The sequence below is a fragment of the Halomonas sp. SL1 genome (assembly GCF_003030865.2).
GTDB lineage: Bacteria > Pseudomonadota > Gammaproteobacteria > Pseudomonadales > Halomonadaceae > Halomonas > Halomonas halophila.
The window spans coordinates 111,644-167,271 of sequence record NZ_PYUQ02000021.1 but is presented as its reverse complement, the minus strand read 5'-3'; the positions used below and the strand labels follow the sequence as shown (position 1 = coordinate 167,271).

Sequence of the window (55,628 nt, the reverse complement as noted above, 5' to 3'; positions counted from 1 at the left end):
CCGCCAAGCTGACCAGCAGCGTCAGGCCCATCAGCCCCGCGCCCAGCACCACCATGAAGGCGTAGGGCATCAGCACCGAGACCCAGGCCGAGCGCCCGACGTGGGCGTCCGGGGCGTGGAAGATGATCGCCAGGGCGTCCTCCAGCATGCGAAAGGCGAAGGAGCTGAACACCAGCAGCACCGGCAGGCCCAGCACGCCGATCGCCTCGCGCGAGTCGAGCAGCGAGCGCACGGCGTCCAGCAGCACCTCGGCGTGGGCGGGCGTCAGGTGGCGCGCCTGGATGGCCAGCAGTGTGAGCAGCTGCTGCTCGTCGACCACCCGCGCGAGCAGGACCACCATCACCGCGAACAGCGGCACCACCGACAGCAGGATGTTGTAGCCCACGCCGCCGGCCAGCAGGATGCCGCGATTGCGCAGGAAGGCGCCGAGCACGCGCCATACGAAGCTCAGTACCCGCCGGCTGTGGCGAAAATGGCGAGACGACGAGGGGGCGCTGGCGGGAGGCGGTGTCATGGCGGGGCCGGGTCGAGGAAGTCTGACGGCATGATAGGCCGCTCGACGACGTTGGCGTCAATCCCGCCGCGGCCGGCGGACCGGTGCCGAAGACAGGTCGTTGAGGGGGTTTTTGCCAGGGATTGCAAACGTTAGCGCCCATGGATGGGTTCACAGCGCCCCTCGTAGACCTGTCAACGGCGGGTGATCCTGTCTGTCGTTTCCGGGCAGCGTGATGGCATTCACCGGCCGCCGGGACGGCGGGTATACTGATGGCCTGAGCCGCCCGGGCGGCCATCCCAACCGAGGTAAGGAGCAAGTCGTGATCGAAGGGGTCAAGCACATCGTCGCCGTGGCGTCCGGCAAGGGTGGCGTGGGCAAGTCCACCGTCACCGCCAACCTGGCGCTGGCCATGGCCGCCGAGGGCTATCGCGTGGGCGTTCTGGACGCCGATATCCACGGCCCCAGCCAGGCCAAGATGCTCGGCGTGGCCGAGGGCGCACGCCCCGAAGCGGCGGGCGAGAAGACCATGAAGCCGATGCGGGCCCACGGCCTGCAGGTGATGTCCATGGCGTTTCTGATCGATACCCGCGAGCCCACCGTCTGGCGCGGCCCGATGGTCGCCGGCGCCTTCCAGCAGCTGCTGACCCAGACCGTGTGGGACGACCTGGACGTGCTGTTCGTCGACATGCCGCCGGGCACCGGCGACATCCAGCTGACGCTGGCCCAGAAGGTGCCGGTGGACGGCGCGGTGATCGTCACCACGCCCCAGGACATCGCGCTGCTGGATGCGCGCAAGGGCATCGAGATGTTCCGCAAGGTCAACGTGCCGGTGTTCGGCGTGGTGGAGAACATGAGCCTGCACGTCTGCTCGAACTGCGGTCACAGCGAGCCGATCTTCGGCGAGGGCGGCGGCGAGCGCATCGCCGGGGAATACGACACCCGCGTGCTGGGCCAGCTGCCGCTGACGCTTGCGATCCGCGAGCAGGCCGACGGCGGCGAACCCACCGTGGTCGCCGAGCCGGACGGCGAGATCACTGCCAGCTTCCGTGCCATGGCCCGTCAGGTGGCCGAGCAGCTCGAGGGCGCCTCGCCCGACGCCGGCCCGGCGATCTCGTTCAGCGACTGAGGCCGCCGGCGGCGAGAACCGTGACGCCCGCCCCCGGGGCCGCTATCATGGCGGCCCCTATTCGTTTCGATTCCACCCAGCAGGACGACCCATGAGCATCAAATCCGACCACTGGATCCGCCGCATGGCCGAGCGGGAAGGTATGATCGAGCCTTTCGAGGCCGACCAGGTGCGCTATGTGAACGACCGGCGGGTGATCTCCTACGGGACGTCCAGCTACGGCTACGACGTGCGCTGCGCCGACGAGTTCAAGGTGTTCACCAACATCCACTCGGCGGTGGTGGACCCCAAGGGCTTCGACGATAACAGTTTCGTCGACGTCAAGGGTGACGTCTGCGTGATTCCGCCCAACTCCTTCGCCCTGGCGCGCACCGTGGAGTACTTCCGCATTCCGCGCAGCGTGCTGACCATCTGCCTCGGCAAGTCGACCTATGCCCGCTGCGGCATCATCGTCAACGTCACGCCGCTGGAGCCGGAGTGGGAAGGGCACGTGACCCTGGAGTTCTCCAACACCACCAACCTGCCGGCCAAGATCTACGCCAACGAGGGCGTGGCGCAGATGCTGTTCCTGGAATCCGACGAGGTCTGCGCGACCTCCTACAAGGACCGCGGCGGCAAGTACATGGGGCAGCGAGGTGTGACCCTGCCGCGAACCTGAGAAAGCGTCGATTGGCGGCTGCGCAAATTGTCGGCTTTCCGGGATTGCGATACCGCCTCGAAAACAAGACAGCCCCGCCGGCGAACCGGCGGGGCTGTCTTGTGTCTGGCCCGGGAGAAGCGCGAGCTTACTCCTCGTCTTCGATATCCTCGTCCAGCTCCTCGGCCGCGTCGGTGTGGGACATGCGTAGGCCCTGTTCCGGCAGCGGCATGCCGTCGAAGCGGGCGCCACCGTCGCCGAACTGCAGGCGACCTTCCAGGCACCACTTCACGGCGATCGGGTAGATCAGGTGTTCGCGGGCGTGGACCTTCTCCTTGAGGCTTTCCTCGGTCTCGCCGTCGGCCACCTCGACCGCCGCCTGGAGCAGCACCGGGCCGCCGTCGAGCTCCTCGGTGACGTAGTGCACGCTGCAGCCGTGCTCGGCGACGCCGTCGGCCAGCGCCCGGGCGTGGGTGTGCAGGCCCTGGTAGGCCGGCAGCAGCGAGGGATGGATGTTGATCAGCCGCCCCAGGAAGCGCTGCACGAAGCGCGGCGTCAGGATGCGCATGAAGCCGGCCAGCACCACCAGGTCGGGCTCGTGGCGCTCGATGACCTTGATCAGGGCGCCGTCGTAGGCCTCGCGGTTCTCGTACTCGCGGTGGGGCAGGGCGACGGCGTCGATGCTGGCCTCGCGGGCGCGCTGCAGGCCATAGGCATCGGCCTGGTTGGAGATCACCGCGACGATCTCGCCGCCCAGGCGGTCGTGGACCTGCTCGTCGATCAGCGCCTGGAGGTTGCTGCCGTTGCCGGAGATCAGCACCACCACCCGACGCGCCTCGGCGGGCTCGGGGGTGAAGTCCTGCAGGGTGTCGCTGCTGTAGTCGCTCTCGCTCATCCCTTCAGGTTCTCCAGCTGGACGACCTCCTCGTCGTCTCCGCGGGCGACGATCTCGCCGATGCGGTAGACCGTTTCACCGAGGCCCTGCAGGTGGGCGCGGGCCTGGTCGGCCTTGTCGGCCGGCACCGCGATGACCATGCCGATGCCGCAGTTGAGCACGCGGTACATCTCGTTCTCCTCGACGTTGCCCTGCTGCTGCAGCCAGTCGAACACCGCCGGGCGCTCCCAGCTGGCCACGTCGACGCGGGCGGCGGCGCCCTCGGGCAGCACCCGCGGCAGGTTCTCGGTCAGGCCGCCGCCGGTGATGTGCGACAGGGCGTGCACCGGCACGTCGGTTTCCTTGATCAGCGACAGCAGCGGCTTGACGTAGATGCGCGTCGGCGCGAGCAGCGCCTCGCCCAGCGGCTTGCCGTCGATGGCGGTGTCCAGGGAGGCCCCGGAGACCTCGAGGATCTTGCGGATCAGCGAGTAGCCGTTGGAGTGGGGGCCGGAGGAAGCCATGCCCAGCAGCACGTCGCCCTCGGCGACCTGACTGCCGTCGAGGATCTCGTCCTTCTCCACCACGCCGACGCAGAAGCCGGCCAGGTCGTAGTCGTTGCCCTCGTACATGCCGGGCATCTCGGCGGTCTCGCCGCCCACCAGGGCGCAGCCGGCCTGCTCGCAGCCGGTGCCGATGCCGGTCACCACGTCGGCGGCGATGTCCACATCGAGCTTGCCCGTGGCATAGTAGTCGAGAAACATCAGCGGTTCGGCGCCGGCCACCACCAGGTCGTTGACGCACATCGCCACCAGGTCGATGCCGATGCTGTCGTGTCGACCCAGGTCCATGGCCAGGCGCAGCTTGGTGCCCACGCCATCGGTGCCGGTGACCAATACCGGCTCGCGATAGCCGCTGGGCAGTTGGCACAGGGCGCCGAAGCCGCCCAGGCCGCCCATCACCTCGGGACGGCTGGTACGCTTGGCGACGCCCTTGATGCGGTCGACCAGCGCATTGCCGGCATCGATATCGACGCCGGCGTCCTTGTAGCTGAGGGAGGCGCCGCTCGGGCGGTTGGTGGAATCGGTCATGGCCTGTCCTGTATGAACATTGCGGTCAATGAGGCCCGCGACGCTGTCGGCGCCGCCGGGCTGGGCAAGATGGGGCGTGAATTGTAGCATCACGACGCACGGCTCGCACCGCCGTGCCGGGCATCACACAGGGAGAGCGAGATGCGCAGACAGGGGTGGGTCCTGGCCGTTACGGCGGCGCTGGGGCTGTGGTTCTTCATCAGCATCGAGCCGGTGCTGATGCCGTTCTTCGTCAGCATGGTGCTGGCCTATCTTGGCGACCCGCTGGCCGACCGGCTGGAAGAGAAGGGGCTGTCGCGGCGACTGGCGGTGTCGCTGGTGTTCCTGCTGCTGACGCTGATCATCGTGCTGACGCTGCTGCTGGTGATTCCGCTGCTGGGGCGTCAGATCGGCCAGCTGGCCCAGCTGCTGCCGGCGGCCCTGGACTGGGTGCAGGTCACGGTGCTGCCCGAGTTCCGCGAACTCACGGGCATCGACCTGGGCACCGATTTCGACCAGCTGCGTCGGGCGTTGCTCGACAACTGGCGCGAAACCGGCACCGTGGCCGCGACCCTGCTGGCCAAGGCCTCGAAATCGGGGCTGGCGCTGGCGGCCTGGATCGGCAACCTGGCGCTGATCCCGGTGGTGACCTTCTACCTGCTGCTCGACTGGGACGTGCTGGTGGCCAAGCTGCGCGGTTCGCTACCGCGCCAGTGGGAGCCGGCGGCGGCGCGCCTGGGCCACGAGTGCGACGAGGTGCTGTCGGCCTTCCTGCGCGGCCAGCTGATCGTGATGCTGTGCCTGGGCGTCATCTACGCCGTCGGCCTGACCCTGCTGGGGCTCAAGTTCGGCCTGCTGGTCGGCCTGCTGTCGGGACTGGCCAGCATCGTGCCCTACCTGGGCGTGATCGTCGGCATCAGCGTCGCTGGCCTGGTGGCCTTCTTCCAGTTCGGCGACTGGCTGATGCTGCTCGCCGTGGCCGGGGTCTTCGGCTTCGGCCAGCTGGTCGAGAGCACGGTGCTGCAGCCCAAGCTGCTGGGCGACAAGATCGGCCTGCACCCGGTGGCGGTGATCTTCGCCGTGCTGGCCGGCGGCCAGCTGTTCGGCTTCACCGGCATCCTGCTGGCGCTGCCGGTGGCCGCCGTGGTGATGGTGGTGTTGCGTTATCTTCACGAGCATTATAAAAACAGCACACTTTACGATGCGGGACGCGGCCCCCAGGACGAGGAGTCACCATGAGTCGATCACCCGCGCAGCTCCCGCTGGGCGTGGGGCTGCGTGACGACGCCACCTTCGCCAACTTCCACCCCGGCCCCAGTGCCACCCTGGTCGATCACCTGACGCGGCAGCTGGACGACGACGGCGAGCCCTTCCTGTACCTGTGGGGCGGCGAGGGCGTGGGTCGCAGTCACCTGTTGCAGGCCGCCTGTCACGCCGCCTCGGACCGCGACCGTCGCGCGCTTTACCTGCCGCTGGAGGAGCTCGGCCATTTTCCGCCGCTGATGCTGGAGGAAGTGGAACGTCTCGATCTGGTCGCCATCGATGACCTGGAGCGCGTGGTGGGGCGCAAGCGCTGGGAAGAGGCACTGTTCCACGCCTTCAATCGCCTGCGTGACGCGGGCAAGCGGCTGGTGATCGCCGCCGAGGCGCCACCGCGTCAGCTGACGGTCAAGCTGCCCGACCTGGCCTCACGGCTGACCTGGGGTATGACCTTCCACGTACAGGGGCTGGGCGACGACGACCGCCTGACCGCCCTGCAGCTGCGGGCTCGGGTGCGCGGCATGCAGCTGCCGGATGAGGTGGCGCGCTACATCCTCCATCGCGGGCCGCGCAGGCTGGAAGCGCTGTTCGATGCCCTGGAAACTCTCGATCGCGCCTCGCTCTCCGCCCAGCGCAAGCTGACCATTCCCTTCGTCAAGCAGGCGCTGGGCTGGTAGCAGGGAGATGACGTTCACCCCTGATGGCGACACAGCCAGTCGGTATCGAAGCGGAAGGCGTTGAGGACGTCGTCCTGGGTGAAGCCATAGCCTTCCAGAGTGTCTTCCCAGGCCTGGGTATTGCGATAGTCGAGCAGCACCTCGTCGAAGGCGTCGCGTAGCGTGGTGGCGTCCTTCGGGAAGGCGAAGGCGCCCCAGCTGCGCACGATCTCCCCTTTCACCTTTGGATCCTCGAAGCCCTGCACGATCTCGACGCCGGGGTGCTGTGCGTCCAGTTGGCTCACGGTGAGCCCGGTGCCGGCGTAGGCGTCGGCCCGGTCGGCGAGCAGGGTGTCGATGGCCGCCGCATTGTCGTCGATGCTCACTACCCGGTCATCCGGGACGCCCAGCGCCGACATGATGTCGACCTGGGTCGCGCCGGCGAGTACCGCGACGCGAATGTCGTCGCGTTCGGTGAAGTCCTGGTAGCCGTTGATCTCGAGCGGATTGGAGGCGCGCACCAGCAGGCCTTCCCCGTAGGAGGTATTGGGGGCCGAGAACAGCACCCGCCGGCAGCGCTCGGGGCGAATCGCCATCTCGGCAGCCGCCATGTCGAAGCGGCCCTCCTCGAGGCCGGGTATCAGGTCGCCGAAGGCGGTCACCTCCCACTCGATGTCGTCGATGCCGATTTCACCGAGCACATGGCGGGCGACGTCGGGGCCTGCTCCTCTTGCCTCGCCGTTCTCATCCAGGTAGCCATAGGGCGCTTCGTCGGCCACCGCGACCCGAATGCCACCGCGCGCCTGAAGCGTGTCGAGGTCGGCTGCGAACGACTGGATGGCGACGGTCATCGCCAGCGGCAGTGCCGCCCAACGGACGCGCGTGGTCCAGTCGGCGTCGTACATGCTCCGTTTCATGTCGTGTCTCCCGTCCGACCTGGCGACGCAGGGCGACGCAGGCCTCGACTTCAGGGTAGAAGCCTGCCGGGAGGGGTGCCATCGGAGGCGTCAGCGATTGAGCCGTACCTCGCGATGCTGGCCGTCGGAGAGCGACACCTGATGGACGATCACCCGGCGCTTGCCGCTGGTGGGGTCGACCACGCTGCCGGAGACATAGAAGCTGCCGGACGGCAGGCCGCGCAGCATGAAGTAGCCGTCGCCGTCGGTGCGGGCGGTGTGGGTGTAGGCCCGGGCCCGTGGGTCGGCGGGCTCCACCGCGCGTCCGGCCAGGGCCTGTTCGGCGGCCTCGGCGGAGTAGGTGGTGATCGGCGCCACCGAGACCGTCTCGCCGCGGCCGACCACGGTGCCCGAGACGGTGTCCAGGGTCAGCCGGCCGCTGAGGGCGGCGCTGCCGGTCTTCTCCAGGGCGGCGTACTCGTCGGCGGGGAAGGCCACCTGGCGTGGCACGCGGCCCTCCGGCGACGGTGCCGTGTCGGGGGCCCGCTCGCCGATGTCGATCACCTCGGCGGGGCCGCGCCGCGTGGCGCCGTCGGGCGGCAGTATCTGGCAGCCGGTGAGGATCATGCCCATCAGGATGGGCAGGAAGGCAGGTCGCATGGCGCACGTCGTTGCGCGGTTCATCGTACTGGTCATCGCACTCTTCATCGCACTCTCCCGTGAGGGTTGGCCCTGTGCGGGGGAGAGCTTAACGCATATGCACAACGAAAGGGCCACCGCCGATGGCGGTGGCCCTGGGAGACTGTCTGACCCTGGGGCTTACTTGGCGGCCTTGGTCGCGGTGGCCTGCTTGACGTTCTCTTCGGTCAGCTTCTGGCTCTGCTGGACGAAGTCCTGCTGCAGGGAGACGACCTTCTCGGCGTCGCCCTTCAGGCGCTCGGTGAGGTCCTTGGCGACCTTCTGCTGGCCTTCCATGTAGCTGCGCAGGCCTTCGGCATCCTTGACGTCGAGCAGGGCGCGAAGCTGGGCCATGCCGGTTTCGCTGTAGGCGCGACCGGCCTCGAGCTGGGCGTTGGTCAGCTTCTCGGCGAAATCCACGGACAGGCTGGCATAGGCACGGGCCGGGCCGAAGAACATGGACTCGAACTGTTCGGTGAACTGCTTGGTATCGAAGTTTTGCATCGTCTTCGCCTCCTGTGATGGCGCACGTTGCGAAGGCCTGGGCGGGATGCCGTCGCCTTCTCTCTTCTGTTGCAATGCACAATAGCAGCGCATTTTGTGCAGTGCAACATCTCCGTTTCGGCTTTTCGTCGTGTCGGCGTCTTGCAAGCCGGCGGGCGCGCCACCATGGTGACAGGAGACCATCAGCCAGGAGGCGAACATGAGCGAGCACCGCATCGAGCGCGACAGCATGGGCGAGCTGGAGGTCCCGGCCGATGCCCTCTACGGCGCCCAGACCCAGCGGGCGGTGAACAACTTCCCGGTATCCGGCCGGGCGATGCCGACCGGCTTCATTCATGCCATCGCCCGCATCAAGCTGGCGGCGGCCCGGGTCAATCGCGACCTGGGGCTGCTGGACGCGGCCAGGGCCGAGGCCATCGAGGCGGCCGCGGAGGCGGTGATCGCCGGCGACCACGACGACCAGTTCCCGGTGGACGTCTTCCAGACCGGCTCCGGCACCTCCAGCAACATGAACGTCAACGAGGTGATCGCCCATCTGGCCAGCCGCGATGGCCTGGAGGTAGGGCCCAACGATCATGTCAACATGGGCCAGTCGAGCAACGACGTCGTGCCCACCGCGCTGCATCTCTCGGCGGCGCTGGGCGTGGCCTGCGAGCTGCGCCCGGCGCTGGTGCACCTGCGCGGGACCATCGACGTGCGCGCCGAGGCGCTGGACGGCGTGGTCAAGACCGGTCGCACCCACCTGATGGATGCCATGCCGCTGCGCCTGAGCCAGGAACTCGGCGGCTGGTCGAGCCAGGTCGGCCAGGCCATCGAACGCTTCGACGACGCCATGGGGCGACTGTGCCGGTTGGCCCAGGGCGGCACCGCGGTGGGCACCGGCATCAACGCCCATCCCGAGTTCGCCAGCCGGATGGCCCAGGAGCTCGGCCGGCAGACCGGGCTTGCGCTTGCGCCCAACGACAGCTTCTTCGCCAGCCTCGGCAGCCAGGACGCCGCGGTGGAGCTCTCCGGCCAGCTCAAGGCGCTGGCCTGCACGATCATGAAGATCGCCAACGACCTGCGCTGGATGAACTCGGGGCCGCTGGCGGGGCTTGGCGAGATCGAGCTCGAGGCGCTGCAGCCGGGCAGCTCGATCATGCCGGGCAAGGTCAATCCGGTGATTCCCGAGGCCGCCGCCCAGGCCGCCGCCCAGGTGATCGGCCACGACGCGGCGGTGACGGTGGCGGGGCAGAGCGGCAACTTCCAGCTCAATGTCATGCTGCCGCTGGTGGCGGACAACCTGCTGGATTCGATCACCCTGATGCGCAATGCCGCCTGGCTGCTGGCCGACCGCGCCATCGCCACCTTCAAGGTGCGCGAGGATCACCTGAGCGAGCCGCTGTCGCGCAATCCGATCCTGGTGACCGCGCTGAACTCGGTGATCGGCTACGACGCCGCGGCGGCCATCGCCAAGAAGGCTTACCAGGCGGGGAGGCCGATCATCGACGTGGCGGACGAGGAGACCGACCTCGGCCGCGAGGAGCTCGAGCGGCTGCTCGATCCGGCGGCGCTGACCCATGGCGGCATCCCGGGCTAGCCCTCGGCGAGGTGGCCGGGAGCGTCAGTCGTCCTGCTCGCGCTCCCGGGCCTCTTCGATGGTCACCACTGCGTCTCGATGCTCTTCGGTCGTCGCTGTCGGGTTGTCGTGCTCGTCGGCGCGGGAGGGGCGATAGCAGAGCGTGGTCAGGATCGGGAAGTGGTCCGAGCCGAAGGGTGGCAGGCGCCGCATGCGCCGGAGGGTGAAATGCTCGCTGGCGAAGACGTGATCCAGCGGCCAGCGCAGCAGCGCGTGCTGGGCATGGAAGGTGCTGAACATGCCGCGCCCGCGGCGCGGATCGAGCATGCCGCTGACCCGGCAGAACAGCCGGGTGCTGCGGGACCAGGCCACGTCGTTGAGATCGCCCGCCACCACGGTGGGCACCGGGTCCTGGTGGATGAGCTTGGCCACCAGCATCAGCTCTCCATCCCGCCACAGCGACTCCTCGCTCTCGCTGGGCGCCGGCGGGCGCGGGTGCAGGGCGTGGAAGCGGATGTGATCGCCACTCTCCAGCTCGATGCCGCAGTGGATCGAGGGGATGTCGTCCTGGATCAGCCACTTGACCTTCGGGTCGACCAGCGGCCGGCGCGAATACAGGTGCATGCCGTAGAGGTTGTCCAGCGGCACGCGCACCGCATGCGGCCAGTCGTCGCCGAGTCCCTTGTCGAGGCGCTCGCCCCACCAGGCGTCGGACTCCAGCGTCAGGATCAGGTCGGGGTCCTGCTCGCGGATGATCGCGAGCAGGGCCTCGCTCTGGCGGTTGGGGGTCAGCACGTTGGCCACCAGCAGCGTCAGGCAGCGGTCCGGTCGGTCGTTCCGGGCGCGCTTCACCTGCACCGGCCACAGCGGCGTCCAGGGCAGGATGTAGCGCAGCTGGATGGCGAACACGATGACGCCCGTGGCGGCGATCCAGGGCGTCACGGCCGCATCGGCCAGCGGCGAGGCCAGCGCGCAGGCGGCGCCGGCGAGGCCGATCTGCAGGCGGGGAAACTCGCAGGCCCGCAGCCACCACCAGTGCCCGGGCACCCGGGCGATCAGGCTGGCCAGCAGGAGAAGGGCGGCGATCCCGCCGAGCAGCCATCCGTGCATGTCGCGTCATCCCTCCGGCATGTCCACCTCGAAAGGGCGTGACCTCACGCCCTCCTCAACGTGATGCAACTCGCTCTCCGGTGATCGGTACCGAGCCATCGCGGTGGCTGAAAGCAGGTCACCGGGCTCGGCCAAGCCCGCTCCAGCCGTCAGGATGGCGCCGGCCGCTAGAGCACCTTGCGGCGCAGCAGGCCTGTCACCGCTTCCCCGACCAGCACCAGCGCGATGATGGCGATGAGGATCGTCGCCACGGTAGGCCAGGCGAAGGTGTCGATGGAGCCCTGCAGGATGACCCCGATGCCGCCGGCGCCCACCAGTCCCAGCACTGTGGATTCGCGGATGTTGATATCCCAGCGCAGGATGACGATGGCGAAGAAGGCAGGCATGACCTGGGGCACCACCGCATAGGCGATAACCTTGGCCTTGGAGGCGCCGGTCGCCTCCATGGCCTCCACGGGGCGGCGGTCGATCTCCTCGATGGCCTCGCCCATCAGTTTGCCGATGAAGCCTACCGAACGGAACATGATGGCCAGTATGCCCGCGAGCACCCCAGGGCCGAAGATCGCCACGAACAGCAGTGCCCAGATGATGGTGTTCACCGAGCGGCTGGAGACCAGGATGAAGCGCCCCAGCCACAGGCAGGCGCGGTTGGGCGTGGTGTTCTGCGCAGCGATGTAGGAGACCGGCAGGGCGATGAAGATGGTGAGCATGGTCGCGAGGGTGGCGATGTGCACCGTCTCGATCATAGCATCCGCGATCTCGGCGAGCCGGGTCGGATCCGGCGGCCACATGCGCGCGCCCAAGCTCGAGATCTGGTTGGGGGCGTCCCATACCCATGGCCAGAAGATATCGATGTCGCTGACGGCCCAGACCACCACCATCAGGGTCAGCAGCATCACGCCGTAGCGGATCAGCCGCTGCTTGGGATTGTGCCGTCGCCAGATGCGATCGGCCAAGAGGTCGGTATCGTCTACCATATCTTCTTCCTTACCCAGCCGCTGACGCCTTCGCTGGCCAGGATCACCGCGATGATCACCAGCAGGATGGCGAAGGCGAAGTCATAGTCGTAGCGCCCGAAGGCGTTCATCAGGGTGCTGCCGATGCCGCCGGCGCCGACGATGCCGACCACCGCTGAGGCTCGAAGGTTGCTGTCGAGCTGATACATGGAGAGTCCTACCTGGCGGGGCAGGATCTGCGGGAAGACGGCGTAGAAGAGCGTCGTCAGATAGCCGGCGCCGGTGGAGCGCATCGCCTCCACCTGTCCCCAGTCGATCTCCTCGATCTCCTCGGCGAGCAGCTTGCCGACGAAGCCGATGGAGTAGAGGGTCAGCGTCAAGATCCCCGCCAGCGGGCCGAAGCCCACCGCCGCGACGAACAGGATGGCCACGATCACCGGGTGGAAGCTGCGCGAGACGATGATCACCGCGCGCCCCAGCAGGTAGATCGGCAGCGGTGCGACGTTTCGAGCCGCCATCACCGCGAACGGCACCGACAGCAGCACGCCGAGCAGCGTCGCCAGGATGGCGATCTGCAGGCTCTCGGTGAAGCCGGTGAGCAGCAGGTCGAAGCGCGACAGGCTCGGCGGGAAGCCGCCGCCGAAGATGCGCGCCGCCCGCGGAAGCCCCTCGCTGATGCGCTCCCAGTTGAAGGGCAGGCTGTCGAAGGCCCACACCAGGTAGGCCGCCAGCACCACCAGCAGGCCGTAGCGCACCAGCGGGTTGGCGATGAAGGGTGGCTTGCGCCAGGTGCGCGGCGTGGCGCGCGCCTCGCGGTCAGGACTGGCCATCGCGCACCTCCTCCGCGGGGGGCGGGGCGAGTTCGTCTTCCGGCGCCTCGATACCGCCGTAGATGGCATCCAGGGCGGCCTTGTCGAAGTCCGCAGGAGCACCGTCGAAGATCATGGTGCCGTGGCGCAGCCCGACGATACGGTCGGTGTAGGTCCTCGCCTGCGCCACGTTGTGGATGTTGATCAGCACCGGCAGCGCGAGCTCGCTCGCCAGGCTCTGCAGCAGCACCATGATCTGCTCGGAGGTACGAGGGTCGAGCGAGGCCGTGGGCTCGTCGGCGAGCAGCACCTCGGGCTCCTGCATCAGTGCCCGCACCACGCCGACGCGCTGGCGCTCGCCGCCGGATAGCTCGTCGGCACGCTTGTTGGCGTAGTGGGCGATTCCCACGCGCTCCATCAGCACGAAGGCGCGCTCGATGTCCGCCTCCGGGTAGCGCCGGGTGATGGCCTGGAAGAGGTTGACGTAGCCGAGTCGACCGGCCAGCACGTTCTCCATCACGGTGAGACGGTCGATCAGGTTGAAGCCCTGGAAGACCATGCCGATCTTGCGTCGGGCGCGGCGCAGTTCTCCGTGGCGCAGCGTGACAAGCTCGGTACCGTTGAGCTTGATCGAGCCCGAGGTCGGCTCCACCAGGCGGTTGATACAGCGCAGCATGGTGCTCTTGCCGGCGCCGGAGGCTCCCACGATGGAGACGACGCTGTTGCCTTCCACGGTCAGGTCGAGTCCCTTGAGGACCGGCTCGTCGCGGCCGTAACGCTTGATCAGGTTGGATATCTCTAGCATGAGGGGTCCGTCGAGAAAGGATCATCAAGACGTCGACGCCGGCCCTGCGGGAAGGCCGGCGCCGCTGACTCGTGAAGGTTACTGGAGGTTGTCGGGGGTGTACTCGACGCCGTTGGCACTCTGGATCGTGCGGATGACCTTCCAGTTGTCCTGATAGTTGATGGGGACGAACTTCTCGACGCCCTCGAATTCCTCGCCAAGCTCGGTGCCTGTGAACTCGAAGCTGAAGAAGGCCTCCTCGATCTTCTCGACCAGGTCGGGATGCAGGTTGTGGGCGTAGTTGTAGGAAGTGGTCGGGAAGCTGTCCGACTCGTAGATGATCTTGACGTCTTCCGGATCGTAGAGGCCGCGGGCGGCCATGCGATCGACCACCTCCGAGGCCACCGGAGCCGCGTCGTAGTCCTGGGCCACTACCCCGAGCATGGATTGATCATGACTGCCGGAGTACACCACCTCATAGTCTTCGCCGGGCACGATGTCCATTTCGGGGAACAGTGCCCGCGGCGCCTGGTTGCCGGAGTTGGAGGTCGGCGAGGTGTGGGCGACGCGCTTGCCCCTCAGGTCCTCCATCTCGTCGATGCCGGAATCGACGTGGGTATAGAGCTGCAGGGTGTAGCCGAAGCGACCGTCGTCAGAGCCCATCAGCGCGAAGGGCACGGCGCCCGCCAGGTTGACGGCGAAGGGGGTCGGGCCGGTGGAGAAGCCGGCGATGTGCAGGCGGCCGCTGCGCATGGCCTCGACCTGGGCCGAGTTGGACTGCACGGCGAAGAAGCGCACGTCGCGTTCGGTCACCTCCTCGAGGTGCTCGATAAACGGCTGCCAGATGTCGGAGTAGATGGCCGGATCCTCGACCGGAGTGTAGGCGAAGATCAGCGTGTCGGGATTGGCCCATTCGGACTCGTCTGTCGGCCGGTCGGCGACCATGTCGCCATTCTCGTCGCAGTAGATATTGGCCAGTGCGCCGCGCTCGCACTCCTCCTGCGCCTGGGCCTGGCTCGCCAGCATGGCCAGCGGCAGCAGCGTGGAGAGGGCGATGGGGACGAGCGAGCGATTTCCGGGGCGAGCGGAAGGGTAGATCATGGCGTGCCTCACGATTATTGTTTTAGGGCATGTGGTGTGTTGCATGTTCGGATATCGACATCAGCGAGCCACTGATGATTGATTCCGAATAACCTCTTTCAATCTAGGGTTTGTTACGAAACCATGTCAAACACTTTCCCCGGCGCCGACGGCGCCTGGCGCAACCGCTACCTGCTGATGCGTCACGGGCACAGCCAGGCCAACCAGGAGGGGCGGATCATCAGCTCGCCCGCGCTCGGCCTGACGGGGTTCGGCCTCTCGTCCCAGGGGCATGCTCAGCTCGACCAACTGCTGGCCGACTGGCGCTGGGCCAGGCCCCGGCGCATCCTGCACTCGGACTTTCTGCGGACCGCCGAGACTGCCGAGCGCGTCGCCACGCATTTCGGCCTGGCGCTCACCGTCGAGCCGCGCCTGCGGGAGCGTCATTTCGGCGAGCTCGAGGGGCAAAGCGACGCGCGCTATGCCGAGGTCTGGGCGCTCGACGCTCAGGATCCGACGCTGCGCCAAGGGGGCGTCGAGGCCGTGGCCGAGGTGGCGGCGCGCATGCGCGCCGTGATCGACGAGATGGAGGCGCGCCACCGCGACGAGACGATCCTGCTGGTCAGCCACGGCGATCCGCTGCAGATCCTGCTGACCGCCCTGGAGGGGCGCGCGCTGAGCCTGCACCGGGAGCGGGAGCCCCTGGCGCCGGCCAGCATCACGTCTCTATAAGTTCGCCGTCGCCACAACGACGCGCCTGGGGCCGGGCTCAGGCGGGGTGGCGGGCGCCCGCATCCGATGTCTCGGGGCCGAGCGTGGCGGACGGTAGTGCGGCCTCGAGGTAGTCGCTCAATCGCTGTCGCTCGGTGTCGGTGACTCGAAGCGCCAGCTTGGTGCGTCGCCAGAGAATGTCCTCGGCGCTGCGTGCCCACTCCTGCTCGACCAGATAGTCGACCTCGGCGGCGGTCAGGCCGGCCCCGAAGGCCTCACCCAGGGCCGCCTGACTGTCGCGGCCGTCGAGGAAGGCTCGGCACAAGGTGCCGTAGGTGCGGGAGAAGCGACGCGCCTGGTGGGCTTCCAGATAGGGATAGTCGACGAGCAGACGAGCCTCGAAGCTCGTTGGGTCGTCGATCTCGCCCCCTGGCAGCGGTGCCGCGGCAGTCCAGGGAGGGTGCATCCCGGTCAGGAAGGGGGAAAGCATCTCGAGGGCCGCCTCGGCCAGCTTGCGGTAGGTGGTGATCTTGCCACCGAAGACCGACAGCAGCGGGGCGCCATGAGTGTCGAGGTCCAGGGTGTAGTCCCGGGTCATGGCCGACGGGTCGGCGGACTCGTCATCGCAGAGCGGGCGCACGCCGGCGAAGGTGCGGATGACATCGTGGCGGGTCAGGGGAGTCTCGAAGTGGTCGTTGACGACATCGAGCAGATAGTCGATTTCCTCGTCGCTGGCTTCGACCCGGGCGGGATCGCCCTGGTACCGCCGGTCCGTGGTGCCGATCAGGCTGAAATCTTCCTCGTAGGGCAGCACGAAGACGATGCGCTTGTCGGTGTTCTGCAGAATGAAGGCGCGATCGTCGTGATTGCGCCGCGGGACGATGAGGTGGCTACCCTGGATCATGCGTACGCCGTAACGCGACGTGCGCGGTGTCATGCCGCGAATGACGCCTTCCACCCAAGGGCCTGCCGCATTGATCAGCGTGCGCGCGTGTCGCGTGAAGCGCGTGCCGCTTTCCGCGTGCTCCAGTTCGATTTCCCAGTGGCCATCGACCTCCCGAGCGTTGACGCATCGGGTGCCGACCATGATCTCGGCGCCTTGTTCGCGCGCCTGGATGGCGTTGAGGACCACGAGTCGAGCGTCGTCTACCCAGCAGTCGGAATACTCGAATCCTCGGGACAGATCGGTGGACAGTCCCAGTTCCGGCGTCAGGCGGAGCCCCTGTGACGCCGGCAGGCGTTCACGCCTGCCGAGATGGTCATACAGGAACAGGCCGGCACGGAGCATCCAGGCCGGACGCAGATGGGAGCGGTGGGGCAGGATGAAGCGCAGTGGCCAGATGATGTGGGGCGCCTTGGCGAGCAGTACCTCACGTTCGCGCAGCGCCTCGCGCACCAGTCGGAATTCGTGATGTTCCAGGTAGCGCAGTCCGCCATGGATCAGTTTGCTGCTGGCGGACGAGGTGGCACTTGCCAGGTCCGATTGTTCGCAAAGGCCGACCGAGAGGTCGCGCCCGGCCGCATCGGCGGCGATGCCGGCGCCATTGATGCCGCCGCCGATCACGAACAGATCCAGAATGTCGGGAGACGTCGCCATATCATGCTCCGTCGGGCGCAGGCCCTTGTGAAATATCGGTGATGTTGGAAAGCGAAAATAGGGTATTTGGAAGCGAACATCAAGCGGGCGTCATGCGAACCGCGTTGCCCCGAACGAGGGGGCTGGCGGCGGCGGAGGGCGGGCAGGGTGCGTTCAGGCGAGGTGCAGGGCGACGTCGTGCTGGCGAAGCAGTTCCTGGATGCGCTCAGAAGGCGGTCGGTCGGTGAACAGCGCATCGAGCTGGGAGAGGTTGCCCTGGCGCACGACGGGGTTGCGCTGAAACTTGGAATGGTCGGCGGCCAGGAAGACCTGACGAGAGTTCTGGATGATCGCCTGGGCCACGCGGACTTCCTGGTAATCGAACTCGAGCAGCGAGCCGTCTTCGTCGATGCCGCTGATGCCGATGATCCCGAAGTCGACCTTGAACTGATGGATGAAGTCGATGGTCGCCTCGCCGATGATGCCGCCGTCCCGCGAGCGGACCTGGCCGCCGGCGACGATAACGTTGAAATCTTCCTTGCGCTGGAGGATGGCGGCCACGTTGAGGTTGTTGGTGATGACCTCGAGGCCGCTGTGATCGAGCAGGGCTTCGGCAACGACTTCGTTGCTGGTGCCGATGTTGATGAAGAGCGAAGCGTGATCGGGGATATGCTGGGCGAGCAGATGCGCGATGCGCTGCTTGGCTTCCAGGTTCAGGTTCTTGCGCATCGCATAGGCGGTGTTGACCGTGCTGGATTCGAGGCCGGCGCCGCCGTGAACACGCCGGAGCTGGCCTTCCCCGGACAGTCGGTTGAGATCGCGGCGGATCGTCTGCGGGGTGACGGCGAAATGCTCGGTGAGCTGCTCGATGCTGGCGTAGCCCTGGCGTCGAACGAGTTCGACGATGCTGTCCTGGCGCTGCTGTGGGGTCATGCTAACTCCTTGAAGGTTGGCTATCTGCGCCAACCCGGACGCCGCTGCAGGCTGATGCTCGGCCCGTGGGGGCGCCGAAAGTCTTAGTCGTGAGGCGGCATCGCCAATTGAGTGCTATCAGTCGCTAGCGTAATCTTTTGATCATAATTGAACATTTTTCGGTGAAAAAGCGAAAGTGTTCCCGTGACAACGAGCCATCTCAGGATGCTTTCTCATGGCTTCTTACCTGCTTGCTATCGACCAGGGGACCACCAGCTCGCGCGCGATACTCTTCGATCGAGAGAGTCGCGGCATCGCGATGGCCCAGAGCGAGTTTCCTCAGCGGTTTCCGGCCGACGGATGGGTCGAGCACGACCCCGAAGCCATCTGGGAGAGCGTGCTGGCGACCTGTCGCGAGGTGATCGCCGAGCAAGGAGTGGCCATCGAGGAGATCGCCGGGATCGGCATCACCAATCAGCGGGAGACCACGCTGCTGTGGGATCGGGAAACCGGCAAGCCGCTTCACGACGCGATCGTATGGCAGGATCGGCGTACCGCCGAACACTGCCAGCGGCTTAGAGACGCCGGGCATGCCGAGCTGGTGCAGGCGCGTACTGGGCTTCTGATCGATCCCTATTTCTCGGCCACCAAGCTGGCCTGGCTGCTGGATAACGTCGAGGGTGCCCGGGAGCGAGCCGAGCGTGGCGAGCTGGCATTCGGCACGGTGGATACCTTCCTGATCTGGCGTCTCACCGGTGGCCGGGTGCACGCGACGGATGCGACCAATGCGTCGCGCACAGCACTGTTCGACATTCATTCGCAGCGCTGGGACCCGGATCTGATGGCGCTGTTCGATATCCCGGCCAGCCTGCTACCCGAGGTCAAGGACTCCAGTGACGACTTCGGTCGCACCGATGCCCATTGGTTCGGCGGCGAGCTGCCCATTGCCGGGGTGGCGGGTGACCAGCAGGCGGCCCTGGTGGGCCAGGCTTGCTTTCGCCCCGGCATGGGCAAGAGCACCTATGGCACCGGCTGCTTCATGATCGTCAACACCGGCGAGCGGGCGGAAGTCTCGCGGAATCGCCTGCTCACGACAGTGGGTTATCGCCTGAATGGCGTTCCGACCTATGCCATGGAGGGCAGTATCTTCGTGGCTGGAGCGACCGTCCAATGGCTGCGTGACGGGCTGAAGCTGTTCGCCGATGCGTCCGAGACCGAGTCCCTGGCGCGTGAGACCAAGAGTAGTAACAGCGTGTATCTGGTGCCGGCCTTTACCGGGTTGGGGGCGCCGCACTGGGATCCCAAGGCCCGCGGTGCGATCCTCGGGCTGACCCGAGACACCGGCATTGCCGATATCGTGGCCGCCGGCCTCCAGGCGGTCTGCTATCAGACGCGGGATCTGCAGGTGTGCATGAGTGACGACATGCGCACGCCGCCGGGCACCCTTCGGGTGGATGGCGGCATGGTGGTCAATGGCTGGGTGATGCAGTTTCTGGCCGACATGCTGGGCGTGCAGGTGGACCGTCCGGGCATTCTCGAGACCACGGCGCTTGGGGCGGCTTATCTGGCCGGTCTGCGACTTGGCTGGTACCGGGATCTCGAGGAGATAGCGGCACTCTGGCAGAGCGAGCGCAGCTTCTTCCCGTCAATGGAGGAGGGCGAGCGCGAGCGCCTCTATAGCGGTTGGCTGGAAGCGGTGGAACGCGTGCGCTGTGATCCTGAAGGTGCAGCGCCAAGCTCCTGATCCACCGTGACTTGTTTGTGTCGTGCCTGGAAAAAGCGCTTGCATATTTTCGCAGGGTCCGTAAAATACGCATCCGTTGTCACGGCACAGATCGCCGGAAACAGCGACAGTAGGACCATAGCTCAGTTGGTTAGAGCGCCACGTTGACATCGTGGAGGTCGGCGGTTCAAATCCGCCTGGTCCTACCAACGCGACACGACATCGATAGCAGGACCATAGCTCAGTTGGTTAGAGCGCCACGTTGACATCGTGGAGGTCGGCGGTTCAAATCCGCCTGGTCCTACCATCGCGCCGCGACATCGACAGCAGGACCATAGCTCAGTTGGTTAGAGCGCCACGTTGACATCGTGGAGGTCGGCGGTTCAAATCCGCCTGGTCCTACCAGATTCCGCAAAAACGCCCCGAGGCTTACGCTTCGGGCGTTTTTCGTTGTGCCTATGGCTCGGGCGGGGGGCGATGCGCTTCCGCCCGGCGGCATTTGCGGCCGCCGGGCGGAGCAAGTCCCTAGCCGAGATCGCTGCGCTCGATGAACACCTTCACCAGGGCCTCGAGGCCGGCCTGGTCGTCGGCGCCGAAGCGGCTGCGGGTCGGGCTGTCCAGGTCGAGCACGCCCCACAGGCGGTCGTTGACCACGATCGGGATCACCAGCTCGGCCCGGGAGGCGGCGTCACAGGCGATGTGGTCGGGGATAGCGTGGACGTCCTCGACGCGCTGTGTCTCGCGGGAGCGCGCCGCGGCGCCGCACACGCCCTTGCTGAACGGAATCGGATGGCAGGCGGGCTGGCCCTGGAAGGGGCCGAGCGACAGCACCTCGGGCTGGCGCTGCAGGTAGAAGCCGGCCCAGTTCAACTCGGGCACCTGCTGCATGATGAAGGCGCAGGTCTGGGCACTGTTGGTCAGCCAGTCACGGGTGTCCAGCAGGGCGTCGAGCTGGCGGGCGAGCAGGGCGTAATCGGTCATGGTCTCTCCTTCAACGACAGGGGCCGGCTCAGCGGCCGGCCCCATCGGTAGCGTGATCTGCGATCGCGCTGGTCTGGTTCTTCGGTTTACTCGGCCTGTTCCGGTTCGTCGATCCAGCCGGGCACGGCGGCGCCGTCGAACAGCTCCTCGGCCTTGGCGGCCACTTCGTCGCTCTGGTAAGCGTCGACCAGCTGCTGGATCGCCTCGCGGTCCTCGTCACCGGCGCGCACGGCGATCAGGTTGACGTAGGGGGAGTCCGGGCCTTCCTTGATCAGGGCATCGTCCAGGCTCAGGCCGGCCGGCTGGGCGAAGGTGTTATTGATGAAGGCCATGTCCACATCGGGCAGCACGCGGGGCAGCTGGGCGGCCTCGATCTCGCGGAAGTCGAAGTCGTGCGGGTTCTCGACCACGTTCAGCGGGGTGGCCTCGAGGTTCGCCGGATCGTCCAGGGTGATCAGGCCCAGCTCGTGCATCAGGATCAGCGAGCGGCCCTCGTTGGTCGGGTCGTTGGGCAGGGCGATGGTGGCGCCGTCCGGCAGCGCGTCGATGCTGTCGAACTTCTCGGAGTAGGCGCCGATCGGATAGACGAAGGTGCGGCCGGCGATGGCGAAGTCGTAGCCGCGGTCGTCGATCATCGACTGCATGTACGGCTCGTGCTGGTAGGCGTTGGCATCCAGGCTGCCGTCGGCCAGCGCGGCGTTGGGCGTGACGTAATCGGTGAACTCGACGATCTCGACGTCCAGGCCGTACTCGCGCTCGGCGACGTCGGCGGCGACCTGCATGACGTCGGTCTCGGGGCCGGCCACGGTGCCGACCTTGATGCCGTGCTCGTCGGCGTTGGCCTGGCCGATCGCGAGGGCCAGGGCGGAAGCGGCGAGGCCGCCGATCAGGATGCTGCGCATATATTAAACCTCCTATCGTATTGCTTTGATACTAAAGGAATAAACAGGGTAATTTAAATATCTTTTCGTTATTTGCCAGATGCCATCTCGAAGGGTGGCGCTGATTGACGTCGCGAGCGAAGACAGGCTGGTTGCCGCCGGAGCGCAGCTCCCGGAGTGTAGCCTGCTACATGAGGAGAGCGAGCACCGCCGGCGGCCAGGATGTCGAGCGCAGCAGTCAATCAGTGTCGGCCCTCACTTGTGATCGCTCTTGCGCACTAGATAGTCCCCCAGGCTCTGGAAGCCCTGCACCATGACCACCAGGATCACCACGGTGATGAGCATGATGGTGGGGTTGAAGCGATTGTAGCCGTAGCGGATGCCTAGATCGCCCAGGCCGCCGCCGCCTACCGCGCCGGCCATGGCGGAGTAGCTGATCAGGGTCACGACGGTCACGGTCAGGGCGGTGAAGATACCGCCGCGGGCTTCGGGAAGCAGCACTCGGGTGATGATCTGCCAGGGCGTGGCGCCCATGGACTGGGCGGCTTCCACCAGGCCCGGCGGGATCTCGTTCAGCGCGCCTTCGACCAGGCGTGCCACGAACGGGATGGCGGCGATGGTCAGCGGCACCACCGCGGCGTTGGTGCCGATGGAGGAGCCGACCAGGGTGCGGGTGAAGGGGATGATGGCCACCATCAGTATGATGAAGGGCACCGAGCGGCCGACGTTGGTGATGATGCCCAGCACGCCGTTGAGCGCCGGCTGGGCCAGTACCTGGCGGGGTCGGGTGACGTTGAGCAGCACGCCTAGCGGGATGCCCACCGCGGCGGAGATCAGTCCGGAGATCGCCACCATGTAGAGGGTGTCTAGGGTGGCTTCGAGGATCAGTTCAATCATCGCGCTGGACATGGCCGAGCACCTCCACCTTCAGGTCATGGGTTTCCAGGTAGGCGATGGCGCGACGCGTCTCGTCCGCGTCGCCCATCAGTTCGGCGATCATCAGGCCCAGGGTGCGATCCTGGATCGACTCCACCTTGGCCTGAAGAATGCTGACGTCGACGCCGCACTCACGGGCCAGCCGCGAGATCAGCGGCGTGGAGACGGCGTCGCCGGAGAAGGCCAGGCGTACCACCGGATGCGTCTTCGCACCGGGCGACTCCTCAAGGCGTTCGACCAGCGTGCGTGGCGGCTCGAGCTCGAGGAAGTCGTTGAGGAAGTCGCGCCCAAGCCGGGTGCCGGGGGCGGTGAAGAAGTCGCCGACGTCGGCTTCCTCGACCAGCTCGCCGCCGGAGATCAGGCTGACGCGATGGCAGATGGTCTTGACCACCTCCATCTCGTGAGTGATCAGCAGGATGGTCAGCCCGAGCTTCTGGTTGATGTCCTGCAGCAGCTCCAGGATCGCGCCGGTGGTATGCGGGTCGAGCGCCGAGGTGGCCTCGTCGCACAGCAGCACCCGCGGACGGCTGGCCAGCGCCCGGGCGATGGCCACGCGCTGCTTCTGGCCGCCGGAGAGCTGGGCCGGGTAGTGGCTGGCCTTGTCGGCCAGGCCGACGAGCTCCAGCAGTGGCGTGACGCGCTCGCGGATTTCCGCTTTCTTCACGCCCATCAGCTCCAGCGGCAGCGCGACGTTGTCGAAGACGGTGCGCGAGGTCAGCAGGTTGAAATGCTGGAAGATCATGCCGATGCGATGGCGCGCCTGGTTGAGCGCGTCGCGGGACAGGCCGGTGAGTTCCTGGCCGTCCACCGTGACGGTGCCCGTGGTGGGGCGCTCGAGCAGGTTCACGCAGCGGATCAGGGTCGACTTGCCGGCGCCGGACAGGCCGATCACGCCGTGGATCTGCCCCTGGGGCACGTGCAGGTCAACGGGCTTGAGCGCTTCGACACCGTCGCGCTTGCCCTTGGTGAAGTAGGTCTTGGATACGTTCTGGAGTCGAATCATCTGGGCCACCGGGGTGGCGCCGGGGGAGGGGCGGGCCGTCAGCCGGCGAGCGGCCAAAAAAAAGGCCACCCTGACGGGTGGCCATCAACGCTGGACACACCCTTTTAGCTGCACTTCCTGCCGCACGGCTCGAAAACCATGCGTCAGCGGCGCCCGCAATCCGGGTCCAAATCGGCGCCGTCAAAATGTGCGCGTATCCTAGGGTTCGAACGGGCGTATGTCAAACCATTTGGTCCAAGTTGGTGTTCGCTAGCCGGGCTGATGGTGAGAATACCCAGAAAAACGCCTGAGACAGGAAAAACGTCTGGCGTAAGGGGCAGGGAGGGGCATCCGGTCGCTCCCGCGCCTCACCGGTGCCGCCATGGACGCCAGGTGTTGCCTTTCCCTACACTGATCGTCTTTGCGCCCGTCCGGGCGGCATGACACGAGAGGAAGATCAGCACATGTTCACAGGCATCGTGCAGGGCATCGCCGAGGTAGTGGCCATCGAGGAGGCGGAAGCCTTCCGCACTCATGTAGTGCGCCTGCCGGGGGCGCTGGGCGAGGGGCTCGAGATCGGCGCCTCGGTGGCCCACAACGGGGTCTGCCTGACCGTCACCGAGATCGAGGGCGAGCGCGTCAGCTTCGACCTGATGCGCGAGACGCTGCGCGTCACCAACCTCGGCGAGCTGGCCGTCGGCGACCGGGTCAACGTCGAGCGCGCGGCGCGCTTCGGTGACGAGATCGGCGGCCACGCCATGTCAGGCCACGTGATCGCCACCGCCGAGCTGGTGTCCCTCGACGAGGCGCCCAACAACCGCCGGCTGTGGTTCGAGCTGCCGGAGTCTCTGGGCCGCTTCGTGTTCGACAAGGGCTACATCGGCGTCGACGGCGCCAGCCTGACCATCGGCGAGGCGCGGCCGGCCACTGCCGAGCACGCCCCGCGCTTCTGCGTCGATCTGATCCCCGAGACCCTGGCGCGCACCGTGCTTGCCGACCGGGTGCCGGGCGACCGCGTCAACATCGAGATCGATCCCCAGACCCAGGCCATCGTCGAGACGGTGGAGCGGGTGATGGCCTCTCGCGACGCCTGAGGCGTTCAGCGTGCGTTGGCCAGTCCGCTGGCCAGCGTTCCAAGCATCCCTTATATATCAGGAAGCCGTGCCGCATCGCCGGTAGCGGATGGCGCCTCGATTCCCGGGACGCCATCCGCTACCATGTGCGGCTTTTCTCGCACCCAGCAGGACGCCAAGCGCCGCACAGGACGAATTCTCCATGCAGAAAAGCCTGATCGAACGTCACTTCAAGCTCGCCGAACACGGCACGAACGCAAAGACCGAGATCATCGCCGGGATCACCACCTTCCTGACGATGGCCTACATCATCTTCGTCAATCCGAGCATCCTCTCCGAATCCGGCATGGACTACGGTGCGGTGTTCGTGGCCACCTGTCTGGCCTCCGCGGTGGGCTGTCTCATCATGGGGCTGTGGGCCAACTATCCCATCGCCCTGGCGCCCGGCATGGGTCTCAACGCCTTCTTCACCTATGGCGTGGTGATGGGGATGGGCTACAGCTGGGAAGCGGCGCTGGGCGCGGTCTTCCTGTCCGGTTTCACCTTCTTCCTGCTTAGCGTGTTCCGCATCCGCGAGTGGATCATCAACTCGATTCCCATGTCGCTGCGCCTGGGGATCGCCGCCGGTATCGGCCTGTTCCTGGCCATGATCGCGCTGCAGAATTCCGGCATCGTGGTGGCCAACGAGGCAACCTACGTGGCTCTCGGCGATCTGTCCGAGCCCGCGGCGCTCTACGCGCTGCTCGGCTTCTTCGTGATCACGGCGCTGGCACACCTGCGCGTCACCGGCGCGGTGATGATCGGCATCCTCGGCATCACCGCGCTGTCGATGCTGCTCGGCCATAACGAGTTCGGCGGCATCGTCTCCATGCCGCCCTCCATCGCGCCGACCCTGATGCAGCTCGACCTGGCCGGTGCCCTGGATGTGGCCATGCTCAGCGTGGTGTTCGCCTTCCTGTTCGTCGACCTGTTCGACACCTCCGGCACCCTGATCGGCGTCGCCCATCGGGGCGGCCTGCTCGACAAGGACGGCAAGCTGCCGCGTATCGGCCGCGCCATGATGGCCGACAGCGGCGCCTCCATGGCCGGTGCCGCGCTCGGTACCTCGACCACCACCAGCTACATCGAGTCCACCGCCGGCATCATCTCCGGCGGACGCACCGGCCTGACCGCCGTGGTGGTCGGCGTGCTGTTCTTGATCAGCCTGTTCTTCTCGCCGCTGGCGGGCTCCATCCCGGCCTTCGCCACCGCCGGCGCGCTGCTCTACGTGGCGGTGCTGATGGCGGGCAGCCTGGCCCACGCCGACTGGAACGACGCCACCGAGGCGGCGCCGGTGCTGATTGCGGCACTCGCCATGCCGCTGACCTTTTCCATTGCCGAGGGCATCGCCCTGGGCTTCGTCAGCTACGCCGCCATCAAGGCCCTGTCCGGTCGCTTCCGCGACCTGAATCCGGCCGTGGTGGTGCTGGCGCTGGTCTTCAGCGCCAAGCTGCTGTTCCTCGACTGACACCGACCGACGAGAATCGTGATGAGCATCTACGGCGACTACATCAAGTCCGTCATCCGCACCGTACCCGACTGGCCGCAGCCGGGCGTCAACTTCCGTGACATCACGCCGCTGCTGCAGAACAGCTCGGCCTTCCGCAAGCTGATCGACAGCTTCGTGCACCGCTACCAGGACCTGGAGCTCGACGCCATCGCCGCCATCGACGCGCGCGGCTTCATCGTCGGCGCGCCGCTGGCCTACGAGCTGGGCTGCAGCTTCGTGCCGGTGCGCAAGAAGGGCAAGCTGCCGTTCAAGACCATCAGCGAGACCTATACGCTGGAATACGGCGAAGCCGAGGTCGAGCTGCACAGCGACGCCTTCCGCGAGGGCGACCGCATCCTGGTGGTCGACGACCTGATCGCCACCGGTGGCACCATGCTGGCCGCGGCCAAGCTGATCACCCGCAGCGGCGGCCATGTGGTGGAGACGTCCACCATCGTCGACCTCCCGGACCTGGGTGGCGCCGATCGTATTCGCGAGGCCGGTTTCAACGTCTTCGCGGTCTGTTCCTTCACCGAGGACGAGTGACGCCATCATGAGTCATCGCTATCACCAGCACTTCACCGTGTCCTGGGACCAGCTGCACCGGGACGTGCGCGAGCTTTGCCATCGACTGGTCGAGCGCGACTTCCAGGGCATCGTCGCCATCACCCGCGGCGGCCTGATTCCGGCGGCGCTGATCGCCCGCGAGCTCAATGTGCGACTGATCGACACCGTCTGTATCAAGAGCTACGAGGGGCAGGACCAGGGGGCGCTCGAGGTGATTAAGGGCGTCGACCACGACGGCGACGGCTGGCTGCTGGTGGACGATCTCGTCGATACCGGCAAGACGGCGCGCAAGGTACGCGAGATGCTGCCTCGCGCACACTTCGTCACCGTCTATGCCAAGCCGGAGGGGCGCCCGCTGGTTGACCAGTACCTCACCGAGGTGGCCCAGGACTGCTGGATCCAGTTCCCCTGGGACATGGGGGTGACCTATGTCGAACCCCTGGCCGACCGGATCAAGCGCTGACGCATGAATAGCCCGTTACCCGACAGCTGGCAGCGCTGGCTCGGCGACGAGTTCGCCGCGCCCTACATGCAGGCGCTGCGTGACTTCCTGGCGGCCGAGAAGGCCGCCCGCAAGGTCATCTACCCGCATTCCTCCGACTGGTTTCGCGCCTTCGAGCTGACGCCACTGGATCGGGTCAAGGTGGTGATCCTCGGCCAGGACCCTTACCACGGGCCGGGCCAGGCCCACGGCCTGTGCTTCTCGGTGCGTCCCGGGGTACGCATTCCGCCGTCGCTGGTCAACGTCTACAAGGAGCTGGCCACCGACGTCGACTTCGTGCCCGTCGACCACGGCAACCTGGAGCACTGGGCGCGCCAGGGCGTGCTGCTGCTGAACACCTCGCTGACGGTGGAGCAGGGCAACGCCGGCTCCCATCGCGGCAAGGGCTGGGAGACGTTCACCGATCGCGCCATCGCCACGGTCAGCGAGCACGCCGAGCCCACGGTCTTCCTGCTGTGGGGTAGCCACGCGCGCCAGAAGAAGGCGTTGATCGACACCTCGCGCCATCTGGTGCTGGAGTCGCCGCACCCGTCGCCGCTGTCGGCGCACCGCGGCTTCTTCGGTAACCACCACTTCTCGCGAGCCAATGCCTTCCTCGCCGAGCACGGCCGTGAGCCGGTCGACTGGCAGCTGCCGGCCACGCCGGAGTGACGGACCGCCGTTCCCGGGAGTGGCGACTCGCCCGGGAACGGCCGTTTCCGTCGCTGATTTCGCGTCGTTCAACGCCTGTTCCACGACGATCGAGTCGTGTCGTTCCGCTGTCAACGGTCGCCTTAACCTTGGGCCGGCTTGCGGGTAGAATGGCGCGCGATTTTGCGCACGCCCCGTGTGCGACTAAGCTTGCCGACGAATCCCCACGCCCGAAGAGGTCCGCCCCATGAGTGTCCATGCCATCCAGCATCCCCTGGTCCAGCACAAGCTGGGACTGATGCGCGAGGCCGGTATCAGCACCAAGAGTTTCCGAGAACTGGCCGGCGAGGTGGCCAAGCTGCTGACCTACGAGGCGACCCAGGATCTGGAGCTGGAAACCACCGAGCTCGACGGCTGGAGCGGCAACAAGATTCCCGTCCAGCAGCTCAAGGGCAAGAAGACCACTATCGTGCCGATCCTGCGTGCCGGTCTCGGCATGCTCGACGGCGTCACCGATCTGATTCCCAGCGCGCGGATCAGCGTGGTCGGCCTCTACCGCGACGAGGAGACCCTCGAGCCGGTGCCGTACTTCTCCAAGTTCGCCGGCGAGATGGACGAGCGCATGGCCATCGTCATCGATCCGATGCTGGCCACCGGCGGCACCATGGTCGCGACGCTGGACATGCTGCGCGAGCGCGGCTGCCAGCACATGAAGGTGATCGTGCTGGTGGCCTCGCCCGAGGGCATCGAGCGCGTGCAGGCATCCTACCCGGACATCGAGATCTACACCGCCGCGGTGGATGAGCGCCTGGACGAGCACGGCTACATCGTCCCCGGGCTGGGGGATGCCGGGGACAAGATCTTCGGCACCCGCTGATTGTTGACCGGCACCTGGCTGCGCTCGAACCATTGACAAGAAGCGCCTCGCACGCGAGTCCGATCAAGATGCTCATTTACTTCAGTAAACTCCGCTCTTTCCTCGCTTCTTGCCTTGTGACCCACAGGGACTGTGGGAAATGCGTAGCCCTCGTCGGGAACGAGGCTAGCCGGTCGTCGCTCGCCGTGGTGCCCGCTCAACAATAGATTCTTTGCTTTGACGCCCCTTCTTCTGGGGCGTTTTTCTGCCTGGCTCTTACGGAGATTTCGGATGACGGAAAGTACCGCTTCCTCGACCGCCCCGACGGTCGAATCCCCGCTGCGTACGCTGATCGTCGGCGCCCAGATGCTGTTCGTGGCCTTCGGCTCGCTGGTGCTGGTGCCGCTGCTGACCGGTCTCGATCCCAACGTGGCGCTGTTCACCGCCGGCATCGGCACCCTGGTGTTCCACGCCGTGACCCGCAACAGCGTGCCGGTGTTTCTGGCCTCGTCCTTCGCCTTCATCGCGCCGATCCAGGGCTCGGTGGCGAGCTTCGGCGTGTCCGCGACCCTCGGCGGGCTGCTGGCCGCCGGTGTGGTCTACGTGGTGATCTCTCAGATCGTGCGCCTCAAGGGCACCGTCTGGCTGCATCACCTGTTGCCGCCGGTGGTGGTGGGCCCGGTGATCATGGTGATCGGCCTGGCCCTGGCGCCGGTCGCGGTGGACATGGCCACCGGCGGCACCAGCGATGCCATCGGCTACGGCCGAGCGATGGTGCTGTCCATGGCCAGCCTGCTGGTGACCCTGGTGCTGGCGGTGTTCGGCCGCGGCCTGATCCGCCTGATCCCGATCCTCGGCGGCATCGTCACCGGCTATGTGCTGGCCGCGCTGATGGGCGTGGTCGACTACACGCCGGTGCGTGAGGCGGCCTGGCTGGCGATGCCCGAGTTCGTGGCGCCGAGCTTCCACTGGGCGGCGGTGCTGTTCATGATTCCGGTGGCCATCGCCCCGGCGGTGGAGCACATCGGTGACATGATCGCCATCGGCTCGGTGACGCGTCGCAACTACCTGGACAAGCCCGGCCTGCACCGCACCCTGCTGGGCGACGGTCTGGCGACCTGCACGGCTTCGCTGTTCGGCGGCCCGCCCAACACCACCTACTCCGAGGTCACCGGTGCCGTAACCCTGACTCGCGCCTTCAATCCGCGGATCATGGTGGTCACCGCGGTGATCGCCGTGCTGCTGTCCTTCCTCGGCAAACTCGGTGCCGTGCTGCAGACCATTCCCGGCCCGGTGATGGGCGGCATCATGACCCTGCTGTTCGGCTCCATCGCGGTGGTCGGCATGAACACCCTGGTGCGCGCCGGCAAGCCGCTGACCGCACCGCGCAACCTGGTGGTGGTGTCGCTGATCCTGGTCTTCGGCATCGGCGGCATGCAGCTCGGCGGTGGCCAGTTCACGCTGCAGGGCGTCGGTCTCGCCGCGCTGGTGGGTATCCTACTCAACGCCATCCTGCCGCGCGCCGAAGAGGAATAAGGCCTCGCCGCCGGCGCTGTCGCGGCGCCGGCGGCCGGCCTCCCTTTGCGTCTTGCTTCTCTCGTTGCTTTCCCCTCATTCCTTCGCCCTTGGTCTGGCTTGGCAAGGAGGCTTCTAGGGTCTACATTTTTATAAAATGTAGAAATTTACCGGAGCACCCCCATGAGCCAGATCACTCCCATGACCTGGGATGACCCCTTCCGCCTCATCGATCAGCTGGACGGCGACGAACGCCTGGCCCAGCAGACCGCCCACGACTACTGCCAGGAGCAGCTGCTGCCCCGGGTGCGCGAGGCCAACCGCCTGGAGCGCTTCGATCGCGAGATCATGACCGAGATGGGCGAGCTCGGCCTGCTCGGGGCGACCATCGACGGCTTCGGCTGCGCCGGGATGAACTATGTCAGCTACGGGCTGATCGCCCGCGAGGTCGAGCGGGTCGACTCCGGCTATCGCAGCGCCATGAGCGTGCAGTCGAGCCTGGTCATGTACCCGATTCACGCCTTCGGCAGCGAGGCCCAGAAGGATCGCTACCTGCCGAAGCTCGCCAGCGGCGAGTGGGTCGGCGCCTTCGGTCTCACCGAGCCGGATCACGGCTCCGATCCCGGCGCCATGTCGACCCGTGCCCGGCGCACCGGCGGTGGCTGGCGGCTCAGCGGCACCAAGACCTGGATCACCAACGCGCCGATCGCCGACGTCTTCGTGGTCTGGGCCCGGGACGAGGAGGGCACGATCCGCGGTTTCGTGCTGGAGCAGGGCATGACGGGACTGTCGGCCCCCAGGATCGACGGCAAGTTCAGCCTGCGCGCCTCGACCACCGGTCAGATCGTGATGCAGGACGTGGAGGTCTCGGACGACGCCCGTCTGCCCGGCGTCACCGGCCTCAAGGGGCCCTTCTCGTGCCTCAACCGTGCCCGCTTCGGCATCGCCTGGGGCAGCATGGGCGCCGCCGAGGCCTGCTGGCACGCCGCCCGTCAGTACACCCTCGACCGGCAGCAGTTCGGTCGCCCCCTGGCCGCCAATCAGCTGATCCAGAAGAAGCTCGCCGACATGCAGACCGAGATCGCGCTGGGGCTGCAAGCCGCGCTGCGGGTGGGGCGGATGATCGACGACGGCCAGCTGGTGCCCGAGACCATCTCGCTGATCAAGCGTAACAACTGCGGCAAGGCCCTGGACATCGCTCGGCAGGCGCGGGACATGCATGGCGGCAACGGCATCAGCGACGAGTATCCGGTGATCCGCCACGTCATGAATCTCGAGGCGGTCAACACCTACGAGGGCACCCACGATATTCATGCGCTGATACTCGGCCGGGCGCAGACCGGCATTCAGGCCTTCACCGGATAACGCTTATATCGACGAGCGAGGAGCGCCGGGGGCAAGCCTGAGAGGAGGTCCTACGCCAAGGAAGGCGTCGGTAGCGTACAGGGAGGTATTCACAGCGCCTCCTCGATGGCTTGACGCCGGAGCAGCTCCGAGAGGAGGGGGAACTCAATGAGCGGACCGCTGGAAGGCGTGGTGGTGCTGGACCTGTCTCGGGTGCTGGCCGGGCCCTGGGCGGGGCAGCTGCTGGCCGACCTGGGCGCCCGGGTGATCAAGATCGAGCACCCCGTGCGCGGCGACGATACCCGCGGCTGGGGGCCGCCCTGGCTGGAGAGCGAGGTGAGCGGCGAAGGGAGCAGAGGGGGAGATGGCGAAGAGGGCGGCAAAGAGCGCGCCGAGCGTCTGGCGGCCTATTACCTTTGCGCCAATCGCGGCAAGCAGTCGCTGGCCGTGGATATCGCCACCGAGGCGGGCCAGGCGCTGGTGCGTCGGCTCGCCGCCGGCGCCGACGTGGTGCTGGAGAACTTCAAGGTCGGCGGTCTGGCCCGCTACGGGCTCGATCATCAGAGTCTCAAGGCAGTGAACCCCGGCCTGATCGGCTGCTCGATCACCGGCTTCGGCCAGGATGGCCCCTACGCCCATCGCGCCGGCTATGACTTCATGATCCAGGCCCTGGGCGGGCTGATGAGCCTGACCGGCGAGCCCGACGGCATGCCGATGAAGACCGGGGTGGCGATCACCGACGTGATGACCGGCCTCTATGCCGCTATCGGCGTGCTGGCGGCGCTGTACGAGCGGCAGCAGGGCAAGGGGTCATCACCCTCCGAGGGGCGTCATATCGACGTGGCGCTGCTCGACGTCCAGCTGGCGACCCTGGCCAATCAGGCGCTCAACGCCCGGGTGACGGGCGAGAATCCCGCCCGCCACGGCAACGCCCACCCCAACATCGTGCCCTATCAGGCCTTCGCCTGCGACGACGGCTACCTGGTGCTGACGGTGGGCAACGACGCCCAGTTCGCGCGCCTGGCCGAGTTGCTGGGGCATCCGGACTGGGTCGACGATCCCGCCTTCGCCACCAACGCCGCCCGGGTCGCGCACCGCGAGGCGCTGGTCCCGCGGATCGCCGAGGTGTTCCTGAGCCGGCCGCGCGATGCCTGGCTGGCCGACCTCGAGGCCCTCGGCGTTCCTGCCGGGCCGATCAATACCCTGACCGAGGCCTTCGACGATCCTCAGGTGCGTCATCGCGGCCTGTGCCGCAGCCTGGCGCATGCCGATGGCCGGACGGTGCCGCAGATGGCCAACCCGCTGCGCTTCGACGGCGAGAGCGCCACCTCCGATTGCCCGCCGCCGGGCCTTGGCCAGGACAGCGATGCCGTGCTCGCCGAGCTGGGCCTCGACGCCGAGGCGATCGCGCGGCTGCGGCGGCTGAATATCGTGCGTTGAGGCGCTTCGTGACCTGGGCCCGGTGTTCCCTGAGGCCTGGTCAGCGCGGCGAGAAGCGTCGGCTGATGCCGGTCTCGGCGATCATCCGTGTCGAGATCTCCTCCACCGAGAAGCGCGTGGTATCGATGTAGGGGATGTGCATGCGACGATACAGCGCCTCGGCCTCGGCCACTTCCTGCACGCACTGATCCATGGAGCTGTAGCGGCTGTTGGGACGTCGTTCGTGGCGGATCGCCGCCAGCCGGCGCGGATCGATGGTCAGGCCGAACAGCTTGTGGCGATGCTTGGCCAGCACCGGCGGCAGCTTGAGGCTGCCGTTCTCGTCCTGGTCGTCTTCGGTCAGCGGGTAGTTGGCGGCGCGGATGCCGAACTGCAGCGCCAGGTACAGCGAGCTCGGCGTCTTGCCGCAGCGTGACACCCCGACCAGGATGATGTCCGCCTTGTCGTACTGGTGAGTGCGGGCACCGTCGTCGTTGTCCAGGGCGAAGTGCACCGACTGGATGCGGTCCATGTAGACATCGTCGCTGCCGATGGCGTGGGTACGGCCCACGCTGTAGGAGGAGTGGGTGGCCAGCTCCTGCTCCAGCGGCTCGAGGAAGGTCGAGAAGATGTCGACCTGGAAGCCCTCGGCGTCGCGGATCACGGCGCGCACGTCCTGGTCGACGATGGTGTCGATGATGATCGGCGTGTTGCCGTCCTTGACCGCGGTGGCCTGGATCACCTCGACCAGGCGCTTGGCCTTTTCGACGCTGTCGATGTAGGGCTTGGTCAGCATGCGGATCTCGACGTTCTCGAACTGGGCCAGCAGGCTGCGACCCAGGCTCTCGGCGGTGATGCCGGTGCCGTCGGAAATGAAGAAGGCGGTGCGTGTCATGGGGCTCGCTCGGGCGGGGGAGAATGGCCTCATTGTCGAGTCTCGCGCGGGGCCAGACAAGCGCGACTACAGGAAACGCCAGGATCGGCGAATTGTTGTAAAAAACCTTCAGTGACTTAGCTGTTAGACCAATGGCGAATATGGAAGGCCGTTGATAGAGTCGTTCGCATCCACCCATGACGCTGCGTCATGCACTTTCCGGTGTCGGTTTCCAATCCTAAGGGGGTTTCGTGGACGATTACATTCAGTGGTTCGATCAGCTGGGCATGAACGACGTCGAGCGCGTCGGCGGCAAGAATGCCTCGCTCGGCGAGATGATCTCCAACCTGGCCGAGGCCGGCGTCACCGTGCCCGGCGGTTTCGCTACCACCGCCCACGCCTACCGCGAGTTCCTGTCCCACGAAGGCCTCAACGAGCGCATCAACCAGGCGCTGTCCACGCTGGACGTCGATGACGTCGCCGAGCTGGCCCGCGTCGGTGCCCAGATCCGCCAGTGGGTGATCGACACGCCGCTGCCCCCGACCTTCGAGGCCGCCCTGCGCGAGAGCTACGACAAGCTCGCCGCCATGCACCCCAACCTCAAGGTCGCGGTGCGCAGCTCCGCCACCGCCGAGGACCTGCCGGACGCGTCCTTCGCCGGCCAGCAGGAGACCTTCCTCAACATCGAAGGCTTCGACAACATCAAGCGTGCCGTGCACGAGGTGTTCGCCTCGCTGTTCAACGACCGCGCCATCTCCTACCGCGTGCACCGCGGCTACGCCCACGAGAACGTGGCGCTGTCCGCCGGCATCCAGAAGATGGTGCGCTCCGAGACCGGCGCCTCCGGCGTGATGTTCACCCTGGACACCGAGTCCGGCTACCGCGATGCGGTCTTCGTCACCGCCTCCTGGGGCCTGGGCGAGACCGTGGTGCAGGGTGCGGTGAACCCCGACGAGTTCTACGTCCACAAGCCGACCCTGGCCGCCGGCCGCCCGGCCGTGCTGCGTCGCAACCTGGGCTCCAAGCTGATCAAGATGGTCTACACCGAGGATGCCAGCGCCGGCAAGTCGGTCGAGACCGTGGACGTCCCGCTGGCCGACCGCGCGCGCTTCTGCGTCGACGACGAGCAGGTCATGGCACTGGCTCGCCAGGCGGTGATCATCGAGCAGCACTACGGCCGCCCGATGGACATCGAGTGGGCCATGGACGGCGACGACGGCAAGCTCTACATCGTCCAGGCGCGCCCCGAAACCGTGGTCTCCCAGCAGGAAGGCGGCAAGCTCGAGCGTTTCCAGCTCAAGGAAAAAGGCCGCACTCTGGTGACCGGCCGGGCCATCGGTCAGCGCATCGGCAGCGGCGCGGTCAAGGTCGTCGAGACCCCCGAGGACATGGACAAGATCCATGCCGGCGACGTGCTGGTCACCGACATGACCGACCCCGACTGGGAGCCGGTGATGAAGCGCGCCTCGGCCATCGTCACCAACCGCGGCGGCCGTACCTGCCACGCGGCGATCATCGCCCGCGAGCTGGGCATCCCGGCCGTGGTCGGCTGCGGCGACGCCACCGAGGTGCTCGAGGACGGCCGCGAGGTCACCGTGTCCTGCGCCGAGGGCGACACCGGTCACGTCTACGACGGCCAGCTGGCCTTCGAGCGCAACGTCACCAGCGTCGACGCCATGCCGGAAATCCCGTTCAAGATCATGATGAACGTCGGCAACCCGGACCGCGCCTTCAGCTTCGCCGGCCTGCCCAACGCCGGTGTCGGCCTGGCGCGCCTGGAGTTCATCATCAACCGCATGATCGGCGTGCACCCCAAGGCGCTGCTCGACTACGAGACCCTGTCGCCGGATCTGCAGCAGACCATCGACGTGCGTACCGCCGGCTACGACGACCCGGTCAGCTTCTACGTCGACAAGCTGGTCGAAGGCGTCTCCACCCTGGCGGCCTCCTTCTACCCGCAGCGGGTCATCGTGCGCCTCTCGGACTTCAAGTCCAACGAGTACGAGAACCTGATCGGCGGCAAGCTCTACGAGCCGGGTGAAGAGAACCCGATGCTCGGCTTCCGCGGCGCCTCGCGCTACCTCTCCGAGGACTTCCAGGCCTGCTTCGAGCTGGAGTGCCGGGCGATCAAGCGCGTGCGCGACGAGATGGGCCTCGACAACGTCGAGATCATGGTGCCCTTCGTGCGTACCACCGAGGAAGCGAGCGGCGTCATCGACCTGCTGGCCGCCAACGGCCTGAAGCGCGGCGACAACGGCCTCAAGGTCATCATGATGTGCGAGCTGCCGGCCAACGCCCTGCTGGCCGACGAGTTCCTCGAGTACTTCGACGGCTTCTCCATCGGCTCCAACGACCTGACCCAGCTGACCCTGGGCCTCGACCGCGACTCCGGCATCGTCGCCGGCCTCTTCGAGGAGCGTAATCCGGCGGTCAAGAAGCTGCTGTCCATGGCCATCCAGGCCTGCAAGACCCAGGGCAAGTACGTGGGCATCTGCGGCCAGGGCCCGTCCGACCACCCCGACCTCGCCAAGTGGCTGATGGAGCAGGGCATCGACTCCGTGTCCCTGAACCCGGACGCGGTACTGGAAACCTGGTTCATGCTGGCCGGCGAAACCCTGGGCTGATCGCCCGAGATCGCTGAGTCGGACATCACGACACCCGGGCCAAGGCCCGGGTGTCGTCGTTTCTGCACGCCCTTTGCACGCTCGATGGCGCGCGAGTGGCTAGACTGCAGGCATCACTCAGGCAAAGGAAGAATGCCCGTCATGCCCTCACAGAGACGTCGATTCCATCGCCTGGCGCCGACCGGCGCCCTGATCCTCGGCCTCGTGGCGCTGCCGGCGCTGGCCAATCCCGGCAACGGCGGCGGACCGCCGGAGCATGCCAAGGGCGGACAGGGAGGACAGGGAGGACAGGGCAGTCAGGGGCCATCGGAACGGCTGCACCGGGACGCGACCGACCGGGATCGCGAGCGACACGAGGAGCGCCGCTTCGATGATCGGGACTGGGATCGTGACCGCGACCGCTATGGCCGTGACGGCCCCAGCCTCGAGGAAGCGCTGATCCGCGATATCTTTTACGGGCATCGCGATCGCTATGCCCGTGAGGATCGCGCCTCGATTCCCCCGGGGGTGCGGCAGAACCTGGCCCGCGGCAAGCCCATGCCTCCCGGCATCGGCAAGCGGTTCGACGACGACATCCGTCGCGACCTGCCGCACTACGACGGCTACGAATGGCGCCGCGTCGGTGTCGATGCGGTGCTGGTCGATATCACCAACGACATCATCTACGACGTGATCCGCGACGTGCTCGACTGATCCGCATAGAGCCGCCTTCCCGGGCATCCACCATACTGTCTCCGACGACAAGGGAGACGGACCATGGTGGAACCCCTCGAGGTGGAGGCGGTGTTCCGGCGCTGCCCGAGCGAGCACTTCGACTTCGCTCTGACCAGCGAGCTGGCGCCGCTGGACATGATCGAAGGCCAGCCCCGGGCGCGGGACGCCCTGACGCTGGGCACGGCGATTCGCCATGACGGCTTCAACCTCTACGTGCTGGGGCCTCCCGACCACGGCCTGCAAGGCCTGGTGACCCGCTTTCTGGAGCGGCAGGCGGCATCGGCGCCGCCGCCGCCCGATCTCTGCTATCGCTACAATTTCGACGATCCCAGCGTGCCGCTGCTGTTGCGCCTGCCGCCGGGGCTCGGGCGCCAGCTGCGCGGCGATATCGAGCGGCTGATCGAGGAGCTCTCCGCCGCCATTCCCGCGGTGTTCGAGAGCGACGAATACCAGAATCGACTCCACGAGCTCGAGCAGGCCATGGGCGAGCGGCAGCGCGATGCGGTGGAGGCGGTGCGCCGCGAGGCCCGCGAGCACGACATCCTGCTGCTGTCCACGCCCAGCGGCTTCACCTTCGCGCCGGCCGATGCCGAGGGCGAGATGCTCTCGCCCGACGCCTACCAGCAGCTCGATCAGGCCGAGCGCGAGCGCATCGAGCGCACCGTCGAGATCTTGCAGACCAAGCTCGCCCAGGCCATCCGCCAGCTGCCCCGGCTGGCCAAGACCCTGCGCGAGCAGGTCGGCGCGCTCAACGAGGAGATGCTCCGGGACGCCATCGATGCGCCGCTGGAGGAGCTCGAGGCCCGCTACGACGCGCAGGAGGCCGTACTGGCGCATTTCACCGCGATACGCGAGGCGCTGCTGTTCCACGTCGAGAGCTTCCGCGAGGACGATCCCGAGATCCCGCCGGAGGCGGTGTTCAGCCGCTTCCGGCTCAACCTGCTGGTCGACAGCGCCGACGCCAGCGGGGCGCCGGTGATCCATCTGGATCTGCCCAGCCACCAGCATCTGGTGGGCCGGATCGAGCATCAGGTGCAGAACGGCACCCTGCTGACCGACTTCATGCTGATTCGCCCCGGCGCGCTGCACCATGCCAACGGCGGCTATCTGGTGCTCGACGTGCGCGGCCTGCTCAGCCAGCCCGGGGCCTGGGAGACCCTCAAGCGGGTACTGTCGACCGGGCGCATCCGCACCGAGTCCCTCGAGCAGGCCTACGGGCTGATCAGCACCCTGTCCCTGGAGCCGGAACCGGTGCCGCTGGACGTCAAGGTGGTGCTGCTCGGCGACCGGCTGCTCTATTACCTGCTTTGCGAGCACGACCCCGACTTCCTGGAGCTGTTCAAGGTTCAGGCCGACATGGACGACACGCTGGATCGCACGCCCGCCGGGCTCGAGGACTATGCGCGCATGGTGGCGAGGCTGGCGACCGAGGCCGATCTCCGGCCGCTGACCGCCGAGGGGGTGGCGGCGGTGATCGAGCGGGCCGGTCGCCTGGCCGACGACCAGCAGCGGCTCATCGCGCGCCATCGCGACCTGCACGATCTGCTGGTGGAGGCCGATCACTGGGCGGAGGCCGCCGGCGAGGCGGCGATCGATCGGGCCGCCGTGGAACGCACCGTGGCCGAGCAGCGCCGTCGCGCCGACCGGATTCGCGAGCGCAGTCACGAGCAGATCTTGCGCGGCACCCTGATGATCGCCACCGACGGCCGGCGGATCGGCCAGGTCAACGGCCTGACCGTGATGCGCCTGACCGACCATGGCTTCGGCCAGCCGATCCGCATCACCGCCACCGCGCGTCCGGGCCACGGCCAGGTGGTCGACATCGAGCGCGAGGCCAAGCTCGGCGGTCCGATCCACGCCAAGGCGGTGATGATCCTGTCGCGCTGGCTGGCCGGCCGCTATGCCCCGGACGCGCCGATGTCGCTGTCGGCCAGTCTGGCCTTCGAGCAGTCCTACGGCGGCGTCGAGGGTGACAGCGCCTCGGTGGCCGAGGCCTGTGCGCTGGTGTCCGCCATTGCCCGGGTGCCGCTGGACCAGCGCTTCGCCGTGACCGGCTCGATCAACCAGTACGGCGAGGTGCAGGCGGTGGGCGGCGTCAACGAGAAGATCGAGGGCTTCTTCGCCGTGTGCCGGGCGCGGGGCGAGCTCGAGGGGCGGGCGGTGATCCTGCCCGAGGCCAACGTCGAGCACCTGATGCTCGACGCCGAGGTGCGCGAGGCCGTGGCCGATGGCCGCTTTCGGCTCTATGCGATTCGTCGGGTGGAGGAGGCGCTGGCGCTGCTGACCGCCGGCGAGCCGGACCTCGATCTGGAGGCGCGGGTCGCCGAGCGGCTGGCGAGCTTCCGCCAGGCGGTGCGTCATCGCGATGACGACGGCGGCCGGCAAGATGAGGACAAGGGCGATGAGTGAGCCTGACGACGCCGGTCCCGCCCTGGAGGCGGTGCCCGAGACACCGGCGAGGGTGCTTGCGCTGCACGATGCTGCCGGTCCTGCTCAGGCGGCGCTCGCCGCGGCGGTGCGTCTCGCCGAGCGGCAGGGGCGCGAGCTGGTGGTGCTGGTCGTCGAGGATCAGGACCTGCTGCACAGCGCGGCCTTTCCCTTCGCCCGGGAGGTCGGGGGCCATTCCGGTCGAGTGCGCCGGCTCAGCGTCGCCGCGCTCGAGGCCGGGCTGGCCCGCCAGGGCGAGCGGGTGCGCCAGGCCCTGGCCCGTGCGGTGGCGGGGCGGCAGCTGCCGCATTCGCTTCAGGTGCGGCGTGGCCGGGTGCTCGAGGAGACGCTGGCGCTGGCCGTGCCCGGCGACCTGCTGCTGCTGAACCGGGCCGGCGAGACGGGCGCGTCGACGGCATGGCTCGGGGCGAGCGGTCTCGCGCTGATGCTGTCGGCGCCCTGCCCGGTGCTGGTCTGGCACGAGGCGGCCGCGGGGCCGCTGCTGGTGGCGTCCGTGGCCGGTGAGTCTCCGTGCGTGCCCGATCCGCTGCGGGCTCTGTTCGGCGAGGCCATGCCGCTGAGGTTCGAGGGCGCGGCCGCGCTGTCGCGTCGGCTGGCGACCTGTCGCGGCGGTGCGCTGCTGATGCGCCGGGAGACGCTGCGGGCGCTGCTGGCGGAGGACGCCGACTGGCTGTCGCGGCCGACGATTCCGGTGATCGTGCTGCCCTGAAGCCCCACAGAGGGCGCGGCTTTTGGCATCATGGGCGGTTGATTGTCTCGAGGAGCCGCCCGATGGCGTATTTTCTGGTAATGGGCGGGCTGGCCCTGACCGTGTGCTTCACCTTCGGATGGATCGTCTGGCGGATGCTGCGCTGGGCCTTCGCGCGTCTGGGGCGCCGTGCGCCGGCCGGAAGAAAGAAGAAGACGGCTGCCAGGGCGTCGCAGGGCAGGCAGGCGGCCGCCAAGGCGTCGGCCAGGGCGTCAAGCAAGGCACCGTCCAAGGAAAAGGGGCGAGCGTCGTCGTCACGCCGTGACGCCGCCGCCGCTGGAAAGGATGCCGCGCGCCGCGACAAGAAGGCGGAGCCGTCGCCGCCGTGGCGGCTGACCATGGCGCTGGCACCGCTGCGCGGCGCCTGGCCCCTGGCCGTGCTGCTCGCCGCGTTGTACGGCGGCGGGCGGCTGGTCGCCCATGGCATGGTGGCCCGGCCCCAGCACGCCCCCGATGCCTTTCGCCAGCTGGTCGAGGCCGTGGGCTGGGGCGCGATGGCGTTGATCGGTGTCGCGCTGGTCGGCCTGTTGGCGAGCTGGCGCTGTCGGCGTCACGCCTAATCACGCAGCCAGTGACGCAGTTTCAGCAGCAGCAGGGCGCCGTCGCCCAGCGAACGGCGCTCGGTGAGCAGCCGGCGCAGCGCGGCCGGGCGATCGGTGATGATGCCATCCACGCCGAGGTCGATCAGTCGGGACATGCGGGCCGGGTCGTTGACGGTCCAGGCCATCAGGGCGTAGCCGTGACGGTGAGCGAGCCTCACCTCGCGGTCGTCGATGCGGTTGTGACGCAGCGCCAGGGCATCGTAGCCGCGCCGGGGAAGGGCGCCCCTTAGCGTCAGCTGGGCCAGCAGGATGCGGCGCATCGCGGGCGCCTGGCGGGCGACCTCATCGAGCAGCTCATAGGACTGGGCGGCCAGCCATATTCTCGAGCTCAGGTCGGGCTCGCCGCAGGCCGCGCGGCGGACACCGTCCGGCGCGCGGTTCCGGCAGTCTCGCCGTGCCCGGGCCTCGGCCTCCAGTATCGCCACTACCCGGCTCACGAGCCGCTGGCGGCGGCCCGGGTCCGGCTTGAGCTCTATCACCAGCCCCGCACGCCCCCTGACCCTCATCAGGGTCTCCTTCAGGCCGGGAATCCGCGTGCCCACGAAGGGGTCGCCGAACCACCCGCCCACGTCCACGTTGTCGAGCACGCCGCGATCGAGGTCGGCGATGCGGCGATCGTCGCCGGCCAGGCGGGACAGGGTGGCGTCGTGGTAGAGCACCACCTCGGCCTCGGCGGTGAGCCGGGCATCGACCTCGATCAGGTCGGCCCCGTCATGGATGGCCCGCTCGATGGCCGGCAGGGTGTTCTCCGGGGCTGCCATCGAGCTGCCGCGGTGGGCGATGTTGTCGACCTCCTCGCGGATCGTGGTGCCCTGGACGACCCACCAGGCCTGGGCGATGGCGAAGGCGAGAACGCCGAGCTCCACGCCCCAGGCCAGGCGCCCGGGGTGTGCGGCTGCCGGCGCCGGCGGACGAGGCTCGCGGTGCGCCAGGCGCAGGTAGAGGCAGCTTCCCAGCAAGGCGTTGGCGGCGATGCCGACGAAGACCGCGGCCAGGGTCACCAGGCCGTAGGCGGTGACATAGCCGAGCATGGCGGGTAGCAGTATCTCGCGACGCTCGGGGAGATGGCCCAGCAGCGGGGTGAAGAGGGCGTTGAAGAGGGCCCCGACCCCAAGGGGCAGTAGCAGGATCGCCGCCAGCAGCCCCAGGATCGATGCCGCGATGCCGGTGCGCCAGCCGTGGGTCAGCCGGGCGCTGCGCTTCAGGGCGCGAAGCGGGCCGACGCCTTCCAGGATCAGCGCCGGCAGGGCCAGATGCCAGCGGGTGTAGAGGGTGGCGGCCAGGGCGGCCCAGCCCAGCACCACCGGGCCGATCGTGGCGAGGAAGGCCCACAGTACCGGGGGGCGCACCTGCTGGACATAATAGGGATCAAGGTCGCCAAGCAGGCGGCCGTGGAGCGTCACCACGATGCCGGCCACGGGCAGTATCAGCAGCAGCTGCGTGCCGACCTGGAGCAGGGCCAGGCCGGACAGCGCAGGCAGCCGTCGCAGGCTCTGCCATAGCGCCTCGGCGGCCAGGCGAAGATGGTTGTCACGGGGACGCACCGCGACCAGCGTCATGCCGGCCTGCTGCAGGTAGAGGATCAGGAAGGTGACGGCCAGCGTGGCCAGCAGCCAGGCCATACCGCCCGGTGTCCCCAGCACCGCGAACAGGGCCTCGAGGGTGATCAGCGGGCGGTCGAGGCGCCCCAGCATCCGGGCCAGGCCCCAGCCCGCCGCCGGCAGCAGCAGGCTGGAGGCGAGCAGGGTGAAGAAGGCGTGAAAGGCGATCAGCGGACGCAGATGGTGCTTGAGGCTGCGCAGCACATCGCCGCTCAGGCGAGGCGTGGTCAGCATGATGGTGGCATGTCGTGGAGCATGCTCTCACCCTGCCAGCCGAGTCAGTCGGGCGGCAAGCCGCCGGACCGTGTCCGCCGGGGGGTCAGTCCAGCACGAGGCGGTCGTCGGCGATCAGGATGCCGTTGTTGTCGGCGTAGAGCCACTGGCCCGGCTCGATGGTCGCACCGCCGAAGCTGACCGGAATGTCCCGCTGGCCCTCGCCGTGCTTCTCGCTCTTGCGCGGATGGGCGGCCAGGGCCTGGATGCCGAGCTCGGTCTCGGCCAGCTCGTCCACGTCGCGCACGCAGCCGTACATCACCACGCCCGCCCAGCCGTTGCCGGCGGCCTGTTCGGCGAGACGGTCGCCGAGCATGGCGCAGCGGGTGGAACCGCCGGCGTCGACCACCAGCACGGCGCCGTCGCCGGGCTCGTTGACGGTCTGTCGCACCAGCGAGTTGTCCTCGAAGCACTTGACGGTGCGCACCGGGCCGAAGAAGGCCTCATGGCCGCCGAAGTTGACGAACATCGGCTCGAGCACGGCCACTTCGGGATAGGCGTCGCACAGATCGGGGGTGACGATGGCAGGCATGACGGGGTGTCTCCTCGGTCGATGTACCCTCGATGATGCCACAGTCAGGCGATGAGGAAAGTCCCCCTTGAGAGGAATCGCGACGCGGGCAGGGCGCACAAAAAAGCGCCCCGCACGGGGCGGGGCGCTTCGGTCGTCGACGGCCCGCCGGACGGCGGGCCTGCGATGTTGCGAGCATCGGTGACGATGGCGGTGATCAGGCTTCCTGGCTCACCGGGATCACGTTCGAGGCGGCCTTCTGGAATTCCTCGATTTCGTGGAAGTTCATGTAACGATAGATCTCGCCGGCCATGGCGTCGAACTCGCTCATGTAGCGGCGATATTCGCTGACGCTCGGCAGGCGACCCTCGACCGCGGCCACGGCGGCCAGCTCGGCGGACGCCAGGAAGACGTCGGCGCCGTCGCCCAGGCGGTTGGGGAAGTTGCGCGTGGAGGTGGAGACCACGGTGCTCTTGGCGGCGACGCGGGCCTGGTTACCCATGCACAGCGAGCAGCCCGGCATTTCCATGCGTGCGCCGGCGCGGCCGTAGATGCCGTAGTAGCCTTCCTCGGTCAGCTGGTGCTGGTCCATCTTGGTCGGCGGTGCCAGCCACAGCTTGGTCTTCAGGCTGCCTGCGGGCTGCTTCTCGAGCAGCTTGCCGGCGGCGCGGAAGTGGCCGATGTTGGTCATGCAAGAGCCGATGAACACCTCGTCGATGGACTGGCCGGCCACGTCGGAGAGCAGGCGGGCGTCGTCCGGGTCGTTCGGGGCGCACAGCACCGGCTGGTCGAGCTGGTCGAGGTCGATCTCGATCACCTCGGCGTACTCGGCGTCCTTGTCGGCGCGCATCAGGCTCGGGTTCTCGAGCCACTCTTCCATGCCCTTGATGCGGCGCTCGATGGTGCGCGCGTCGCCATAGCCGTTGGCGATCATCCACTTGAGCAGGGTGATGTTGGACTTCAGGTACTCGCTGACGCTGTCCTCGGAGAGGGTGATGGTGCAGCCGGCGGCGGAACGCTCGGCGGAGGCGTCGGAGAGTTCGAAGGCCTGCTCGACGGTGAGGTCCTCGAGGCCCTCGATTTCCAGCACGCGGCCGGAGAAGGCGTTCTTCTTGCCGGACTTCTCGACGGTCAGCAGCCCCTGCTGGATGGCGTAGTAGGGGATGGCGTGGACCAGGTCACGCAGGGTGACGCCGGGCTGACGCTGGCCCTTGAAGCGCACCAGCACGGATTCCGGCATGTCCAGCGGCATCACGCCGGTGGCGGCGGCGAAGGCCACCAGGCCGGAGCCCGCCGGGAAGGAGATGCCCATCGGGAAGCGGGTGTGGGAGTCGCCGCCGGTGCCCACGGTGTCGGGCAGCAGCATGCGGTTCAGCCAGCTGTGGATGATGCCGTCGCCCGGACGCAGCGAGACGCCGCCGCGGTTCATGATGAAGTCGGGCAGGGTGTGGTGGGTTTCCACGTCGACCGGCTTCGGATAGGCGCTGGTGTGGCAGAAGGACTGCATCACCAGGTCGGCCTGGAAACCGAGGCAGGCCAGGTCCTTGAGCTCGTCGCGGGTCATCGGACCGGTGGTGTCCTGGGAGCCCACGGTGGTCATCTTCGGCTCGCAGTACATGCCCGGGCGCACGCCTTCCATGCCGCAGGCCTTGCCGACCATCTTCTGGGCCAGGGTGAAGCCCTTGCCGGTGTCGGCCGGCTGCTCGGACAGGCGGAAGACGTCGGACGGGGCCAGGCCCAGGGATTCGCGGGCCTTGGCGGTCAGGCCGCGGCCGATGATCAGCGGGATACGGCCGCCGGCGCGCGCCTCGTCGAGCAGCAGCTGGGTCTTGAGCTCGAAGGTGGTCAGCACCTCGTCGGTGCCGTGCTTGCAGACCTTGCCTTCATACGGGTAGACGTCGATGACGTCACCCATCTCGAGGTTCTCGACGTCCATCTCGACCGGCAGGGCGCCGGAATCTTCCATGGTGTTGAAGAAGATCGGCGCGATCTTGCCGCCGAAGCAGAAGCCGCCGGCGCGCTTGTTCGGCACGTTGGGGATGTCGTCGCCGAAGAACCACAGCACGGAGTTGGTGGCGGACTTGCGCGAGGAGCCGGTGCCGACCACGTCGCCGACGTAGACCACCTGGTGACCCTTGGCCTTCACTTCCTCGATCTGCTTGAGCGGACCGGTGACGCCGGGCTCGACCGGCTCGATGCCGTCGCGCGGGTTCTTGAGCATGGCGTTGGCATGCAGCGGGATGTCCGGGCGCGACCAGGCATCCGGGGCCGGGGAGAGGTCGTCGGTGTTGGTCTCGCCGGGCACCTTGAACACGGTCAGGGTGATCTTGTCGGCCAGCTTGGGCTTTGCGAGGAACCACTCGGCCTCGGCCCAGGACTCGATGATCTCCTTGGCCACGGCGTTACCGGCCTTGGCGCGCTCTTCCACGTCGTGGAAGGCGTCGAACATCAGCAGGGTGTGCTTGAGCTGCTCGCCCACTTCCTTGGCCAGCGAGTCGTCGTCCAGCAGCTCGACCAGCGAGGCGATGTTGTAGCCGCCCTGCATGGTGCCCAGCAGCTTGACGGCGTGGATCCGGTCGATCAGCGGGGACTCGGCCTCGCCCTTGGCGATGGCGGTCAGGAAGCCGGCCTTGACGTAGGCGGCCTCGTCGACGCCCGGCGGCACGCGGTTGGTCAGCAGGTCGAGGATGGCCTCTTCCTCGCCGGCGGGCGGATTCTTCAGCAGTTCGACCAGGGCAGCCGTCTGCTCGGCGTTCAGCGGCTTCGGCGGAACGCCCGCCTGGGCGCGCTCCTCGACATGTTGGCGATAGGCTTCAAGCACGTGGTGGCCCTCATTGGTTGGTAGTGGCCGAGCGTCCTGCGGCGGCGATGACGCCGCGGCGAGTCGCTCGGCTCGTCGGAATCAGCACGGTCAACGGTGGCGCTATTCTAGGAGAAACTGTCGACAATGTTAAGAATCCCGGCCATGGCGGGGGTCGAACTTTGGTCTCTGGTCATGTCCGAGCGCCTTCGGGGTGCCAGTGTGCGGGCGTCGCGTTACCATGGTGCGACTTTCATCAACGCAGAGGAGTGCCGATGGCGGGGCGTGTTGCTTCCCCCTGTGTGGGCCTGTGTTCGACGACGGTGGGCGATCGCGTCTGCCGCGGCTGTCAACGCATCGACGACGAGATTCGCGACTGGCCGGCCCTGGGCGGCGACGAGCGGGAGCAGCGCATGGCCGAGCTGGATGCCCTGCGCGTCGACGTGGCCGGGCGTCATCTGAGCGTGGTCGATGCCGACGCCCTGGAAGCCCAGCTGGTGCGCCACCGGATTCGCTTTCGCGCGGAGCAACCGCCGCTGTCCCGGGCGGTGGAGCTGCTGCGCGTCGGACGCGACCGTATCCGCGACCTGTCGCGTTACGGCCTGGCGCCGCTCGAGCCGCTCGATGCCACGACCCTGCACGCCCGTCTCGCCGCCGATCTGATGGCCGCCGCCGAGGCGCGCCGCGAGGCCAGAGCCTCGCACTCCTGATGCTTTCAGACACGAACCGCCGGACCCTTCGATGACCGCCATTGCCGACGCTCCATCCCCCGTTGACCTGTTGCCCGAGGGGCTGCTCGCCTTTCTTCACTGCCCGACCCCCGATGCCTGGATCGACTGGGCCCTCGACAACCCCGAGCTGCTGCTGATCGACCACGCCCAGTGCGAGAAGAAGGCCGCCTCCACGGCCATGAGCCTGCTCTACCGCTACGTGGATCACCCGCTGCTGCTGACCAAGATGTGCCAGCTGGCCCGCGAGGAGCTGCTGCACTTCGAGCAGGTGGTCAAGCTGATGGAGGAACGTGGCATCGTCTATCGGCACCTGTCGGCCTCGCGCTATGCCGAGGGGCTGCGGCGCCATGTGCGCACTGAAGATCCCGAGCGGCTGATCGATATCCTGATCGTGGGCGCGCTGATCGAGGCCCGCAGCTGCGAGCGCTTCGCCCGTTTGATTCCTCACCTTGACGATGAGCTTGCCAAGTTCTATCGCAGTCTGGTTAAGTCGGAAGGGCGTCACTATGAGGATTACCTGATGCTGGCCCGCCGGGCCGCCCCGGAGGCCATCGACGATCGCATCGCCTTCCTCGCCGCGCGAGAAGCCGAGCTGATCACCATGCCGGATACGGCATTTCGTTTTCACAGCGGTGTTCCCGCCTGAGTTCGGGGCGCCGCCCAGCAGGGCCTAACAATCATGCGGGATGCTTCCGACGCCGTAACCCGTGAAGAACAAGATCGCCTGGCGTTATTCGGTCATTTTTCGCTGACCCTGGGCGACGATGCGCTGACCCATTTCAGTTACGACAAGGTCAAGGCGCTGCTGGTCTACCTGCTGCTGCACGAGCAGCCGGTCAACCGCGCGACCCTCGCCGAACTGCTGTGGCCCGACCAGGGCCTCTCCTCGGGGCGGACCAACCTGCGGCATGCCTTGCACTGCCTGCGTCAGTCGCTCGGTGAGCAGGCCGAGGAGGTGCTGTCGGTATCCCGCCAGACCATCGCCTTCGAGCTGCCCGAGGCGTGGCGGTTCGACCTCCACGAGCTCCAGTCGATGCTCGAGGCACCCGCCGAGGTGGCGACCCTGGAAGACATCCTGGAGTGCTACCAGGGTGACCTGGTGGAGGAGCTGCAGCTCGCCGCCTGCGCCGAGTTCCAGCGCTGGCTGGTCCAGGTCCGCAACGAGTGGCGTCAGCGCGTGATCCGCTACGCCGAGGCGGTGCTGGAACAGTCCGAGCCGCTGCCCGATTCGCTGCTGGAAACCTTGGTCAGCCGTTTCTCCGGCTACGGGCCCTTTCACGAGCGGCTGGTGCGCCAGCTCGCCGAGCAGGGCCAGCTGGCCGCCGCCCACGAGCAGTACAACGCCTACCTTCAGCTGCTGGCGCTGACCGGCCAGCAGCCGGACCCCGCCTTCCTTCAGCTGGCGCGCTACTGGTCGGATGGCGTCCCCGACGAGGCCAACGCCCCCGGCGTCGGCTTCTCGCGTACCCTGGCCGCGGACAGCGCGCCGCTGCGCGACGACGAGATCGAGATGCGTCAGCTGTCGGTGATGGCGATTCGCCTGGAGCTGGACGCGGATCTTTCCACCCGCGGTGAGACCCGGGCCTGCCTAACCCTGCAGATCGAGCTGATGCGCTGGCTCGAGCAGCAGTGCCATCACCTGGGCGGCTTCTGGCTGCCCGGTGCCGCCGGCGGCATCGGGCTGGCCTGCTTCGGCACCCACGGTCCGGCCCACCAGCTCGCCGAGCTGGTGGCGCTCTACGAACACTGCCAGCGCTCGCTCTCAGACGAGTGCGTCCGTCACTGGAGCGGGGAGGGCGAGCCGCCGGGCATCTGCCTCGCCGCCGGCCTCAACAGCGGCCAGGTGGTCTACCTGCCGGAGCGCCACCTGGTCGACCCGCTGGGCGAGGTGACCCAGGGCGCGCTGGAACTGATGGCCGCCTCCCAGGGCAGCGAGCTGGTGATTTCCCAGCAGGCCAGCCAGCACATGCCGCCGGCGCTCGACCTTCAGCCGCGGCTTTCCTCGCGGTTGGTGGCCAGCGACGGCCGTGTGTGGCTGCGGGCGCTGGTCCTCGGGGCGAATGAAGGCGGGCGCGAGGCGCTGCCGCCGAGCCTGATCGGTCGCGAGGGGGCGCTGCGCACGCTGCGCGATGCCCTGGCCCGGGCCGGCATCGGGCTGCGCCAGAGCGTGCTGGTCCGGGGCCCTTCGGGGCTCGGCAAGTCGGCGCTGCTGGTCGGCTTCCGCCATCTCGAACAGAGCCGCGAGGCGGCGATCTGCTGGCAGCCCACCACCCGGCTGTCGATCCAGGAGCCCTATGGCGTGGCTCGGCAGCTGCTGCACTGGCACTTCGGCGATGACGTCGATGCCGAGCGACTGGCGTCGCTGATGCCGGAAGACCTCGGCGACGAGTCGCGGCTGCTGCTGGAGGAAGCGCTCGGCGTCTGCGAGCCCCGCGAGGTGGCCATGCTCACCCAGAACGGCGAGGCCGTGGAGCTGGTGGTCGGGGTGCTGCAGCGCCTGATCGAACGTCTCACCGAGTCGCGCACCCTGGTGCTGATGGTCGACGACCTGCAATGGCTCGACGAGCCCTCCTTCAAGGTGCTGGCCGGCCTCCAGGCGCGCCTGCCGATCAACTGTCCTTTCCTGATGGTGGCCAGCCACCACGGCCGCGAAGCGCTGCCGACCTCGCTCGACTGGGATCAGCAGATCACCCTCGGCCGGCTCGACCCCATGCAGTCGTCCCGGCTGCTCACCCAGCTGGCCCGGCGCTATCGGCTGCAGCTCAGCCCGCGCCTGCGCAGCCAGATCGTCGAGCGTTGCGACGGCGTGCCGCTGTACCTGCAGGAAATCTGCCGCCGCGTCGACCTGGATCGCCGCGAGGGGCGCCAGGTCGACCTCGACGAGCTGCCGCGGGGCCTGCTGGGGCTGCTGGCCAGCCGCATCGACCAGCTCGACGCCGACCGCGAGGTCGCCCACGTGGCGGCCGTGCTCGGCCGCCGCTTCCGGCTCGATTTCCTCGCCGAGTGCAGCGACCGGGAGATGCCGCAGCTGAATGCGGCGCTGGAGCAGATGATCCGCCTGGAGATCGTCGAGCCGGTCGACGAGACGGAAGAGGGGCGCGAGTATCAGTTCACCCATCAGCTGCTGCAGGAAGCGGCCTACCTGTCCTGCCCGCGGGACGTGCGTGTGGCCCTGCATCGCCAGGTCGTGTCGCTGATCGAGGAGCGCTTTCCGGTGTGGATCAGCCGCCACCCGGGCGATTTCGCCGTCCATCTGCGGCGCAGCGGCCACCATGCCCGCGGGGCGCGCTACTTCGAGCTTGCCGCCCGCGAGGCGCTCAAGGTCAGCGCCAACCGCACCGCGCTGCGCATGGCCGACTTCGGGCTGGCCAGCCTGCGTCACGTGGAAGGCCAGGAAGAACGCGAGGTCAGCCTGCACACGGTGCGTGGCCAGGCCGCCTTCGCTCTGGAAGGGCACGCCTCACCCACCGCCCACGAGAGCTTCGTGCGTGCCCGAGAGCTGCTGACCTGTACCGATGAGGTGCCGGAAGACAGCGAGGACCTGGAGCAGGTGTTTCTGGTCAAGTGGGGCCTGTGGGTCGGCTGCAGCCAGCGCAACGCCCACGCCGATGCCTTCCTGCTGGCCTCGCGGTTGGCGGACCTGGCCGCGCGGCTCGAGGACCCGCGCTACCGGCGCCTGGCCGATTTCGCCCGGGCCAGCTGCGAGTACTGGGCCGGCCGCATCCAGCAGGCCTACGAGCATCTCGAGGAGATCGACCCGCTCAATTCGCCGATGATGATCGAGTGGCTGCCGTTCTCCGATCATCCCCAGGTGGCGGCCACCTGCTTCCAGAGCTGGGCGCTGTGCCTGCGCGGCGACTATCATCGCGCTCAGCAGCAGGTGGAGTCGGCGATCCGCCTGGCCGAGCGCATCAATCACCCGGGCAGCCTGGCCATGGCGCTGATGTATGCCGCGGCGCTCTATCGCCAGGTGGGACACGAGCATCTGGCGTCCCAGCGCGCCGAGCGCGCCTACGAGATCACCGGCACGCCGGACCTGCAGCTGTGGCAGGTCTCGGCGCGGCAGGTGCTGGGCTGGCAGCGGGCGCTGTCCGGCGATCGCGAAGGACTCAAGCGCATCGAGGCGGCCCAGGAGGAGTTCGTCGAGGTCACCGGTCGCGATCCCTACCAGCGGCCCTCGCTGTGGTGGGTGGACGCCTGTACGTCGCTGGGCGAGCTGGCCCGGGCCGAGGACTATCTTGACCAGTGCCTGCTGATTGCCCGTGAGCGGACCACGCTGTTCGTCGCCGAACTGGCGGTGCACCTGGCGAAGGTGCGCCACCGCCTGGGGCATCCCGCCGAGGAAGTGCGCGGTCTGATCGAGCAGGCGCTCGAGCAGGCACGCGGCGACGGCAACCTGCACCAGCAGCTGTGCGCCCTGGAAGCCTGGCTGACGATGGTCGATCCGGAGGATGAGGACGCGCGCATGGCCTTCCGGGGCCTGCTGGGCGAGGTCAGTCACAGCGATGCCCCGGTGCTGGTGCGCTGGCGGACCCTGCTCGACAAGCGGCTGCCGCATACCGCCGACCTGGAGGACTGACGGCGCACACGCCTGAGGTGCCATGGAAGAAGCAAAACGCCCGGCGAGGCTCGAGAGACGAGCGTCGCCGGGCGTTTTGTGTCGTGCGGGAGGTCGTGTGAGAGAGCCTTTGGAAGCGTGAGGCGTCGAGGCTCAGGTGGCGACTTCCAGCGCGGCGATCCGCGCCAGCGCCTGATCGCGGTGGTCGCCGCACAGTTCGCGGTCGTAATCGAAGCGGGCGCAGACCGCTGGCCGCTCGGGCCGGCCGAACAGCCGGCACAGGTTGTCGTCGTCGAGCTGGGCGCAGCGCACCCCGGCGGGCTTGCCGTCCGGCATGCCGGGGATCGGCGAGCTGATCGACGGCGCGATGCAGCAGGCGCCGCAGCCGGGGCGGCAGCCGCCGGCGTCCTGTTCTTCGCTCATGGCCGGGCGCGAGCTCACGCCTCGGCCTCCGCCAGCGCCCCCTTGTCGATGCCCTCGAAGGCCTGCACGCGGGTGGCGCGGCCGGTCTCGCGGGCGATCTCGCCGGCCAGCCAGGCGGCGATATGTTCCACCGTGGTCGGCGTCGGCATCGGGATGCAGCGCTCCCGCGGCAGGGTCAGGGCGAAACGCCCCTGTTCGGCCGTGTAGCGCGTGGTCAGGCGGCCGGTGAAGGCGGCATCCAGGCCCTCGACCACGTCGGCCTCGTCCACCAGGTAGCGATCCGCGAGGCGTTCGGCCCACTCGGTCTCGAGCGCCGGGCACCGTTCGCCGTCCTGCCACACGTGCAGCCGCGAGCGGTGGCCGTGGGCGATGCGCTGGCAGTTGCCGGCGTGGCGCTTGAGGCCGTGGCTGTAGGTGTAGGCGGCGCCGTCGATGGCCTCGTCGGTCAGCGTCAGGCGGATCGCCTCGACCCGGGCCGGCGGCTGGCGGCTGAGCGAGGCCGACAGGTGCTCGGCCAGGCGCTCGGCGGTGATGGCCGGCCAGGGCAGCAGGGCGAAAGCCTGGCGCGGGCCGCGGACCTCGAACGGGTAGGGCGACTCGGCGCGCACGCACAGGCCCTCGGCGCACTCATGGACGCTGATGCCGGGCGCCTCGGTGGGCACCAGCAGGGTGTGATCGGGGCCCTGGTCGATGCGCGACTTGATCCACGGCTTGACCTCGCCGAAGTCGAACAGCATGCCGTCCTCGCCGAGCTCGCCGTCGAGTTCGGCGTCGACCCGCCAGCTGGCGCCGATCAGCCCGCGTTCGGGGCACCACAGGGAGGCGTCGAGATGGGTGAGGCGGTTGACGAACAGCGTCATCAGTCGATCCCCGTGATCTTGTGGGTCTGCAGTGAGAGCCGCCACTGCGGATGGCTCAGGCAGTAGGCCACGGTCTCGGCCGTGACGTCACCGCCGCCGACCGCCGCGGTGTCCATCGGCTGAAGGAAGAAATGATGGAAGTCCAGGTCGGTGAAGCGCTCGGGCGGGGCGTCGCTCTGCGGATAGACCAGCTTGAGCTCGTCGCCGGAGGTCTGGGCCAGCACGCTCTCGCCCTTGGGGCTGACGCACAGCCAGTCGATGCCCGGCGGGGCCGGCAGGGTGCCGTTGGTCTCCACGGCGACGTCGAAGCCGCGCTCGTGCATGGCGGCGATCAGGGGCTCGTCGAGCTGCAGCAGCGGCTCGCCGCCGGTGAAGATCACCTGGGGCGTGGCGGTGCCCGGGGCATCCGGCCACAGCGCGGTCAGGTGATCGACCAGGGCCTCGGCATCATGGAAGCGTCCGCCGTGCTGGCCGTCGGTGCCGCGGATGTCGGTATCGCAGAAGCGGCAGGCCGCGGCGGCGCGATCGGCCTCGCGCCCGGACCACAGGTTGCAGCCGCTGAAGCGGCAGAACACGCTGGCGCGTCCGGCCTGGCCGCCTTCGCCCTGCAGCGAGTAGAAGGCTTCCTTGACGCTATACATGGTCGGACCCTTCGGCGGCGTCGGCGGCGGCATCAGGCCGCTGTGAAGAGGCGGCGGCATCGGGCCGCTGTGAAGAGACGTCGGCCTCGTCGCCGGTGGTGTCATAAGCGATGGGGTCGACGGCGCCGTTGGCGGCGAAGGCCGAAAGCCGTTCGCGGCAGCTGCCGCAGCGGCCGCAGGCCAAGGCTTCACCACGGTAGCAGGTCCAGGTCCTGGCGTAGTCGAGCCCCATGGCCAGGCCCTCGGCGAGGATCTCGTCCTTGCCGGCGCGCAGGTAGGGCGCGTGCAGGGTCACCGGCTCGAAGTTGGCGATGCCGGCGACGTCGTTCATGGCCTCGACGAACTCGGGGCGGCAGTCCGGGTAGAGCACGTGATCGCCGCCATGGGCGCCGTAGTCGACCCGATCGGCGCCGATGTTGACCGCCTTGGCGATCGCCAGCGACAGCAGGATCATGTTGCGGTTGGGGACCACGGTGGCCTTGAGGTTGGCCTCGGCGTAGTCGGCGTCGGGCAGCTTCTGGCTGGAGTCGGTGAGCGCCGAGGCGTCGATCAGGCCATGGATGGCGGTGATGTCGACCACCTGGTGGGGCACGCCCAGCTCGCGGCAGACCTCGCGGGCGACCGCGAGCTCGCGGGCATGACGCTGGCCGTAGTCGAAGGACAGGGCGTGGACCTCGCGGCCTTCGCGCAGGGCGCGATGCAGCACGGTAAAGGAGTCCATGCCACCGGAGTAGATCACCACGGTGGCCGGTGCGGCGGATTCTGACATGGGATACCTGTGGGGCGGAGAATTTGTCTGCCCGGCGCGCGTCACGGGCGCGGCGGGACCTTGGCCGGGGTCCGGTCCGGCAGGGGCGCACAGTGTACTTGACCAACGGGACAGGCGCCAAGGACGCTGATCCATGTCATTCAGCGTGGACAGGCGACGTTGCTAGACTTCGCCCCTTTGCCACCGGTGATGTGAGCCTCATGGAAGCCCCCGAACTGCTGTCGCCCGCCGGCACCGTCAAGAACATGCGCTACGCCTTCGCCTACGGCGCCGATGCGGTTTATGCCGGGCAGCCGCGCTACTCGCTGCGCGTGCGCAACAACGATTTCAGGGTCGACAACCTGCACGAGGGCATCGCCTATGCCCACGAGCGGGGCAAGGCGTTCTATGTGGCCTCCAACATCGCGCCGCACAACAGCAAGCTCAGGACCTACCTGCGCGACATGGAGCCGGTGATCGAGGCCGGTCCCGACGCCCTGATCATGTCGGATCCCGGGCTGATCATGATGATCCGCGAGCGCTGGCCCGATCAGGTGATCCACCTGTCGGTGCAGTCCAACGTCGTCAACTATGCGGCGGCGACGTTCTGGCAGCAGCAGGGCATCCGCCGCATCATCCTGTCCCGCGAGCTGTCGCTGCAGGAGATCGGCCAGATCCGCGCCGAGTGCCCCGACCTCGAGATCGAGACCTTCGTGCACGGCGCGCTGTGCATCGCCTACTCCGGGCGCTGCCTGCTCTCCGGGTACTTCAACCGCCGCGACCCGAACCAGGGCACCTGCACCAACGCCTGCCGCTGGAAGTACCGCACGGTGACGGCCGCCGAGGACGAGACCGGCGACCTGGTGCCGGCCAATGCCGCCCACGACGCCAGCGGCATCTGGACACCGGGTCAAGACAGGAGGCAGGACGGCGGCATGATCGCCTCCGCCGGTGGCAGGGAGGGCCAGGACACGCTCACGGCGCTGATCGAGGACCGCTCGCGCCCGGGCGAGCTGATGCCGGTCCATGAGGATGAGCACGGCACCTACATCATGAACTCCAAGGACCTGCGCGCCGTTCAGCACGTCCCGAGGCTTGCCGAGATGGGCGTGGCCTCGCTGAAGATCGAGGGGCGCACCAAGTCACCCTACTATGTGGCGCGCACCGCCCAGGTCTATCGTCGCGCCATCGACGATGCCGTGGCCGGTCGAGCCTTCGACATGCGCCTGATGGACGAACTCGAGAACTTGGCCAACCGTGGCTACACCGAAGGCTTCTATCGCCGCCATGTCCACGACCTGTACCAGAACTACGAGCAGGGCCACTCGATGGGCGTGCACCAGCAGTACGTCGGCGAGGTGCTGGGTTACGATCCCGACCTCGGCGTGCTGGAGGTCGACGTCAAGAACCGCTTCGAGGTCGGTGACGGCATGGAGCTGATGCTGCCTGGCGGCAACCGCCGTTTCGCCCTCGAACGCATCGAGAACAAGCGCGGCGAAGCGGTGGGCGTGGCCCCGGGATCGGGTCACGTGGTGCGCATCCCCGTGCCGGGCGACGCCATCGCGCCAGAGCGTCTCGCGTATGGCCTGCTGATGCGCGACCTCGCCTGAGGCCGTGCCGGGCTGGACACCACCCGGGACCTTCGGTGAAGCTGACACGGCAGCACAGGCCCCCAGCACAAGGAACCGGCATGGCCACCATCGAACATCGCGCCATTCTCGAGGCGCCGCCCGAGCGTGTCTTCGCCCTGCTCGAGCGGGTCGAGGACTTCGTCGACTATTCGGACCTGATCGAGCGCATCGAGCCGCTGGGCGAGGGGCGCTATCGCTGGCACGTGCACGC

The 55,628-nt window shown here is 67.7% G+C and carries 51 protein-coding genes and 3 tRNA genes (2 of these 54 running past the window's edge); 29 read left to right on the top strand and 25 right to left on the bottom strand.

Annotated elements, in window-relative coordinates:
- On the bottom strand, positions 1–514 hold the 5' portion of the coding sequence (locus C9J49_RS14795) for a YihY/virulence factor BrkB family protein (protein ID WP_046080263.1). The gene continues 419 nt to the left of window position 1, outside the view; 514 of the gene's 933 nt are visible here — the first part of the coding sequence; its start codon is at positions 512–514; its stop codon lies beyond the left edge, outside the window.
- 304 nt (positions 515–818) lie between these two features.
- Between C9J49_RS14795 and apbC the strand changes: the two genes are divergently transcribed.
- Positions 819–1,622, top strand: coding sequence for an iron-sulfur cluster carrier protein ApbC (gene apbC, locus C9J49_RS14790; RefSeq protein ID WP_237022392.1), 804 nt, complete (start codon positions 819–821; stop codon positions 1,620–1,622).
- 91 nt (positions 1,623–1,713) lie between these two features.
- Positions 1,714–2,280: a dCTP deaminase gene (gene dcd, locus C9J49_RS14785; protein WP_016854669.1), complete on the top strand. Its 567-nt coding sequence runs from the start codon at positions 1,714–1,716 to the stop codon at positions 2,278–2,280.
- A 127-nt stretch (positions 2,281–2,407) separates the two neighbouring features.
- Here the strand turns inward: dcd and purN are convergent, their stop codons facing one another.
- Both purN and purM read right to left on the bottom strand, forming a co-directional pair.
- A complete protein-coding gene (gene purN, locus C9J49_RS14780; RefSeq protein WP_107182011.1) occupies positions 2,408–3,154 on the bottom strand; it encodes a phosphoribosylglycinamide formyltransferase in 747 nt (248 codons plus the stop codon).
- On the bottom strand, positions 3,151–4,224 hold the full coding sequence (purM, locus tag C9J49_RS14775; protein WP_046080265.1) for a phosphoribosylformylglycinamidine cyclo-ligase: 1,074 nt from the start codon (positions 4,222–4,224) through the stop codon (positions 3,151–3,153). Before purM ends, purN begins: the two co-directional genes overlap by 4 nt.
- Positions 4,225–4,365: 141 nt before the next feature.
- Here purM and C9J49_RS14770 point away from each other — a divergent pair, with 141 nt between their 5' ends.
- Together C9J49_RS14770 and hda are read left to right on the top strand one after the other, a co-directional pair.
- Positions 4,366–5,442: an AI-2E family transporter gene (locus C9J49_RS14770; RefSeq protein WP_046080266.1), complete on the top strand. Its 1,077-nt coding sequence runs from the start codon at positions 4,366–4,368 to the stop codon at positions 5,440–5,442.
- Positions 5,439–6,140 carry a DnaA regulatory inactivator Hda gene (hda, locus tag C9J49_RS14765; RefSeq protein ID WP_107182010.1) on the top strand — a complete coding sequence of 234 codons (702 nt, stop codon included), beginning with the start codon at positions 5,439–5,441 and terminating at the stop codon, positions 6,138–6,140. Before C9J49_RS14770 ends, hda begins: the two co-directional genes overlap by 4 nt.
- A gap of 14 nt (positions 6,141–6,154) precedes the next feature.
- Here hda and ehuB read toward each other — a convergent pair whose 3' ends face one another.
- The 3 genes from ehuB to C9J49_RS14750 all read right to left on the bottom strand — a co-directional run bounded on the left by ehuB (position 6,155) and on the right by C9J49_RS14750 (position 8,197).
- Positions 6,155–7,036, bottom strand: a complete 882-nt coding sequence (gene ehuB, locus C9J49_RS14760; protein WP_107182009.1) for an ectoine/hydroxyectoine ABC transporter substrate-binding protein EhuB — start codon at positions 7,034–7,036, stop codon at positions 6,155–6,157.
- A 90-nt stretch (positions 7,037–7,126) separates the two neighbouring features.
- Complete coding sequence (locus C9J49_RS14755) at positions 7,127–7,675, bottom strand: hypothetical protein (RefSeq protein ID WP_246124651.1); 549 nt, start codon at positions 7,673–7,675, stop codon at positions 7,127–7,129.
- Between the two features lie 159 nt (positions 7,676–7,834).
- Positions 7,835–8,197: a phasin family protein gene (locus C9J49_RS14750; RefSeq protein WP_107182008.1), complete on the bottom strand. Its 363-nt coding sequence runs from the start codon at positions 8,195–8,197 to the stop codon at positions 7,835–7,837.
- 199 nt (positions 8,198–8,396) lie between these two features.
- Between C9J49_RS14750 and C9J49_RS14745 the strand changes: the two genes are divergently transcribed.
- Positions 8,397–9,776 (top strand): lyase family protein, encoded by a 1,380-nt coding sequence (locus C9J49_RS14745; RefSeq protein WP_107182007.1) that lies wholly within the window; start codon positions 8,397–8,399, stop codon positions 9,774–9,776.
- A gap of 24 nt (positions 9,777–9,800) precedes the next feature.
- Here C9J49_RS14745 and C9J49_RS14740 read toward each other — a convergent pair whose 3' ends face one another.
- The 5 genes from C9J49_RS14740 to phnD all read right to left on the bottom strand — a co-directional run bounded on the left by C9J49_RS14740 (position 9,801) and on the right by phnD (position 14,515).
- On the bottom strand, positions 9,801–10,865 hold the full coding sequence (locus tag C9J49_RS14740) for an endonuclease/exonuclease/phosphatase family protein (RefSeq protein ID WP_107182006.1): 1,065 nt from the start codon (positions 10,863–10,865) through the stop codon (positions 9,801–9,803).
- 167 nt (positions 10,866–11,032) lie between these two features.
- The gene (gene phnE, locus C9J49_RS14735; RefSeq protein WP_046080272.1) at positions 11,033–11,842 is read right to left on the bottom strand and encodes a phosphonate ABC transporter, permease protein PhnE; all 810 of its coding nucleotides are present in this window, start codon (positions 11,840–11,842) and stop codon (positions 11,033–11,035) included.
- Positions 11,836–12,651 (bottom strand): phosphonate ABC transporter, permease protein PhnE, encoded by an 816-nt coding sequence (gene phnE / locus C9J49_RS14730; protein WP_107182005.1) that lies wholly within the window; start codon positions 12,649–12,651, stop codon positions 11,836–11,838. The genes phnE (C9J49_RS14735) and phnE (C9J49_RS14730) overlap by 7 nt, the downstream gene beginning before the upstream one ends.
- On the bottom strand, positions 12,638–13,435 hold the full coding sequence (gene phnC / locus C9J49_RS14725; protein WP_035598623.1) for a phosphonate ABC transporter ATP-binding protein: 798 nt from the start codon (positions 13,433–13,435) through the stop codon (positions 12,638–12,640). The genes phnE (C9J49_RS14730) and phnC overlap by 14 nt, the downstream gene beginning before the upstream one ends.
- Before the next feature lie 78 nt (positions 13,436–13,513).
- Positions 13,514–14,515, bottom strand: coding sequence for a phosphate/phosphite/phosphonate ABC transporter substrate-binding protein (gene phnD, locus C9J49_RS14720; protein WP_082090964.1), 1,002 nt, complete (start codon positions 14,513–14,515; stop codon positions 13,514–13,516).
- 123 nt (positions 14,516–14,638) lie between these two features.
- On the opposite strand from phnD, the gene C9J49_RS14715 reads away from it, so the two are divergent.
- Positions 14,639–15,226, top strand: coding sequence for a histidine phosphatase family protein (locus C9J49_RS14715; RefSeq protein WP_046080274.1), 588 nt, complete (start codon positions 14,639–14,641; stop codon positions 15,224–15,226).
- 37 nt (positions 15,227–15,263) lie between these two features.
- On the opposite strand, the gene glpD is transcribed toward C9J49_RS14715, so the two are convergent.
- Both glpD and C9J49_RS14705 read right to left on the bottom strand, forming a co-directional pair.
- A complete protein-coding gene (glpD, locus tag C9J49_RS14710) occupies positions 15,264–16,802 on the bottom strand; it encodes a glycerol-3-phosphate dehydrogenase (protein WP_046080275.1) in 1,539 nt (512 codons plus the stop codon).
- Between the two features lie 153 nt (positions 16,803–16,955).
- Positions 16,956–17,714, bottom strand: coding sequence for a DeoR/GlpR family transcriptional regulator (locus C9J49_RS14705; protein ID WP_035598632.1), 759 nt, complete (start codon positions 17,712–17,714; stop codon positions 16,956–16,958).
- A 214-nt stretch (positions 17,715–17,928) separates the two neighbouring features.
- Here C9J49_RS14705 and glpK point away from each other — a divergent pair, with 214 nt between their 5' ends.
- The 4 genes from glpK (at position 17,929) to C9J49_RS14685 (ending at position 19,821) form a co-directional block, all read left to right on the top strand.
- Positions 17,929–19,437, top strand: a complete 1,509-nt coding sequence (glpK, locus tag C9J49_RS14700) for a glycerol kinase GlpK (RefSeq protein WP_046080276.1) — start codon at positions 17,929–17,931, stop codon at positions 19,435–19,437.
- A 111-nt stretch (positions 19,438–19,548) separates the two neighbouring features.
- A tRNA-Val gene (locus tag C9J49_RS14695) sits at positions 19,549–19,625 on the top strand.
- Positions 19,626–19,646: 21 nt separating this feature from the next.
- Positions 19,647–19,723 (top strand) — tRNA-Val (locus tag C9J49_RS14690).
- Between the two features lie 21 nt (positions 19,724–19,744).
- Positions 19,745–19,821 (top strand) — tRNA-Val (locus C9J49_RS14685).
- Between the two features lie 120 nt (positions 19,822–19,941).
- Here the strand turns inward: C9J49_RS14685 and C9J49_RS14680 are convergent.
- The 4 genes from C9J49_RS14680 to C9J49_RS14665 form a co-directional block, all read right to left on the bottom strand.
- On the bottom strand, positions 19,942–20,397 hold the full coding sequence (locus C9J49_RS14680; protein WP_046080277.1) for a GAF domain-containing protein: 456 nt from the start codon (positions 20,395–20,397) through the stop codon (positions 19,942–19,944).
- 86 nt (positions 20,398–20,483) lie between these two features.
- Complete coding sequence (locus C9J49_RS14675) at positions 20,484–21,299, bottom strand: MetQ/NlpA family ABC transporter substrate-binding protein (protein ID WP_046080278.1); 816 nt, start codon at positions 21,297–21,299, stop codon at positions 20,484–20,486.
- 234 nt (positions 21,300–21,533) lie between these two features.
- The gene (locus C9J49_RS14670) at positions 21,534–22,187 is read right to left on the bottom strand and encodes a methionine ABC transporter permease (protein ID WP_035598641.1); all 654 of its coding nucleotides are present in this window, start codon (positions 22,185–22,187) and stop codon (positions 21,534–21,536) included.
- Entirely contained in the window at positions 22,168–23,217 is a 1,050-nt protein-coding gene (locus C9J49_RS14665; RefSeq protein ID WP_035598734.1) for a methionine ABC transporter ATP-binding protein, read from the bottom strand. Before C9J49_RS14665 ends, C9J49_RS14670 begins: the two co-directional genes overlap by 20 nt.
- A gap of 443 nt (positions 23,218–23,660) precedes the next feature.
- On the opposite strand from C9J49_RS14665, the gene C9J49_RS14660 reads away from it, so the two are divergent.
- The 9 genes from C9J49_RS14660 to C9J49_RS14620 all read left to right on the top strand — a co-directional run bounded on the left by C9J49_RS14660 (position 23,661) and on the right by C9J49_RS14620 (position 32,651).
- The gene (locus C9J49_RS14660) at positions 23,661–24,290 is read left to right on the top strand and encodes a riboflavin synthase subunit alpha (RefSeq protein WP_107182004.1); all 630 of its coding nucleotides are present in this window, start codon (positions 23,661–23,663) and stop codon (positions 24,288–24,290) included.
- 181 nt (positions 24,291–24,471) lie between these two features.
- On the top strand, positions 24,472–25,776 hold the full coding sequence (locus tag C9J49_RS14655) for an NCS2 family permease (RefSeq protein ID WP_035598646.1): 1,305 nt from the start codon (positions 24,472–24,474) through the stop codon (positions 25,774–25,776).
- Between the two features lie 21 nt (positions 25,777–25,797).
- Entirely contained in the window at positions 25,798–26,343 is a 546-nt protein-coding gene (locus C9J49_RS14650) for an adenine phosphoribosyltransferase (RefSeq protein WP_016854700.1), read from the top strand.
- A gap of 4 nt (positions 26,344–26,347) precedes the next feature.
- Positions 26,348–26,827 carry a xanthine phosphoribosyltransferase gene (gene gpt / locus C9J49_RS14645; protein WP_107182151.1) on the top strand — a complete coding sequence of 160 codons (480 nt, stop codon included), beginning with the start codon at positions 26,348–26,350 and terminating at the stop codon, positions 26,825–26,827.
- Between the two features lie 3 nt (positions 26,828–26,830).
- Positions 26,831–27,517 (top strand): uracil-DNA glycosylase, encoded by a 687-nt coding sequence (gene ung, locus C9J49_RS14640; RefSeq protein ID WP_107182003.1) that lies wholly within the window; start codon positions 26,831–26,833, stop codon positions 27,515–27,517.
- A 226-nt stretch (positions 27,518–27,743) separates the two neighbouring features.
- Complete coding sequence (gene upp / locus C9J49_RS14635) at positions 27,744–28,373, top strand: uracil phosphoribosyltransferase (protein WP_046080281.1); 630 nt, start codon at positions 27,744–27,746, stop codon at positions 28,371–28,373.
- A gap of 270 nt (positions 28,374–28,643) precedes the next feature.
- Positions 28,644–29,888 (top strand): uracil-xanthine permease family protein, encoded by a 1,245-nt coding sequence (locus C9J49_RS14630; RefSeq protein WP_107182002.1) that lies wholly within the window; start codon positions 28,644–28,646, stop codon positions 29,886–29,888.
- 162 nt (positions 29,889–30,050) lie between these two features.
- Complete coding sequence (locus C9J49_RS14625) at positions 30,051–31,232, top strand: acyl-CoA dehydrogenase (RefSeq protein ID WP_046080283.1); 1,182 nt, start codon at positions 30,051–30,053, stop codon at positions 31,230–31,232.
- A gap of 147 nt (positions 31,233–31,379) precedes the next feature.
- On the top strand, positions 31,380–32,651 hold the full coding sequence (locus tag C9J49_RS14620; RefSeq protein WP_107182001.1) for a CaiB/BaiF CoA-transferase family protein: 1,272 nt from the start codon (positions 31,380–31,382) through the stop codon (positions 32,649–32,651).
- A gap of 40 nt (positions 32,652–32,691) precedes the next feature.
- Here C9J49_RS14620 and C9J49_RS14615 read toward each other — a convergent pair whose 3' ends face one another.
- On the bottom strand, positions 32,692–33,525 hold the full coding sequence (locus C9J49_RS14615; protein ID WP_035598661.1) for a pyruvate, water dikinase regulatory protein: 834 nt from the start codon (positions 33,523–33,525) through the stop codon (positions 32,692–32,694).
- 230 nt (positions 33,526–33,755) lie between these two features.
- Here C9J49_RS14615 and ppsA point away from each other — a divergent pair, with 230 nt between their 5' ends.
- The 5 genes from ppsA to C9J49_RS17070 all read left to right on the top strand — a co-directional run bounded on the left by ppsA (position 33,756) and on the right by C9J49_RS17070 (position 40,598).
- Entirely contained in the window at positions 33,756–36,128 is a 2,373-nt protein-coding gene (ppsA, locus tag C9J49_RS14610) for a phosphoenolpyruvate synthase (RefSeq protein ID WP_107182000.1), read from the top strand.
- A gap of 141 nt (positions 36,129–36,269) precedes the next feature.
- Positions 36,270–36,821 carry an anti-virulence regulator CigR family protein gene (locus C9J49_RS14605; protein ID WP_107181999.1) on the top strand — a complete coding sequence of 184 codons (552 nt, stop codon included), beginning with the start codon at positions 36,270–36,272 and terminating at the stop codon, positions 36,819–36,821.
- A 63-nt stretch (positions 36,822–36,884) separates the two neighbouring features.
- On the top strand, positions 36,885–39,251 hold the full coding sequence (locus C9J49_RS14600) for a Lon protease family protein (protein WP_107181998.1): 2,367 nt from the start codon (positions 36,885–36,887) through the stop codon (positions 39,249–39,251).
- A complete protein-coding gene (locus C9J49_RS14595) occupies positions 39,244–39,999 on the top strand; it encodes a hypothetical protein (protein ID WP_052719407.1) in 756 nt (251 codons plus the stop codon). The genes C9J49_RS14600 and C9J49_RS14595 overlap by 8 nt, the downstream gene beginning before the upstream one ends.
- A gap of 62 nt (positions 40,000–40,061) precedes the next feature.
- Entirely contained in the window at positions 40,062–40,598 is a 537-nt protein-coding gene (locus tag C9J49_RS17070; protein WP_146613016.1) for a hypothetical protein, read from the top strand.
- Here C9J49_RS17070 and C9J49_RS14580 read toward each other — a convergent pair.
- The 3 genes from C9J49_RS14580 to acnB form a co-directional block, all read right to left on the bottom strand.
- Complete coding sequence (locus C9J49_RS14580) at positions 40,595–42,475, bottom strand: glycerophosphodiester phosphodiesterase family protein (RefSeq protein ID WP_107181995.1); 1,881 nt, start codon at positions 42,473–42,475, stop codon at positions 40,595–40,597. The genes C9J49_RS17070 and C9J49_RS14580 overlap by 4 nt on opposite strands.
- A gap of 85 nt (positions 42,476–42,560) precedes the next feature.
- The gene (gene rraA / locus C9J49_RS14575; RefSeq protein WP_107181994.1) at positions 42,561–43,046 is read right to left on the bottom strand and encodes a ribonuclease E activity regulator RraA; all 486 of its coding nucleotides are present in this window, start codon (positions 43,044–43,046) and stop codon (positions 42,561–42,563) included.
- A gap of 196 nt (positions 43,047–43,242) precedes the next feature.
- Complete coding sequence (gene acnB, locus C9J49_RS14570) at positions 43,243–45,846, bottom strand: bifunctional aconitate hydratase 2/2-methylisocitrate dehydratase (RefSeq protein ID WP_046080293.1); 2,604 nt, start codon at positions 45,844–45,846, stop codon at positions 43,243–43,245.
- Between the two features lie 254 nt (positions 45,847–46,100).
- On the opposite strand from acnB, the gene C9J49_RS14565 reads away from it, so the two are divergent.
- The 3 genes from C9J49_RS14565 to C9J49_RS14555 are packed head-to-tail and all read left to right on the top strand — an operon-like array spanning position 46,101 to position 51,135.
- Positions 46,101–46,535, top strand: a complete 435-nt coding sequence (locus C9J49_RS14565; protein WP_046080294.1) for a DUF1289 domain-containing protein — start codon at positions 46,101–46,103, stop codon at positions 46,533–46,535.
- Between the two features lie 31 nt (positions 46,536–46,566).
- A complete protein-coding gene (locus C9J49_RS14560) occupies positions 46,567–47,202 on the top strand; it encodes a tRNA-(ms[2]io[6]A)-hydroxylase (RefSeq protein WP_046080295.1) in 636 nt (211 codons plus the stop codon).
- A 33-nt stretch (positions 47,203–47,235) separates the two neighbouring features.
- Entirely contained in the window at positions 47,236–51,135 is a 3,900-nt protein-coding gene (locus C9J49_RS14555) for an AAA family ATPase (protein WP_046080296.1), read from the top strand.
- A gap of 132 nt (positions 51,136–51,267) precedes the next feature.
- Here the strand turns inward: C9J49_RS14555 and C9J49_RS14550 are convergent, their stop codons facing one another.
- Genes C9J49_RS14550 through queC form a run of 4 tightly spaced genes read right to left on the bottom strand, consistent with a single transcriptional unit; the run spans position 51,268 to position 53,807 of the window.
- Entirely contained in the window at positions 51,268–51,537 is a 270-nt protein-coding gene (locus C9J49_RS14550; protein ID WP_106487772.1) for a YkgJ family cysteine cluster protein, read from the bottom strand.
- A 14-nt stretch (positions 51,538–51,551) separates the two neighbouring features.
- Complete coding sequence (locus C9J49_RS14545) at positions 51,552–52,397, bottom strand: 6-carboxytetrahydropterin synthase (protein WP_107181993.1); 846 nt, start codon at positions 52,395–52,397, stop codon at positions 51,552–51,554.
- Positions 52,397–53,038: a 7-carboxy-7-deazaguanine synthase gene (gene queE, locus C9J49_RS14540; RefSeq protein ID WP_046080530.1), complete on the bottom strand. Its 642-nt coding sequence runs from the start codon at positions 53,036–53,038 to the stop codon at positions 52,397–52,399. The genes C9J49_RS14545 and queE overlap by 1 nt, the downstream gene beginning before the upstream one ends.
- Positions 53,031–53,807 (bottom strand): 7-cyano-7-deazaguanine synthase QueC, encoded by a 777-nt coding sequence (gene queC / locus C9J49_RS14535; protein ID WP_107181992.1) that lies wholly within the window; start codon positions 53,805–53,807, stop codon positions 53,031–53,033. Before queC ends, queE begins: the two co-directional genes overlap by 8 nt.
- A gap of 200 nt (positions 53,808–54,007) precedes the next feature.
- Between queC and yegQ the strand changes: the two genes are divergently transcribed.
- Positions 54,008–55,396, top strand: coding sequence for a tRNA 5-hydroxyuridine modification protein YegQ (gene yegQ, locus C9J49_RS14530; protein WP_107181991.1), 1,389 nt, complete (start codon positions 54,008–54,010; stop codon positions 55,394–55,396).
- Between the two features lie 80 nt (positions 55,397–55,476).
- Positions 55,477–55,628: the 5' end (the start) of an SRPBCC family protein gene (locus tag C9J49_RS14525; protein ID WP_035598695.1), read on the top strand. 259 nt of this gene lie beyond the right edge of the window; 152 of the gene's 411 nt are visible here — the first part of the coding sequence; it begins with the start codon at positions 55,477–55,479; its stop codon lies off the right edge, out of view.

What these genes read in the sequence shown, in the direction of transcription:
- C9J49_RS14675 (WP_046080278.1), bottom strand. Translation starts at nt 21,299, where the DNA reads ATGCGCAGCATCCTGATCGGCGGCCTCGCCGCTTCCGCCCTGGCCCTC.
- C9J49_RS14660 (WP_107182004.1), top strand. Translation starts at nt 23,661, where the DNA reads ATGTTCACAGGCATCGTGCAGGGCATCGCCGAGGTAGTGGCCATCGAG.
- C9J49_RS14625 (WP_046080283.1), top strand. Translation starts at nt 30,051, where the DNA reads ATGAGCCAGATCACTCCCATGACCTGGGATGACCCCTTCCGCCTCATC.
- C9J49_RS14655 (WP_035598646.1), top strand. Translation starts at nt 24,472, where the DNA reads ATGCAGAAAAGCCTGATCGAACGTCACTTCAAGCTCGCCGAACACGGC.
- C9J49_RS17070 (WP_146613016.1), top strand. Translation starts at nt 40,062, where the DNA reads ATGGCGTATTTTCTGGTAATGGGCGGGCTGGCCCTGACCGTGTGCTTC.
- C9J49_RS14715 (WP_046080274.1), top strand. Translation starts at nt 14,639, where the DNA reads ATGTCAAACACTTTCCCCGGCGCCGACGGCGCCTGGCGCAACCGCTAC.
- phnD (WP_082090964.1), bottom strand. Translation starts at nt 14,515, where the DNA reads ATGATCTACCCTTCCGCTCGCCCCGGAAATCGCTCGCTCGTCCCCATC.
- purM (WP_046080265.1), bottom strand. Translation starts at nt 4,224, where the DNA reads ATGACCGATTCCACCAACCGCCCGAGCGGCGCCTCCCTCAGCTACAAG.
- C9J49_RS14550 (WP_106487772.1), bottom strand. Translation starts at nt 51,537, where the DNA reads ATGAGCGAAGAACAGGACGCCGGCGGCTGCCGCCCCGGCTGCGGCGCC.
- phnE (WP_046080272.1), bottom strand. Translation starts at nt 11,842, where the DNA reads ATGGTAGACGATACCGACCTCTTGGCCGATCGCATCTGGCGACGGCAC.
- phnC (WP_035598623.1), bottom strand. Translation starts at nt 13,435, where the DNA reads ATGCTAGAGATATCCAACCTGATCAAGCGTTACGGCCGCGACGAGCCG.
- ehuB (WP_107182009.1), bottom strand. Translation starts at nt 7,036, where the DNA reads ATGAAACGGAGCATGTACGACGCCGACTGGACCACGCGCGTCCGTTGG.
- C9J49_RS14620 (WP_107182001.1), top strand. Translation starts at nt 31,380, where the DNA reads ATGAGCGGACCGCTGGAAGGCGTGGTGGTGCTGGACCTGTCTCGGGTG.
- phnE (WP_107182005.1), bottom strand. Translation starts at nt 12,651, where the DNA reads ATGGCCAGTCCTGACCGCGAGGCGCGCGCCACGCCGCGCACCTGGCGC.
- C9J49_RS14630 (WP_107182002.1), top strand. Translation starts at nt 28,644, where the DNA reads ATGACGGAAAGTACCGCTTCCTCGACCGCCCCGACGGTCGAATCCCCG.
- C9J49_RS14665 (WP_035598734.1), bottom strand. Translation starts at nt 23,217, where the DNA reads ATGATTCGACTCCAGAACGTATCCAAGACCTACTTCACCAAGGGCAAG.
- C9J49_RS14600 (WP_107181998.1), top strand. Translation starts at nt 36,885, where the DNA reads ATGGTGGAACCCCTCGAGGTGGAGGCGGTGTTCCGGCGCTGCCCGAGC.
- glpK (WP_046080276.1), top strand. Translation starts at nt 17,929, where the DNA reads ATGGCTTCTTACCTGCTTGCTATCGACCAGGGGACCACCAGCTCGCGC.
- purN (WP_107182011.1), bottom strand. Translation starts at nt 3,154, where the DNA reads ATGAGCGAGAGCGACTACAGCAGCGACACCCTGCAGGACTTCACCCCC.
- C9J49_RS14545 (WP_107181993.1), bottom strand. Translation starts at nt 52,397, where the DNA reads ATGACGCTGTTCGTCAACCGCCTCACCCATCTCGACGCCTCCCTGTGG.
- hda (WP_107182010.1), top strand. Translation starts at nt 5,439, where the DNA reads ATGAGTCGATCACCCGCGCAGCTCCCGCTGGGCGTGGGGCTGCGTGAC.
- C9J49_RS14595 (WP_052719407.1), top strand. Translation starts at nt 39,244, where the DNA reads ATGAGTGAGCCTGACGACGCCGGTCCCGCCCTGGAGGCGGTGCCCGAG.
- upp (WP_046080281.1), top strand. Translation starts at nt 27,744, where the DNA reads ATGAGTGTCCATGCCATCCAGCATCCCCTGGTCCAGCACAAGCTGGGA.
- C9J49_RS14680 (WP_046080277.1), bottom strand. Translation starts at nt 20,397, where the DNA reads ATGACCGATTACGCCCTGCTCGCCCGCCAGCTCGACGCCCTGCTGGAC.
- queE (WP_046080530.1), bottom strand. Translation starts at nt 53,038, where the DNA reads ATGTATAGCGTCAAGGAAGCCTTCTACTCGCTGCAGGGCGAAGGCGGC.
- C9J49_RS14560 (WP_046080295.1), top strand. Translation starts at nt 46,567, where the DNA reads ATGACCGCCATTGCCGACGCTCCATCCCCCGTTGACCTGTTGCCCGAG.
- C9J49_RS14580 (WP_107181995.1), bottom strand. Translation starts at nt 42,475, where the DNA reads ATGCTGACCACGCCTCGCCTGAGCGGCGATGTGCTGCGCAGCCTCAAG.
- C9J49_RS14650 (WP_016854700.1), top strand. Translation starts at nt 25,798, where the DNA reads ATGAGCATCTACGGCGACTACATCAAGTCCGTCATCCGCACCGTACCC.
- queC (WP_107181992.1), bottom strand. Translation starts at nt 53,807, where the DNA reads ATGTCAGAATCCGCCGCACCGGCCACCGTGGTGATCTACTCCGGTGGC.
- C9J49_RS14770 (WP_046080266.1), top strand. Translation starts at nt 4,366, where the DNA reads ATGCGCAGACAGGGGTGGGTCCTGGCCGTTACGGCGGCGCTGGGGCTG.
- C9J49_RS14670 (WP_035598641.1), bottom strand. Translation starts at nt 22,187, where the DNA reads ATGTCCAGCGCGATGATTGAACTGATCCTCGAAGCCACCCTAGACACC.
- C9J49_RS14615 (WP_035598661.1), bottom strand. Translation starts at nt 33,525, where the DNA reads ATGACACGCACCGCCTTCTTCATTTCCGACGGCACCGGCATCACCGCC.
- yegQ (WP_107181991.1), top strand. Translation starts at nt 54,008, where the DNA reads ATGGAAGCCCCCGAACTGCTGTCGCCCGCCGGCACCGTCAAGAACATG.
- C9J49_RS14565 (WP_046080294.1), top strand. Translation starts at nt 46,101, where the DNA reads ATGGCGGGGCGTGTTGCTTCCCCCTGTGTGGGCCTGTGTTCGACGACG.
- C9J49_RS14750 (WP_107182008.1), bottom strand. Translation starts at nt 8,197, where the DNA reads ATGCAAAACTTCGATACCAAGCAGTTCACCGAACAGTTCGAGTCCATG.
- ung (WP_107182003.1), top strand. Translation starts at nt 26,831, where the DNA reads ATGAATAGCCCGTTACCCGACAGCTGGCAGCGCTGGCTCGGCGACGAG.
- C9J49_RS14605 (WP_107181999.1), top strand. Translation starts at nt 36,270, where the DNA reads ATGCCCTCACAGAGACGTCGATTCCATCGCCTGGCGCCGACCGGCGCC.
- C9J49_RS14745 (WP_107182007.1), top strand. Translation starts at nt 8,397, where the DNA reads ATGAGCGAGCACCGCATCGAGCGCGACAGCATGGGCGAGCTGGAGGTC.
- C9J49_RS14705 (WP_035598632.1), bottom strand. Translation starts at nt 17,714, where the DNA reads ATGACCCCACAGCAGCGCCAGGACAGCATCGTCGAACTCGTTCGACGC.
- glpD (WP_046080275.1), bottom strand. Translation starts at nt 16,802, where the DNA reads ATGGCGACGTCTCCCGACATTCTGGATCTGTTCGTGATCGGCGGCGGC.
- rraA (WP_107181994.1), bottom strand. Translation starts at nt 43,046, where the DNA reads ATGCCTGCCATCGTCACCCCCGATCTGTGCGACGCCTATCCCGAAGTG.
- C9J49_RS14555 (WP_046080296.1), top strand. Translation starts at nt 47,236, where the DNA reads ATGCGGGATGCTTCCGACGCCGTAACCCGTGAAGAACAAGATCGCCTG.
- C9J49_RS14755 (WP_246124651.1), bottom strand. Translation starts at nt 7,675, where the DNA reads ATGCGACCTGCCTTCCTGCCCATCCTGATGGGCATGATCCTCACCGGC.
- C9J49_RS14740 (WP_107182006.1), bottom strand. Translation starts at nt 10,865, where the DNA reads ATGCACGGATGGCTGCTCGGCGGGATCGCCGCCCTTCTCCTGCTGGCC.
- dcd (WP_016854669.1), top strand. Translation starts at nt 1,714, where the DNA reads ATGAGCATCAAATCCGACCACTGGATCCGCCGCATGGCCGAGCGGGAA.